Raw genomic sequence first — 56,655 nt, 5'->3', positions numbered from 1 at the left:
CGGGTCGCCGGCCGCAAAGACATTCCCGGCGCCGACATCGTCATGCTCGACCTCAGCCCCGCCGCGGCGCTCGCCATCTACGGCGACGCGATGCCCGGCCGGATCCGGCGGTCGTACCGGCGCTATCGGGCGGGCTCGTCGGCGTTCAAGGTCGACTTCGCCATCGAGGGCGACATCCCGTGGACCAACCCCGATTGCGCCCGGGCCGGCACCGTGCATCTCGGCGGCACGTTCGCCGAGATGGCGGACACGGAACGCCAACGTGCGCAAGGGAAGATGGTCGACCGGCCGTTCGTGCTGGTCGGCCAGCAGTACCTGGCCGACCCGTCCCGCTCGGCGGGCAACGTCAACCCGATCTGGGCGTACGCCCACGTGCCGTTCGGCTACGACGGCGACGCCACCGCCGCCGTCGTCGCACAGATCGAGCGGTTCGCGCCGGGCTTCCGCGACCGCGTCCTCGCCACCGTCAGCAAGGGCACCGCCGATCTTCAGGCCTACAACGCCAACTTCGTCGGCGGCGACATCATCGGCGGCGCCAACGACGGCCTCCAGGTCATCTTCCGGCCCCGCATCGCCGTCAATCCCTACACGCTCGGCGTCCCGGGCGTCTACCTGTGCTCGCAGTCCACGCCGCCGGGGGCGGGCGTCCACGGCCTGTGCGGTTACCACGCCGCGGAGTCGGCGCTGAAGTGGCTGAACAAGCCGCGCCGCGGCTGATGTCACATTGGTCGCGGGAACCGGGGCGGCAACCGCGCAGGTTGCTGATCTAGGCTGACCACGAGCGCGTAATCAGCGGACTCAGTAAAGACATCGTCAAGACAGGGAGAGATCAGTGACGGTCCGAGTAGGCATCAACGGCTTCGGTCGAATCGGACGCAACTTCTACCGGGCCCTGCTGGCCCAGCAGGAGCAGGGCACCGCGGACATCGAGGTGATTGCGGTCAACGACATCACCGACAACCACACACTGGCGCACCTGCTCAAATTCGACTCGATCCTGGGCCGGCTGCCCTACGACGTCAGCCTGGAAGGCCAGGACACCATCGTGGTGGGCCCGCACAAGATCAAGGCGCTCGAGGTCAGAGAGGGCCCGGCGGCGTTGCCCTGGGGTGACCTGGGCGTCGACGTGGTCGTGGAATCCACCGGGCTGTTCACCAACGCGGCCAAGGCCAAGGGCCACCTGGACGCCGGCGCCAAGAAGGTCATCATCTCGGCGCCCGCCACCGACGAGGACATCACCATCGTGCTCGGCGTCAACGACGACAAGTACGACGGCAGCCAGAACATCATCTCCAACGCGTCGTGCACCACGAACTGCCTGGCGCCGGTGACCAAGGTGCTGCAGGACGAGTTCGGCATCGTCAAGGGCCTGATGACCACCGTTCACGCCTACACCCAGGACCAGAACCTGCAGGACGGCCCGCACAAGGACCTGCGCCGGGCGCGGGCGGCGGCGCTGAACATCGTGCCGACCTCGACCGGCGCGGCCAAGGCGATCGGCCTGGTGATGCCCGAGCTGAAGGGCAAGCTCGACGGGTACGCGCTGCGGGTGCCGATCCCCACCGGCTCGGTGACCGACCTCACCGTCGAGCTGGCCAAGTCCGCCAGCGCCGACGAGATCAACGCGGTGTTCAAGGCCGCCGCCGAGGGCCGGCTCAAGGGCATCCTGAAGTACTACGACGCGCCCATCGTGTCCAGCGACATCGTCACCGACCCGCACAGCTCGATCTTTGACTCCGGGCTGACCAAGGTGATCGACAACCAGGCCAAGGTGGTGTCCTGGTACGACAACGAGTGGGGCTACTCCAACCGCCTCATCGACCTGGTCGCGCTGGTCGGCAAGTCGCTGTAAGCCCAAGCAGTCGTGACGATTCCAACTCTGAAAGACCTGCTGGCCGAGGGGGTTTCGGGTCGGGGTGTGCTCGTGCGCTCCGACTTGAACGTCCCGCTCGACGACGGTGCCATCACCGACCCGGGCCGGATCACCGCATCGGTGCCGACGCTGCGGGCGCTCGTCGACGCCGGCGCCAAGGTGGTGGTCACCGCGCACCTAGGCCGGCCGAAGAACGGGCCCGACCCGAAGCTGTCGCTGGCGCCGGTCGCCGCGGCGCTCGGTGAGCACCTGGGCCGGCACGTGCAGCTGGCCGGTGACCCCGATCGTTCCCCAGTCGGTGGCGACGCCCTGGCCCGCGCCGAGGGGCTGACGGACGGCGACGTCCTGCTGCTGGAGAACATCCGCTTCGATCCGCGGGAAACCAGCAAGGACGACGGCGAGCGGCTCGCCCTCGCTCGTGAACTCGCCGAATTGGTCTCGCCCGGAGGGGCTTTCGTCTCCGACGGATTCGGGGTGGTGCACCGCAAGCAGGCCTCGGTCTACGACGTGGCCACGCTGCTGCCGCACTATGCCGGCACCCTGGTGGCCGACGAGATCCGGGTGCTCGAGCAGCTGACCAGCTCGACCACCCGTCCGTACGCGGTGGTGCTCGGCGGGTCGAAGGTGTCCGACAAGCTCGGCGTCATCGAATCGCTGGCCACCAAGGCCGACAGCATCGTGATCGGCGGCGGGATGTGCTTCACCTTCCTCGCCGCGCAAGGGTTTTCGGTGGGGAAGTCGCTGCTGGAAGAAGAGATGGTCGACACCTGCCGCCGACTGCTGGACACCTACGTCGACGTGCTGCGGCTCCCGGTGGACATCGTGGTGGCCGAGAAGTTCGCCGCCGACTCGCCGCCGCAAACGGTGGCGGCGGACGCCATCGGGGACGACGTGATCGGGCTGGACATCGGACCGGGATCGGTCAAACGCTTTGCGGCCCTGCTGTCGAACGCCGCGACCATCTTCTGGAACGGCCCGATGGGCGTGTTCGAGTTCCCGGCGTTCGCCGCGGGCACCCGCGGCGTCGCCGAGGCCATCGCCGCGGCGACCGGCAAGGGCGCGTTCAGCGTGGTCGGCGGCGGTGACTCCGCGGCCGCGGTGCGCGCCCTGGGCATCCCGGAGGGCGACTTCTCGCACATTTCCACCGGCGGCGGCGCGTCGCTGGAATACCTTGAGGGTAAGACACTTCCGGGCATCGAGGTGCTTGGGGAGCCGCAGCCGGGTGGAGGGGACGCGTGAGCCGCAAGCCGCTGATCGCCGGCAACTGGAAGATGAACCTCAATCACTTCGAGGCGATCGCGTTGGTGCAGAAGATCGCGTTCGCGCTGCCTGACAAGTACTACGACAGGGTGGACGTCACCGTCCTGCCGCCGTTCACCGACCTGCGCAGCGTGCAGACCCTGGTCGACGGCGACAAGCTGCGGCTGACCTACGGCGGCCAGGACCTGTCCCAACACGACTCGGGCGCCTACACCGGCGACATCAGCGGCGCCTTCCTGGCCAAGCTGGGCTGCAGCTTCGTCGTGGTCGGGCACTCCGAGCGGCGCACCTACCACAACGAGGACGACGCGCTGGTGGCCGCCAAGGCCGCCGCGGCGCTCAAGCACGAGCTGACCCCGATCGTGTGCATCGGCGAACACCTGGACGTCAGGGAGGCGGGCAATCACGTGCCGCACTGCGAGGAGCAGTTGCGCGGCTCGCTGGCCGGCCTGTCCGCCGAGCAGATCGCCAAGGTCGTCGTCGCCTACGAGCCGGTCTGGGCCATCGGCACCGGACGGGTGGCCAGCGCGAGCGACGCCCAGGAGGTGTGCGCGGCCATCCGCGCGGAATTGGCCTCGCTGGCCTCGCCGCAGGTCGCCGAGTCCGTGCGGGTGCTCTACGGCGGCTCGGTGAACGCCAAGAACATCGGCGAACTGATCGCCCGCGACGACATCGACGGGGCCCTGGTCGGCGGGGCGTCGCTAGACGGTGAGCAGTTCGCGACGCTGGCGGCGATCGCCGCCGGCGGGCCCCTTCCGTAGGGCGGGCCGGCTACCCCGGTAAGCTCTCCGTCATGGAGTTGGCCCTGCAAATCACCCTGGTGGTCACCAGCGTGCTGGTGGTGTTGCTGGTGCTGTTGCACCGTGCCAAGGGTGGCGGCCTGTCGACGCTGTTCGGCGGCGGTGTGCAGTCCAGCCTTTCCGGCTCGACGGTGGTGGAGAAGAACCTGGACCGGTTGACGCTGTTCATCACCGGCATCTGGCTGGTCTCCATCATCGGGATGGCCCTGCTGATCAAGTACCGGTGACCCGTCGGCGGGCGGACCACGTGATCCGCACCGATACTGGGACACATGGTTGACGTTTCCGACATCGCGCTGGAACCGATCGGCGCCGTGCAACGGACGCTGGTCGGTCGCGAGGCGACCGAGCCGATGCGTGCCGACATCAGGCTGCTGGGCACCATCCTCGGCGACACCGTGCGCGAGCAGAACGGGGACGAGGTTTTCGAGCTCGTGGAGCGCGCCCGGGTGGAATCGTTCCGGGTGCGCCGCTCCGAGATCGACCGGGCCGACCTGGCGCGCATGTTCGACGGCATCGACATTCACCGAGCGATCCCGGTCATCCGCGCATTCAGCCACTTCGCGCTGCTGGCCAACGTGGCCGAGGACATCCACCGGGAGCGCCGCCGTGCGATCCACGTCGCCGCGGGCGAGCCGCCGCAGGACAGCAGCCTGGCCGCGACCTACGCCAAACTCGATGGCGCCGAACTCGATTCGGCCACGGTGGCGACCGCGCTGCGCGGGGCCCTGATCTCCCCGGTGATCACCGCCCACCCCACCGAAACCCGGCGGCGCACCGTCTTCGTCACCCAGCACCGGATCACCCAACTGATGCGGCTGCACGCCGAGGGGCACACCGAGACCGACGACGGGCGCAACATCGAGCGCGAGTTGCGCCGCCAGGTCCTCACCCTGTGGCAGACCGCGCTGCTCCGGTTGTCCCGGCTGCAGATCACCGACGAGATCGAGGTGGGGCTGCGCTATTACGCGGCCGCGTTCTTCCAGGTCATCCCGCAGGTCAACGCCGAGGTCCGGGACGCATTGCGGGCCCGCTGGCCCGATGCCGATCTGCTCGCCGCACCGATCCTGCGCCCCGGTTCCTGGATCGGCGGCGATCGCGACGGCAACCCCAACGTGACGGGCGACGTGGTGCGCCAGGCCACCGGCAGCGCCGCGTTCACCGCGCTGTCGCACTACTTGGCCGAACTCACCGCCCTCGAGCAGGACCTGTCGATGTCGGCCCGACTCGTCCCGGTCACACCCATGCTGGCCGAATTGGCCGAGGGCTGCGGCGAGCAGGCCCGCGCCGACGAGCCGTACCGGCGGGCGGTGCGGGTGATCCGCTCGCGGCTCACCGCGACGGGCGCCGAGATCCTGGACCGCAGGCCGCAGCATGAGCTCGACCTCGGCCTGCCACCGTACGCGGCCCCGGCCGAACTGCAACGGGATCTCGACACCATCGACGAGTCCCTGCGCGCCCACGGCAGCGCGCTGCTGGCCGACGACCGCCTGGCCCTGCTGCGAGAAGGCGTGAGCGTCTTCGGTTTTCACCTGTCCGGTTTGGACATGCGGCAGAACTCCGACGTCCACGAGGAGGTGGTGGGGGAGCTGCTGGCCTGGGCCGGGGTGCACCCCGACTACAAATCCCTGCCCGAGGAGGAGCGGGTCGCGCTGCTGGAGGGCGAACTGGGCACCCGGCGTCCACTCATCGGTGACCGAGGGCAACTTTCGGACCTGGCCCGCAAGGAGCTCGAGGTCGTCAGCGCCGCCGAGCACGCCATCGGGCGCTACGGCCCGGCCGCCGTCCCCAACTATGTCATCTCCATGTGCCGCTCGGTGTCCGACGTCCTGGAGGTGGCGATCCTGCTGAAGGAATGCGGGCTGCTGGACGCCTCCGGGCCGGAACCCTATTGCCCCGTGGCCATTTCGCCGCTGTTCGAGACCATCGATGATCTGCACAACGGCGCGGCCATCGTGGACGCGATGCTGGCTCTTCCGCTGTACCGGGCGGTCGTCGACGCGCAGGGCGGATGCCAGGAGGTGATGCTCGGCTACTCCGACTCGAACAAGGACGGCGGTTACCTGGCATCCAGCTGGGCGGTCTATCGCGCCGAGCTGGCCCTGGTCGAGGTGGCCCGCAAAAACGGAATTCGGTTGCGGCTCTTCCACGGTCGCGGCGGTACGGTCGGACGCGGGGGTGGGCCGAGCTATCAGGCCATCCTGGCGCAGCCGCCGGGCGCGGTGAACGGCTCGCTGCGCCTCACCGAGCAGGGCGAGGTGATCGCCGCCAAGTACGCCGAACCGCAGTCGGCGCGCCGCAACCTGGAAAGCCTGGTGGCGGCCACGCTGGAGTCGACGCTGCTCGACGTCGAGGGCCTGGGCGGCGCGGCCGAGCCGGCCTACGCCGTGCTCGACGAGGTGGCCACCCTGGCGCAGCGCGCGTACGCCGAATTGGTGCACGAGACACCGGGATTCGTCGACTACTTCACCGCCTCCACGCCGGTCAGCGAGATCGGCTCGCTGAACATCGGCAGCCGCCCGACGTCGCGCAAACCCACCTCGTCGATCTCGGACCTGCGCGCCATCCCCTGGGTGCTGGCGTGGAGCCAGTCCCGGGTGATGCTGCCCGGCTGGTACGGTACCGGGTCGGCCTTCGAGCAGTGGATCGCGGCCGGCCCCGAAAGCGAAGAGGAGCGCGTCGGGATCCTGAACGAGCTGTACGAGCGGTGGCCCTTCTTCCGCAGCGTGCTGTCCAACATGGCGCAGGTGCTGGCCAAGAGTGATTTGGGCCTGGCGGCGCGCTACGCGGAGCTCGTCGGGGACGAGGAACTGCGCGAACGGGTGTTCGGCAAGATCGTCGACGAGCACCGGCGGACCATCGCGATGCACAAGCTCATCACCGGTCAAGAGGATCTGCTGGCCGACAACCCCGCGCTGGCGCGCTCGGTGTTCAACCGCTTCCCCTACCTGGAGCCGCTGAACCATCTGCAGGTGGAGTTGCTGCGGCGGTACCGCTCCGGCGACGACGACGAACTGGTGCAGCGCGGCATCCTGCTGACGATGAACGGATTGGCGAGCGCGTTACGTAACAGCGGGTAGCGCCTCGACTAACCGTCCGTAAAGCGGGCCGTGTGCTGAACGATGCGCCAATACGCTGCCCCCGATGGGTGCTTCGGGGCTACCGCTTTGGCTCGTGCTTGTTGGTGTCGTCACCGTCGCCATCGCGATCGCGGTCGGGTGCATCAGCGTGGCGAATCGTACGCTCCGGCACGTCGGTAAAGAGCACAATCCGGCGATGTCGCCGTTCATCGCCGTAGTCGCGCTCGTCTACGGCGCCCTGGTGGGATTCACGGTGGTCGTGTCTTGGCAGCAGTTCTCCTCAGCCGAGGTGATCGTCGCCAACGAGGCGTCGGCGCTGACGACGATGTACCGGCAGACCGTCGCCATGCAGGAGCCGGAGCGGACACAGATTCAGCGGCTGCTGCGAACATACGCGACCGCCCTCGAAAACGCGGACCCGAACAAGCAGGCCAGCGACGGAAGTTCCGACAACGCGCGAACCGCCATCACGAAGATGTACCGCATCATCGGCAATCAACCGCCGAACGTCGCTTCGAGCCACATCAACGCCGAATTCCTCAGCCAGTTGACCGTTCTGGCCTCCGATCGCACCCAGCGCATCATCGACACCAAGCCGCGCATACCACCGCTGCTATGGGGCGGTCTGGTGTTCGGCGCCGTTGTGTTGGTGGCACTCACCGGATTTCTGCGCCTGGGCAGCACTTTCGGTCACGCAATGGTGTCCGGCGCGATCGCGGTGCTGCTCGGTCTACTGCTGTGCATCATCTTCTCGCTGGACCATCCCATGTCGACCGAGCAGAAACTCACCTCCGCGCCGTTTCAGCACGCGCTGGAGGTGTTCGACGCGGTCGACCGGGCAACGTAGTTGGGCGTGGTCGACGTTGCACGTTACGTAACAGCGGTTTAGGGGCATTCGGGGCGAAGGCCGGTGTCGCCGGCCCGCCGTCGACCGTTCGGGAGGGGTGCCATGTCGAACAGCGCGTCCCCGGTCACGCCGGCCCAATTGGCCCAGAACACCGTCTTCGAACGACTCGCGCGAGTCGGGTTCGTCGTGAACGGGATACTGCATCTCATCGTCGGCTACCTCGCCATCCGTGTCGCGTGCGGCGATGGCGGCACCGCTGATCAGACCGGCGCCCTGGCGACGCTGGCGGCCAAACCAGGCGGCCCGCTCGCGCTCTGGATCGCCACGGCCGCCCTCCTGGCGATGGGCCTTTGGCGGCTTGTCGAAACCGCGCTGGGCCGATCGAGCGACCGTGAGTCGCAGCGTTCGTCGGATGCGTCCTCGCGGGCGAAGGCCTTGGGGCTGGCGGCGGTCTACCTCGCGTTCGCCTATTCCGCGTTCGGATTCGCCCGGGGCGCGGGCAGGCCGGCCGATCAACAGAATTCGAGCATGAGCGCGCGCCTCATGGCTACGCCCGGCGGCACCATCGCGCTCGTCGCGTGTGGCCTGGTCATCGTCGCGGTCGGTTGCTACCACGTCTACAAGGGCGCCAGCGGTAATTTCGTCGACGACCTGCAGGGCAAGTCGGGTGACCTGGTGCGGCGGCTTGGCATGGCCGGATACATCGGCAAGGGCATCGTGATCACCCTGACGGGCGCGCTGGTGATCGTGGCCGCGTGCCGCTCAGAACCGAAGAAGGCGACCGGGCTCGACGGCGCGCTGAAGACGCTGGGGGCCCAGCACTACGGGGCCGCGCTGCTGACTGTCGCCGGCCTGGGACTCATCACCTACGGGCTGTACAGCTTCGTGATGGCCCGGTCAACCAAGATGTAGCTGTAGCCCGCCTCAGCGGTTCCGCAGCCGGTCCAGTGCGCCGCGCACGGCGTTCTCCGTCATCGACAGCGGCGTCATCATCGTCTCGCCCACCTTGACCATGCCGTCGATGCGCCCGACGATCGCCTCCACCGGCTCGACCAGAACGATCAGTCGCCTCGCCAGGTCGTCCAGCCGCGACAGCGTGCCGTCCAGGTGGTCAAGCCCGCTTTCCATGCGCTCGACCGTGGCGTTCAGGTTGGACAGGGACGCGTTCAGCTCTTTCATGGTGGTGCTCAGGCCATCGAGGACGTCTTCGACCTGCTCCACGGTCTTGTCGGCATTCAGTGCAGCCTGGGTGAGAGTTTTGAGCCGGTTCCGCTCTTGCCCGCCGCGCATGGTTCTGTCTGCCATGACCGTCATTATCACCCGGGACAATCCGGGCCGGGGCTAGCTTGGCTGACCCGGCCGGGGCGGCAGTTTGGCCGCGGCCTCCTCGTCCAGCAGCCACAGCGTCGTCTCCTGACCGATCGCCCCGGCGGCGGGCACCGAACCCGGCGGGGCGCCGCCGATCGCCGCCGCCACCGCGTCCGCCTTCGAGGCGCCGGACACCATCAGCCAAACCTCGCGCGACTGCTGAACCGCGGGCAGGGTCAAGGTGATTCGTTGGGGAGGCGGCTTGGGGGAGTCCTCGACCGCGACGACCATGCGGCTGGTTTCCAGCACGGCGGGGGTGTCCGGGAAGAGGGAGTTGATGTGGCCCTCCGGGCCCATACCCAACAGGTGCACGTCGAAATTCGGAACCCGTTGGCCGGGGGCGGCATTGGCCGCCAGCAGCTGTTCGTAGGCCAGCGCCGCGGCCGCGAGGTCGGTGCCGAATTCGCCGTCGCTGGCCGGCATCGTGTGCACATGGCTGCACGGAATGTCGATCCGGTCCAGCAAGGCCGCGCGCGCCTGCTTGTCGTTGCGTTCGTCGTCGTCCTCGGGGACGTAGCGTTCGTCACCCCAGAACAGGTGCACCTTGGGCCAGGCGATCTCGTGGCCCGCCAGGGACTCGAGCAACCCGATGCCATTGCCGCCACCGGTCAGCACGACGAGCGCTCGGTCACGGGCCGCCACGGCCTCGCGGATGGTGCCGGCCAGTCGGTTGGCGGCGGCCTCGACCAGTGCCTGACTTTCGGGAAAAACTTCGATGATGGTGCTCACACGTACTGCACTTTCTCAATGCCTGCTAGCGCTGTCTGATAAATCTCGTCCGGGTCGAGCCGCCGCAAGTCTTCGGCGAGGCACTCGCCGGTTTCCCTACGCGCCAAGGGGAGTAGTGCCTCCGGCTTGGCGGTGCGGCTCAGTGTCGCCGTCCTGCCCTCTTGGGGCCGGCTCAACACGATGGTCTCGCTCTTGCGAACCAGTTCCACCTTGAGCTCGCCGACCGCACGGCGCACCGGGCCGTCGATCCGGCTGGCCAGCCAGCCCGCGAGGATGTCAAGCGCAGGCTCCGCCTTCAGGCCGGACACCAGGGCCGACTCGATCGGCTCGTGCGGCGCCAGGTCGACGGCCGAGGTGAGCAGCGCCCGCCAATAGGTGATGCGCGCCCACGCCAGGTCGGTGTCACCGGCGGTGTATCCCGACCGGCGGCTCTTGATCGCCGACAGCGGGTCGGTTGCGTTGGTGGCGTCCGTGATGCGCCGAATCGCCAACTTGCCCAACGGGTCTTCGGCCGGAGTCGCCGGGGCGATGTCCGGCCACCAGGCCACCACGGGAATGTCGGGAAGCAGGAACGGGGTCACGACGCTGGCTGCGTGCCCGGCGAGCGGCCCGGACAGGTTCAGGATCACCACCTCGGTGGCTCCGGTGTCCCCACCCGCGCGCAGCTGCGCGTCCAGGCGCGGCTCGTCGGCATACGGGTCGCCCCGCATGGTGACGATGATCCGGCTGGGATGCTCGTGGCTGGCGTTGTTGGCCGCCTCGAGCGACTCCTCGAGGACGGCGTCGCTGTCCGGCGCGACGATCAACGTCAGCACCCGGCCCATCGTCACGGCGCCGACCTTCTCCCGCAGTTCGTCGAGCTTCTTGTTGACCGCGGTGGTGGTGGTGTCGGGCATGTCGATGATCACGAGCGCCGCTCCTCTTCATCACTGCGTTCTGCATCGTCGACGGCGCGAATCATCTAGGGCCGCCGCCATTCGCGACCGGTCCGGCGCAGCATCTCGAACGACGACTCCGGACCCCACGTCCCCGCCTCATACGGCTCAGGCTTGCCGTCGGCCGCCCAGTTGTCGAGGACGGGATCCAATATCTGCCAAGCCAATTCGACCTCTTCGTTGACAGGGAACAACGACGGCTCGCCCAGCAACACGTCCAGGATCAGCTGTTCGTAGGCCTCGGGCGACTCCTCGGCGAACGCCGAGCCGTAGGAGAAGTCCATGTTGACGTCGCGGACCTCCATCGCGGTGCCGGGCACCTTGGAGCCGAATCGCAGCGTGATGCCCTCGTCGGGCTGCACCCGGATGACCATCGCATTGGCCCCCAGTTCGTCGGTCATGGTGGCGTCGAACGGCAGATGCGGGGCGCGCTTGAAGACCAGCGCGATCTCGGTCACCCTGCGGCCCAGCCGTTTGCCGGTACGCAGGTAGAACGGCACGCCGGCCCAGCGGCGGGTGTCAACCTCCAGCGTGATCGCGGCGAACGTCTCGGTCGTGGAGTCCTTCGCGAACCCTTCCTCGTCCAGCAGACCCACCACTTTCTCGCCGCCCTGCCAGCCGCCGGCGTATTGGCCGCGGCTGGTGGTCTCGTCGAGCGGCTGGGCCAGCTGCGTCGCCGAAAGCACCTTGATCTTCTCGGTCTGCAAGGCCGCCGGGTTGAAGCTGACCGGCTCTTCCATCGCGGTCAGCGCGAGCAACTGCATCAGGTGGTTCTGGATGACATCTCGGGCGGCGCCGATACCGTCGTAATATCCGGCGCGGCCGCCCAATCCGATGTCCTCGGCCATGGTGATCTGTACGTGGTCGACGTAGTGCGCGTTCCAGATCGGGTCGAACAACTGATTGGCGAACCGCAACGCCAGGATGTTGCGGACGGTCTCCTTGCCCAGATAGTGGTCGATGCGGAACACGGCCTCTTCGGGGAAGACGGCGTTAACCGCATGGTTGAGGGCCTGCGCGCTTTCCAGGTCGTGCCCGAACGGCTTCTCGATGACGACGCGGCTCCATCGATCGCCCTGCGGGCGGGCCAGCCCGGACCTGTGCAGCTGGTCGCACACCACCGGAAACGATTTCGGCGGGATGGCCAGGTAGAAGGCGTGGTTGCCGCCGGTGCCGCGCTCGGCGTCCAGCTTGTCCAGGGTTTCGGCCAGCCGGCTGAACGATTCGTCGTCGTCGAAAGAGCCCGGCACGAAACGGAATCCCTCGGCCAGCCGCTCCCAGTTCTCCTCCCGGAACGGCGTGCGGCAGTGTTCCTTGACGGCCTGGTAGACGACCTTGCGGAAGTCCTGGGTTTCCCAGTCCCGGCGGGCGAAGCCCACCAGGGAGAAGCTCGGCGGCAGCAGCCCCCGATTGGCCAGGTCGTAGATGGCCGGCATCACCTTTTTGCGGGCGAGGTCACCGGTGACGCCGAAGATCACCATGCCGCAGGGGCCGGCGATCCTCGGCAGCCGCTTGTCGCGCTTGTCCCGCAGCGGGTTATGCCATTGTGCAGCGGTACGAGCCGGACTCATTTGGAGGCGGAACCCAGCTGCTTCTGCGTCTCCTCCAGCAGCTCGGTCCACGACTCCACGAACTTCTCCACGCCCTCTTTCTCGAGGACCACGAACACGTCGGTGAGGTCGATCCCGACCCCGGCCAGCTTGTCGAAGACCTCTTGCGCGGCCGACGCGGTGCCGGTGACCGTGTCACCCGTGATCTCGCCGTGATCGGCGACCGCGTCAATTGTCTTCTCCGGCATGGTGTTCACCGTGTTCGGCGCGACCAGCTCGGTGACGTAGAGGGTGTCGGAGTAGTCGGGGTTCTTGACCCCGGTCGACGCCCACAGCGGCCGCTGCACGCGGGCCCCGTCGCCCTTGAGCGCCTCGTAGCGATCGCCGCCCTCGAACACCTCCTGGTAGGCCGCGTAGGCGAGGCGGGCGTTGGCCACACCGGCCTGGCCGCGCAACGCGAGCGCCTCCTCGGAACCGATCTTCTCCAGCCGCTTGTCCACCTCGGTGTCCACCCGGGACACGAAGAACGATGCCACGGAATGGATCTTGGACAGGTCGTGACCCGCCTCGCCGGCCTTCTCCAGGCCGGCCAGGTAGGCGTCCATCACCTGGCGGTGCCGCTCGACCGAGAAGATCAGCGTGACGTTGACCGAGATCCCTTCGGCGAGAACGGAGGTGATCGCCGGGATGCCGGCCTTGGTGGCCGGGATCTTGATGAACAGGTTGGGCCGGTCGACGATCTTCCACAGCTCGACGGCCTGCGCGACGGTCTTGTCGGTCTCGTCCGCCAGCCGCGGGTCCACCTCGATGGACACCCGGCCGTCGACGCCGTCGGACGCTTCCCACTGGGGCTTGAGCACGTCGCAGGCGTTGCGCACGTCGTCGGTGGTGACGGTGCGGATGGTAGCGTCCACGTCGGCGCCGCGCTCGGCGAGCTCGGCGATCTGGCCGTCGTAGGCGTCGCCTTCGGCCAGCGCCTTCTGGAAGATCGACGGGTTGGTGGTCACTCCCACAACACTTTTGGTGTCGATCAGCTCCTTCAGATTGCCCGACTGCAGCCGCTGGCGCGACAAGTCATCCAGCCACACGGAAACTCCCGCGGCGCTGAGCGCGGCGAGGTTAGGGTTCTGAGTCATGTGAATCACCCTTTCTCAGTTGTCCACTACCTGTTCCGCGGCGGCCGCGACGGCTTCTGCGGTGAAACCGAATTCACGGAACAAAGTCTTGTAGTCGGCGGATTCGCCGTAGTGCTCGATCGAGACGATCCGGCCGGTGTCGCCGACGAGCTTGTGCCAGGGCTGCGCGACGCCGGCCTCGACGGCCACCCGGGCCGACACCGAGGGGGGCAGGACGCTGTCGCGGTAGGCCTCGGGCTGCGACTCGAACCATTCCACGCACGGCATGGATACCACCCGCGCGACGATGTCCTTGTCGGCCAACAACTTCTGGGCCTCGACGGCGAGCTGGACCTCGGACCCGGTGGCGATCAACACCACGTCGGGGTCCTCGGTGCCTTCGTCGCCAAGGATGTAGCCACCCCGGGTCACGCCCTCGTAGTCGGTGCCCTCGAGGATCGGCACGCCCTGGCGGGTCAGGATCAGCCCGACCGGGCCGCTGCCGTTGCCGCGGGCCAGGATCGTGCGCCAGGCGTAGGCGGTCTCGTTGGCGTCGGCCGGGCGCACCACCGACAGCTTGGGGATGGCCCGCAGCGCCGCGAGGTGCTCGATCGGCTGGTGGGTCGGCCCGTCCTCGCCGAGCCCGATCGAATCATGCGTCCACACGTAGATGGTGTCGATGTCCATCAGCGATGCCAGCCGCACCGCCGGGCGCATGTAGTCGGAGAACTGCAGGAACGTGCCGCCGTAGGCCCGGGTCGGGCCGTGCAGCACGATGCCGGACAGGATGGCGCCCATCGCATGCTCGCGCACGCCGAAGTGCAGTGTGCGGCCGTACCAGTCCGCCGTGTAGTCCTTGGTCGAAATCGACGGCGGCCCAAAGGATTTGACGTTGTCCATAGTGGTGTTGTTGCTGCCCGCCAGGTCGGCCGAGCCGCCCCACAACTCCGGGAGCTTCGGGCCCACGGCGTTGAGCACCTTGCCGGATGCCGCGCGGGTCGCCAGCGCCTTGTCGCCGGGTTCCCAGCGCGGGATGTCGGCGTCCCAGCCCTCTGGCAGCTCCTCGGCGGTCAACCGGTCCAGCAGCGCCTTGCGGTCGGGTTCGCGCTGCGTCCACGCGTCGAAATCCGCCTGCCACTTCTCGTGCGCTTCCTTGCCCCGGTCCACCAGCTTGCGGGTGTGGGCGATGACCTCGTCGCGCACCTCGAACTTCTTTTCCGGGTCGAAGCCCAGGATCTCCTTGACGGCCGCGACTTCCTCGTCGCCCAGCGCCGCGCCGTGCGCCTTCCCGGTGTTCATCAGCTTTGGCGCCGGGTAGCCGATGATCGTGCGCAGCGAGATGAACGACGGCCGGTCGGTGGTCGCCTTGGCGTTGGCGATGGCCTCTTCGATCGCGACGACGTTCTCGCCGCCCTCCACCTCTTGCACGTGCCAGCCGTATGCGCGGTAGCGCGCGGCGGTGTCCTCGCACAGCGCGATGTCGGTGTCGTCCTCGATCGAGATCTGGTTGTGGTCGTAGAAGACGATCAGGTTGCCCAGCTGCTGCACGGCCGCCAGCGACGAGGCCTCGGAGGTGACGCCCTCCTCGATGTCGCCGTCCGAGGCGATCACGTAGATGAAGTGATCGAAGGGGCTGGTGCCCGGGGCGGCGTCGGGGTCGAACAGGCCGCGTTCGTAGCGCGACGCCATCGCCATGCCGACGGCCGAGGCCAGACCCTGGCCCAGCGGGCCGGTGGTGATCTCAACGCCCTTGGTGTGCCGGAACTCCGGGTGCCCGGGCGTCTTGGATCCCCACGTGCGCAGCGACTCGATGTCGGACAGCTCCAGGCCGAACCCGCCCAGGTACAGCTGGATGTACAGCGTCAGGCTGCTGTGACCACACGACAGCACGAACCGGTCGCGGCCCAGCCAGTAGGTGTCGCTGGGGTCGTGTCGCATCGTGTGCTGGAACAGCGTGTAGGCCAGGGGAGCCAGGCTCATCGCCGTTCCGGGATGTCCGTTGCCGACTTTTTGGACCGCGTCGGCGGCCAGCACCCGGACGGTGTCGACGGCGGCCGAGTCGAGCTCGGACCAGTCGTCGGGGAGGTGCGGTTGGGTCAGCGTAGAGATCTCTTCGAGTGTCGTCACAGACTCAGTCCTAAGGGTCATCGAGCTGATCAATCCCACCCTAGTGCGGGATGGCCGGCTCTTGCAGTGCAGGTTTCGGGTACCCGCCGCCGGCTGGTGTGAAAATTACGCGGTAGCCGCCGACCCGTAACATTCAGTTCGGAAATCTGGGAGAAGTCTGGGTGAATGGACCCTGCGGGCGGGCCATCGGCGCCCCGCGGTCTACCATCGTGCGTAGTAGATGCTGCGCGCTGCTGCGACCCCAAGGAGTTATTGCGTGAGCGTTCGCGGGCGCGTCGCCCCGAGCCGAATACCGAGCCGAGTCTCGAGCCGAGTTCAAGGCACGGTGCTGGCGTATTTGGCGCTGACCAAGCCGCGGGTCATCGAACTGCTGCTGGTGACCGCGATCCCCGCCATGCTGCTCGCCCACCGCGGTGCGGTGAACCCGCTGCTGATCCTCAACACGTTGATCGGCGGGATGCTGGCCGCCGGGGGAGCCAACACGCTCAACTGCGTGGCCGACGCGGACATCGACAAGGTGATGAAGCGCACCGCGCGCCGGCCGCTGGCCCGCGCCGCGGTGCCGACGCGCAACGCCTTGATCCTGGGCCTGGTGCTCACGGTGGGCTCGTTCTTCTGGCTGTGGTGGACGACGAACCTGTTGTCGGGTCTGCTGGCGCTCGCCACGATCGCCTTCTACGTGTTCGTCTACACGCTGCTGCTCAAGCGCCGCACCTCGCAGAACGTCGTGTGGGGCGGAGCGGCCGGCTGCATGCCGGTGATGATCGGCTGGTCGGCCGTCACCGGCACCATCGGCTGGCCGGCGCTGGTGATGTTCGCGGTCATCTTCTTCTGGACGCCGCCGCACACCTGGGCGCTGGCGATGCGTTACAAGGACGACTACAAGGCCGCCGGCGTCCCCATGCTGCCCGCCGTGGCGACCGAGCGTGAGGTCACCAAGCAGATCCTCATCTACACCTGGCTGACGGTGTTGTCGACGCTGGCGCTGGCCCTGGCCACCGGCTGGCTGTACGCGGCGGTCGCCGTGGCCGCCGGGGTGTGGTTCCTGGCGATGGCCCACCAGCTGTACGCCGGGGTTCGCGCCGGCGAGCCGGTCAAACCGTTGCGGTTGTTCCTGCAATCGAACAACTATCTCGCGGTGGTCTTCTGCGCGCTGGCGGTCGATTCGGTGATCGCGCTGCCGCACCTGTTCTGAGTCTCAGTCACAGCGGCCACATCCGACGCCGAACGTGGGGCCCAGGTACAAAATCCGCCTGGAATCCGTCCCTAGGCCCCACACTCGACGCCTCGGCCGGCCCCTCAGGGCAGCAGCACGATCGAGCCCGCCGTCTTGCGGCCCTGCAGGTCGTGATGGGCGCGCGCGGCCTCGGCGAGCGGATACCGCCCACCCACTTCGACGGTGATGGCGCCGCCGGCGATCGCGTCGAACAATTCCTCTGCCCGCCAACTGAATTCCTGGCCGGTGCGGATGAAGTGGGCCAGCGAGGGGCGGGTCAAGAACACCGAGCCGGCGGCGTTGAGGCGCTGAGGATCGAACGGCGGAACGGGTCCGCTGGCCGCCCCGAACAGCGCCAGCGTGCCGCGCACGGCCAGGCTGGCCAGGCTCGCTTCGAAGGTGCTGGCGCCGACGCCGTCGTACACGGCCTCCACACCGGCCCCGTCGGTGAGTCCGCGGATCTGCCGGCCGAACTCCTCGGCATCCTCCGGATAGGACAACACCTCGTCGGCGCCGGCCTGCCTGGACAGCCGGGCCTTCTCCGGCGTGGAGACCGTGGTGATGACCCGCGCGCCGAGCAGGCGGGCCCACTGCGTCAGGATCAGCCCGACACCGCCCGCGCCGGCGTGCACCAGCACCGTGTCGCCGGCCTGCACCGGATAGACCGAATTCAGCAGGTAGTGCGCGGTCAGGCCCTTCAGCAGCACCGACGCGGCCACGTCGGAACCCACCCCGTCCGGCACGTGTGCCGTCAAAAACGCTGGGGCCGTAGCGTACTCGGCATAACCGCCGGACGCCGACGCGCTGACCACCCGGTCGCCGACGCGGAACCCGTCGGCGTCGTCACCGATCGCGGCGACGGTCCCGCACAGCTCCGAGCCGAGGATGAACGGCAGCTGGCGCGGGTACTGCCCCGAGCGGAAGTAGGTGTCGATGTAGTTGACGCCGATGGCCTCGGCCTTGATCAGCACCTCGCCGGAACCGGGCGACGGTTGTGGCGCGTCGATGTAGCGCAGCACCTCGGGGCCGCCGGTTTCGCTGACTTCGATTGCGTGCATGTGCTTATCATGCCCGGGCCATGAAACTCGCCCGCCCGGACATCTTCCATCCCCGCATCGTGCTGGCGGGGCCCGGCGACGATCCTGGGGACGCCGGCCTGGTCCCAGCGCTGCGCGCCCGCGGACTGCACGCCCGCTGGCTGGAGTGGGACGACCCCGACACCCTGCGCGCCGACCTGGTCATCCTGCGCGCGCCCGCGGACGACCAACGGCGCGACGGATTCCTGACCTGGACCCGCCGGGTGCGCCACCTGCTCAACCCGCCCGACGCGGTCGCCTGGAACCTCGATGAGCGGTATCTGCGCGACCTTGAGAACGACGGGGTCCCGACCCGGCCGGGTCGGACGGCGCAGGCGGCGCTGATCTTCCTGGGCGGCAAGCGGTCGCACTCCTGGCCGGTCGACCTGGAGTTCGAATCGTGGGACCTCGGTTACGCCGCGATCGCGTCGGCCGCGGACCGCTCCGGGATCGATCCACGCGAGCTGCTTTACGCGCGCGCCGACGTGAGCGGTGAAGCGCTGGTGCGGCTTGACCTCGTCGCGCCGTCGCTGGGCTGGCAGCACCTGGACGTTGCCACCCGCGAGCGCGGCGAGCGCGACTTCGCGCTCGCCGTGGAGTCAGCTTGCGAGCGGCTCGGGCTCGGCCCGCTCTCGCGACCGTTCCCGCATGGAGGCCCATAACGCCGCGGTCGCGGCGGTGCACGCCGCGGCGCCGGCCACGTGCAGGGCGACCAGGGCGGCGGGCACCCCGGTGAAGTACTGGGCCGTGCCGACGGCGGCCTGCGCGCACACCAGTGCGAGCAGCACGATCAGCCGCCGCAGGATCGGCCGCGAGGCGTGCACGGCCAGCAGCCCGAAGCCGAGGCCGGCCAGCAGGGCGAGGTAGGCGATCAGCAGCGAGGAATGCGCGTGCACCAGGGTGTCGACCGCGATCTCGAGGCGGGGCACCGTCCGGGTGGGGCTGCGGTCACCCGCGTGCGGGCCGGCGGCCGTCACCAGCGTGCCGGTGACCAGCACCACCGCCAGATCCAGGCCGATCAGCGCCGTCAGTCCGCGCAGCGGCACGGGCACCCGCCGCTGCGGCAACCCGTCGTCGGGCTCACCGATCTTGACGTAGAGCAACACCGACAGCCACACCATCGTCATCGAAGTCAGCAGGTGGATGGCCACCGTCCACCACAGCAGCCCGGTGCGCACGGTGATGCCGCCGATCACCGCCTGAACCACCGTCGACACCGGCATCAGCCACGCATAGACCAGGACTTCCCGGCGTCGCCGGGCCCGGGTCACGGCCAGCACGGCCAGCGCCGCCGCGACGACCACCGCGAAGGTGATCATGCGGTTGCCGAACTCGACCGCCTGATGGATGCGCGGCACCTCGGCGTGCGCGACCGGGATGAAGCTGCCCGGAAAGCACTGCGGCCAGGTGGGACAACCCAGGCCCGACGCGGTGACGCGGACTATCGCCCCGGTGACGGCGATGCCGCCCTGCGTGAGGACGACGGCCGCGGCGACGAGGCGCTGGACACGCACGCTCGGGTTGGGGAGCAGGTCCACCAACCGCATCAGCGTTCGTCCGAGCATGGCCCGATGGTAGGCCAACGAAAACTACGTCCTGTAGTAAGCCCTGGCGTCACGAGACATAAACCACGTACACCCGCCTCGGCGTGTCGTGTGCGTGGTTTACGTGTCGTGAGAGGCGGGCGAGCCGAGCCCGCGTCAGGTGAAGCGGAACCAGCGCCGCGCGGCCAGCGCGGCGAGCACGCCCCACACCGCCAGGACCACGACGCCGAACCAGTCCACCGACAGCGCCATGGCCCGCGACAGCGCCTCGGTGAGCGCGCCGGAGGGGGTGAGCCGGGCCGCCCACTTGACCCCCGCCGGGATCATCCCGCTCTCCACGGTCAGCGCGCCGAGGCCGGCGAAGACGAACCACAGCAGGTTGGCGACGGCGAGCACGATCTCGGCGCGCAGCGTGCCGCCGAGCAGCAGCCCGAGGGCCGCGAAGCCCGCGGTGCCCAGCGCGATGACTGCGGCGCCCAACGCCAGCGCGGCCGGGGCCGGCCGCCACCCCAGCGCAAAACCGATGGTGCCCAACAGGATTGCCTGCAGGAACACCACAGTGACCACGGCCAGCGACTTGCCGGCGATGATGCCCCAGACCGGCAGCGGGGTGGCCCCCAGCCGCTTGAGCGCGCCGTAGCGGCGGTCGAAGGCGACGGCGATGGCCTGCCCGGTGAACGCGGTCGAGATCACCGCGAGGGCCATGATGACGGGGACGAACGTGGCGGCGCGGTTGTGGCCGAACGACCCGAGCGGCAAGAGCGTGAGCCCGACCAGCAGCGTGATCGGGATGAACATGGTCAGCAGCAGCTGCTCGCCGTTGCGCAGCAGCAGCTTGAGCTCCAGGTCGAACTGGGCGGCCAGCATCCGCGGCACGGGAGCGGGTCGCGGGTCGGGTTTGAAGGTTCCCGAAGGGAAGACGCTCGATTCGGTCACTGCCGCAACTTCCTGCCGGTGAGGTCGAGGAACACGTCCTCGAGGCTGCGCTGCTCGACGCGCATGTCGGTGGCCAGCACGTCGATCCGCGCGCACCATGCCGTGACGGTGGCCAGCACTTGCGGGTCGACCGGGCCCTCGACCAGATACTCGCCCGGCGTCACCTCGCTGGCCCGGTATTCCTCCGGCAGGGCGGCGGTCAACAGCGACAGGTCGAGCCGCGGCGGCGCGGTGAACCGCAACTCGTCCTTGGCGCCCGCGCGCATCAGCTCGGCGGGAGTGCCGGCGGCCACGGTCGAGCCGTGGTCGATGATGACCAGCCGGTCGGCGAGCTCCTCGGCCTCCTTGAGCTGGTGGGTGGTCAGCACCACCGTCACACCGTCGCGGCGCAGCGCGTCGATCAGTTCCCACACCAGCAGCCGGGCGTGCGCGTCCATGCCCGCGGTCGGCTCGTCGAGGAAGACCAGCTCCGGCCGGCCGACCAGCGCGCACGCCAGCGCGAGCCGCTGCTGCTGCCCGCCGGACAGCCGGCGGTAGGTGGTGCGAGCGGCGTCGGTGAGGCCCAGGGTGTCCAGCAGCCACGCCGGGTCAAGCGGGTCTGCGGCGTAGGAGGCGACCAGGTTGAGCATTTCGCCGGCGCGGGCGCTGGGGTAGCCGCCGCCGCCCTGCAGCATGACCCCCATGCGGGTGCGCAGGCGGGCGTTGTCCGCGATCGGGTCCAGCCCGAGCACCTCGATGGTGCCGGCGTCCGGTCGCACGAAGCCCTCGCACATTTCGACCGTCGTGGTCTTGCCGGCCCCGTTGGGGCCCAGCAGGGCGAGCACTTCGGCGGCGTGCACCTCGAGGTCGAGATCGGCAACGGCCGTGGTGGATCCGTAGTGCTTGCTCACCCCGCGCAGTCGCACGACTGTTTCAGGAACGTCCGAGCTCACGTGGAATCAGCGTAGGCGTCGGGCAGCGCCTGGGAGCGAGGGGTGGCCCGGGGGGCCTGTTCCGGCGCGGTCGCGACGGGCTCCGGCGGCGTTTCGACGTCCTCGGCCGGCAGCCGCCGCCACGGCAGCCGGGTGTAGGTCAGCGCGATGAGCGCCGCCACGATGACGGTGCTGGCCAGGGTGGCGTCGACGATCTGGAACAACGCGAAGCGGTCCCCGTTGGCCGTCGGCCCGAAGATGCCGACGACCAGGGTCATGACGATCACCGCCGCCCGGAATCCGCTGCGGGTCGCCCAGGCGGCCAACGGGATGATCGCCCAGAGCAGGTACCAGGGCTGCACGACGGGAAACAACAGCACGGTGACGCCCAGCGCCACGCCCAGTCCACCGATCGGGTGCAACCGGCCGCGGAAGACGGCCACCAGCAGCCAGCCCACCATCACCGTGATGATCAGCACACCGATAAAGCGCGTGAGCCCCAGCACCGCGGTGGTGTGATCGCCGAGTCCCAGCAGGATCCCCACCTGCCCGGTGCCCAGGGCCAGCAGCGTCGGCGGCGACAACCAGCTGCGCACCACGTTGGCGGTCCCGAGGGTGAAGATCCAGCCGAACCCGAGCCCGCTGGCCCGGCCGACGACCGCCATGACGGCCAGCGACAGCACCGTCATCGCGCCGCCCGCCAGCAGCAGGGCACGCAGGGTCCCCCCGCAGCGGTAGGCCAGCGCCATCGTGACGAACCCGAGCGCCAGCAACGACGGCAGCTTCACCTGCGACGACAGCGTGATCAGCACGGCGCCGGCCAGCAGCATGCCCAACGGCTCCCAATCCGCGCCGGGCCGCCAGGAGGCCGGCCACAGCCGCGGAGAGTCGATTCCCCGCAGCGCGAACTCGGCCCCGGCCAGCATCAGCCCGAGCATCAACGCCTCGTTGTGGACCCCGGCGACCAGGTGCATGATCAGCAGCGGATTGGCCGCGCCCAGCCACAGCGCGCTCACCTCGGCCACGCCGCAGCGCCGGGCCAGCCGGGGAGTCGCCCACACGATCAGCCCCACGCCGAGCAGCTCGACCAGCCGGTGACACAGCACGGCGGCGACGATGTTCTCCCCGGTGACCGCCGAGATGCCGCGCCCGATCCACAGGAACAGCGGACCATAGGGCGCCGGCGTCTCGCGCCACAGCGTCGGGACCGACAGCGTGAACACGTGCGACAGGCCCAGCCCGGAGGCGGGGCCGACCCGGTAGGGGTCGAGGCCCTCCAGGGAGATCTGGCTCTGGGCCAGGTAGGAGTAGACGTCCTTGCTGTACATCGGCGGCGCGATCAGCAGGGGCAGGATCCACAGCAGCAGGGTGCGGTCCAGGTCGCCGCGCGACATCCTCCTGCTACCCAGCGCGAATCGGCCGAGCATCAGCCAGGCCAGCGCCATCATGACCGCGCCGGTGGTCGTCATCGTCAACGACACCGTCTGGATCCGGGACGGCAGGTTGAGCAGCCGCACCCCAAAGGTGGGGTCCTGCACGACGGGCCGGGCCCCGGCGCCCAGCGCGCCGATGGCCATCAGGACGGTGCCGGTGGCGCCGAACAGTCGGGTGCGCTGCAGGGCGGTGAGCTCGGTATCGTTCAGCGGCGTGCCCACCGCTTGCTCGTCGCCATGCAGGCTGGCGATCGATGAGCTCAGCGCGTGGTGGCGGGCTGCCATCCGTGCAGCTTAGCTGCCGGGGGCTCCCCGCCCGCCGGCTCGCCGTCGCCATCACGGCGGTGCTGTGCCTGGCGGCTCCGACCTGGACGCCGGCCGGGCCGGCCCGTGGCGACCACGGTGAGGTGTCCTACCGCTTTTCCTGCACCTGGGGTTCATTGACGGCGGATTTCGCCGGCCGCGACGCGCTGCCGCAAACCGACGACCCGCCGGCCCAGTGGTACCGCACCGATGCCGAGGGCCAATACGTGAACGGGGGATGGGGACCGCGCGCAAAAGCCCTGCCGCCGCCGAGCATTCCGCAGGATGCGCGGTGCGATCCGGCGACCTGGAAGCGGGAACGGATCCTCGCGGTGGCGATGCGCTACATCTACGCGCCCGGCAACCCGCTGGGGCTGCAATACCGCCACCATCACATCCCCGGCTGGGAGCCACCGGCCCCGACGTATGCCGGTGTGTCCGAAGAGAATCCCGATGCCGACGCTCCGCCCGGGCTGACGGCCTGGGGTCCCGGACGAGGCCTGGACTGTTCGAACTTCACCGCTTGGGTCTACAACTACGGTCTGGGCATCAAGTTCGGCGGCAATGTCCACCAACAAGCCGACGGCACCGCCGGTCCGATGGGCCGGCGCATCCCGACAGAGGGGCCGTTCCAGCTTGGGGACTTGATCTACTTGCACCCCAACGGAAATGCCAACCAGGCCTCGCACGTGGTCATTTACGTCGACGACGACCACATCATCGACAGCCGGGTCAGCGCCCAGAACCTCATCGGAGTCCAGGTCCGGGGCCGGGTCGGCTGGTACCGGGACGCCGCAGTCGGCGCGTGGCGGCCGATCGGCTGAGACCAGTCCACGGCGGAGCGGGATTGCTCACGCGTAGCCTCTCGTTCGTGGCGATTCGCGACCATGGCGACCCCGGGGACGCACCCTCCGTGCCGCCACCCCTGTACCCGCCGGCCAACGACGCCCGCCCGTCCGCGGCGGAGCAGGCCCGCACCATCGCCGCCGCCACCAACGCCGCCACGCTGGCCACGTTGACCGCCGACGGCGACCCGTGGGCGTCGTTGGTGGCCTACGGACTGCTGGACGGCATGCCTGTGCTCTGCGTCTCGAGCCTGGCCGAGCACGGCCGTAACCTCGCGCGCGACCCGAGGGCCAGCCTGTCGATCGTGGCGGCGAGCGGCGACACCGACCCGCTGGCCGGCAGCCGGATCACCCTCGCCGGGCTGGTTGCGAAGCCCACGGGTTCGGCGCACGACGACGCCCGGGCGGCATACCTGGCCGCGGTCCCCGCTGCCCGGTACTACCTGGACTTCAGCGACTTCAGCCTCTGGGTCCTGAGGATTCAGCGGTTGCGGTGGGTGGGCGGGTACGGCCGGATGGACTCGGCCACCGGCGATCAGTACGCCGCCGCTGCTCCCGACCCGGTTGCGCCGGTGGCCGCCAGGGCCGTCGCGCATCTCAACGCCGATCACGCCGACGCCCTGGCTGCCATGGCCCGAATCTTCGGCGGCTACCCCGACACCGATACCGCACTGTGTACGGGCGTCGACCGCTACGGCCTGGACCTGCGGGTGCACACCCCCCGCGGCGTGGCCTACGCCCGGGTCGGGTTTTCCGCACGGCTGGATTCCGCCGACGAATTGCGTTCGGCCACAGCGGGATTAGCCCGCGACGCGGCTTCGGCTATAGCCGAAGGGGGCGCGCAGCAAAGCGTCTGATCCGCCACGCGCCCCCGTTCCTGGCTACTTCTCTTCGCCGTCGGCCTTGCTCAACGCCCGGTCCGCGGTCGCGACCAGCCTGCGGTTGAACTGATACTGGGCGGCGACAAGCTTGTCGGCCAGTTCGATGGCGGCGTCGACAATCCTGGTGCGCAGCGGTTGCACCGCCTCCGGGATTGCGTCGTCGAGGGTCTTGTGGAACGCCCGAAGCGCCTCCGCCGCGGCGTGCTGGCCGGCTTTGGCCGATTCGCGTACCTCGTCGAGCAGGTCGGTCGAACGCGATGCGATGGACGTTGATTCAGTCGTGTCAGGCATGCCAGTTCCTTTCCTGGGGTTGATTCCTTCACTACCGCCGCCGACGCTATTCGGCGCGGTGGGCCGCGTACTACGGGCGAAGGTCCCATCGTCGGTGCCAATGGTCTTTCGCCGTGGGCGTAGTGTGACCAGCGCAACCGCCGCTCAGGGCACCCTTGGTAGACCGATCCCCGGAATTGCGTCACACTGGTGTTGTGAAAATCCGGACCGGCATCGACGACGCCGCCGTGAGCGTGGCGGCCGCGGCGGCACGGGATGGTCACACCCGCCGCGCCATCGTGCGCCTGCTACTGGAGTCCGGATCGATCACCGCCGGTGAGATCGGCGACCGGCTCGGGCTGGCGGCCGCCGGCGTGCGTCGCCACCTCGACGCACTGATCGAGGCGGGCGACGCCGAGTCGGTACCCGCCGCGGCCTGGCAGCAGGCGGGGCGCGGCCGTCCCGCCAAGCGTTTCCGGCTGACGGCGGCGGGCCGCGCCAAGCTCGAGCACGCCTACGACGACCTGGCGGTGGCGGCCATGCGGCAGCTGCGCGAGATCGGCGGGGAGGACGCCGTCCGCACGTTCGCCCGGCGGCGCGTCGACGCGATCCTGGGCGGTGTGCCGGCCGCCGGCAGCGACGACGACGCCGAAGTCGAGGCCGCCGCCGAGCGCGTGGCCGGTGCGCTCACCAAGGCGGGTTACGTCGCCACCACCGCACGTGTCGGCGGCCCGATCCACGGCGTGCAGATCTGCCAGCACCACTGCCCGGTGTCGCACGTCGCCGAGGAATTCCCGGAGCTGTGCGAAGCCGAGCAGCAGGCCATGGCCGAGGTACTCGGGACCCACGTGCAGCGGTTGGCGACCATCGTCAACGGCAACTGCGCCTGCACCACCCACGTACCACTGACCCCGGCGCCCAGCCCGCGTCGCGACACCACGAGCATCGAAGGAGCGTCGTTATGACCCTCACGCCCGAGGCCCAGCAGGCCATCAAGACGGCAGACGGGCCGTTGACCCAGGAGCAGGCCATCGCCTCGTTGGGCCGCTACGGCTACGGCTGGGCGGACTCGGACGTCGCGGGAGCCAGCGCGCAGCGCGGGCTGTCCGAGGCGGTGGTCCGCGACATCTCGGGGAAGAAGGACGAACCCGACTGGATGCTGCAGACGCGACTGAAGGCGCTGCGGATCTTCGACCGCAAGCCGATGCCGAACTGGGGCTCCGACCTGTCCGGCATCGACTTCGACAACATCAAGTACTTCGTGCGGTCCACCGAGAAGCAGGCCGCCTCATGGGATGACCTGCCCGAGGACATCCGCAACACCTACGACAGGCTGGGCATCCCGGAGGCCGAGAAGCAGCGCCTGGTCGCCGGTGTCGCGGCGCAGTACGAGTCCGAGGTGGTCTACCACCAGATCCGCGAGGACCTGGAGTCCCAGGGCGTCATCTTCGTCGACACCGACACGGGTCTGCGGCAACATCCCGAGCTCTTCCAGCAGTACTTCGGCACCGTCATCCCGGCGGGGGACAACAAGTTCTCCGCCCTGAACACCGCGGTGTGGAGCGGTGGTTCGTTCATCTACGTCCCGCCGGGCGTGCACGTCGACATCCCGCTGCAGGCCTACTTCCGGATCAACACCGAGAACATGGGTCAGTTCGAGCGGACGCTGATCATCGTCGACGAAAACGCCTACGTGCATTACGTGGAGGGCTGCACCGCGCCCATCTACACGTCGGACTCGCTGCACTCGGCGGTGGTGGAGATCATCGTCAAGCCCGGCGGCCGTTGCCGTTACACCACCATCCAGAACTGGTCGAACAACGTCTACAACCTGGTCACCAAGAGGGCCCGCGCGGAGGCCGGCGCCACCATGGAGTGGGTCGACGGCAACATCGGGTCCAAGGTGACCATGAAGTACCCGGCGGTGTGGATGACCGGGGAGCACGCCAAGGGTGAGGTGTTGTCGGTCGCCTTCGCCGGCGAGGGCCAGCACCAGGACGCCGGCGCCAAGATGCTGCACCTGGCGCCCAACACGTCGAGCAACATCGTCTCCAAGTCGGTGGCCCGCGGCGGCGGCCGCACCTCCTACCGCGGCCTGGTGCAGGTGAACAAGGGCGCGCACGGTTCGCGCTCCAGCGTGAAATGCGATGCGCTGCTGGTCGATACGATCAGCCGCAGCGACACCTATCCCTACGTCGACATCCGCGAGGACGACGTCACGATGGGCCACGAGGCCACCGTGTCCAAGGTCAGCGACAACCAGCTGTTCTACCTGATGAGCCGCGGGCTGACCGAGGACGAGGCGATGGCGATGGTGGTGCGTGGCTTCGTCGAACCGATCGCCAAGGAACTGCCCATGGAGTACGCGCTGGAGCTCAACCGGCTCATCGAGCTGCAGATGGAGGGCGCGGTCGGATGACGGCTGCTGCTGCCCTGAACAAGGGTGAGTTGTTCGCGTCCTTCGACGTGGACGCCTTCGAGGTGCCCAGCGGGCGCGACGAGATCTGGCGGTTCACCCCGCTGCGGCGACTCCGGGGGCTGCACGACGGCTCGGCCCAGGCCACCGGCAAGGCGCAGATCAGCGTCAGCGAACAGCCCGGCGTGCAGGTCGAGACCGTCCGACGTGGTGACGAGCGGCTGGGCCGCGGCGGTGTACCCGCCGATCGGGTTGCCGCGCAAGCGTTTTCGTCGTTCAATTCCGCGACGTTGGTGAGCGTCGGGCGGGACACGCGGATCGCCGAGCCAGTCAACATCACTGTGACGGGCCCCGGGGAGGGGGCCGTCGCCTACGGGCACCTGCAGATCAGCGTCGCCGAACTCGGCGAGGCGGTCGTGGTGATCGACCACCGGGGGAGCGGAACCTACGCCGACAACGTCGAATGCATCGTCGGCGACGCCGCCCGGCTCACCGTGGTGTGGGTCGCGGACTGGGCCGACGACGTGGTGCACGTGAGCGCGCACCACGCCAGGCTGGGTAAGGACGCGGTGCTGCGGCACGTCGCCGTCACCCTGGGCGGCGAGGTGGTGCGGATGTCGGCCAACGTGCGATACGCCGCCCCGGGCGGGGACGCGGAGCTGCTGGGCTTGTACTTCGCCGACGACGGGCAGCACCTGGAATCGCGGCTGCTGGTCGACCACGCGCAGCCCAACTGCAAGTCCAACGTGCTCTACAAGGGAGCGCTGCAAGGGGATCCGTCGTCGCAGCGGCCCGACGCGCACACCGTCTGGGTGGGCGACGTGCTGATCCGCGCCGAGGCCACCGACACCGAGACCTTCGAGGTGAACCGCAACCTGGTGCTCACCGACGGGGCGCGCGCCGACTCGGTGCCCAACCTGGAGATCGAGACCGGCGAGATCGTCGGCGCCGGACACGCCAGTGCCACGGGCCGTTTCGACGACGAGCAACTGTTCTACCTGCGGGCCCGCGGCATCCCCGAAGACCAGGCGCGGCGGCTGGTGGTGCGCGGCTTCTTCGGCGAGATCATCTCGAAGATCGCCGTGCCCGACATCCGGGAACGCCTGACCGCCGCCATCGAACACGAACTGGAAATCACGGAGAAGACAACGGCATAATGACGACTTTGGAAATCAAGGACCTGCACGTCAGCGTCGAAGACCCCAACGCCCCCGAGGGAAGCCGCGAGATCCCCATCCTCAACGGCGTCAATTTGACCGTGAAATCCGGTGAGACGCATGCGGTGATGGGGCCCAACGGGTCAGGCAAGTCCACACTGTCCTACGCGATCGCCGGTCACCCGAAGTACCGGGTGACGTCCGGGTCGATCACGCTCGACGGCCAGAACGTGCTGGACATGAGCGTCGACGAGCGCGCCCGCGCCGGCCTGTTCCTGGCCATGCAGTACCCCGTCGAGGTCCCGGGTGTGTCGATGTCGAACTTCCTCCGCAGCGCGGCGACCGCCGTCCGCGGCGAGCCGCCGAAACTGCGGCACTGGGTCAAGGAGGTCAAGGCCGCCATGGCCGACCTCGACATCGACCCGGCGTTCGCCGAACGCAGTGTCAACGAAGGGTTTTCCGGCGGTGAGAAGAAGCGCCACGAGATCCTGCAGCTGGGGCTGCTCAAGCCGAAGATCGCCATCCTCGACGAGACCGACTCCGGGCTGGACGTCGACGCGCTGCGGGTGGTCAGCGAGGGCGTCAACCGCTATGCCGAGGCCGAGCACGGCGGCATCCTGTTGATCACCCACTACACCCGGATCCTGCGCTACATCCGCCCGCAGTTCGTGCACGTCTTCGTCGGTGGCCGGATCGTCGAATCCGGCGGTCCGGAGCTGGCCGACGAACTCGAGGAGAACGGCTACGTGCGCTTCACCGAAGCGGCGGCGGCCGCAGGGGCGTAACCATGGCGGGGACAGCACTGGACGTCGACGCGATCCGCGCCGACTTCCCCATCTTGAAGCGCGTGATGCGCGGCGGAAAGCAGTTGGCGTACCTGGATTCCGGCGCGACGTCGCAGCGCCCGCTGCAGGTGCTCGACGCCGAGCGCGAGTTCCTGATCACCTCCAACGGCGCGGTGCATCGTGGTGCGCACCAGCTGATGGAGGAGGCGACCGACGCCTACGAGCAGGGCCGCGCCGACATCGCGGCGTTCGTCGGCGCCGGTGCCGACGAACTGGTGTTCACCCGCAACGCCACCGAGGCGCTCAACTTGGCGTCATACGTGCTGGGGGACAACAGGTTTGAGCGCGCCGTCGGTGAGGGTGACGTCATCGTCACCACCGAACTCGAACACCACGCCAACATCGTCCCGTGGCAGGAGCTGGCCCGTCGCACCGGCGCCACGCTGCGCTGGTACGGCGTCACGGAAGACGGGCGCATCGACCTGGACTCGCTTGAACTCGACGAGCGCGTGAAAGTCGTTGCCTTCAGCCACCACTCGAACGTGACAGGCGCGGTGGCGCCGGTGGCCGAACTGGTCGGCCGCGCCCGGGCGGTGGGGGCGGTGACGGTGCTGGACGCCTGCCAGTCGGTGCCGCACCAGCCCGTGGACCTGCACGCGCTCGACGTCGACTTCGCCGCGTTCTCTGGGCACAAGATGCTGGCCCCCAACGGGGTCGGCGTGCTCTATGCCCGTCGCGAGGTGCTGTCGGAACTGCCGCCCTTCCTCACCGGGGGGTCGATGATCGAGACGGTGACCATGGAGGCGTCCACCTACGCGCCGGCGCCGCAACGGTTCGAGGCCGGCACGCCGATGACCTCCCAGGTCGTCGGGTTGGGTGCTGCCGCACGGTATCTGGGCGGCATCGGCATGGACGCGGTCGAGGCGCACGAGCGCGAGCTGGTCGCCGCGGCCATCGACGGGCTCTCGCGCATCGACGGCGTGCGGATCGTCGGCCCGACCACGATGGAGAACCGGGGCTCGCCCGTCTCGTTCATCGTGGACGGGGTGCACGCGCACGACGTCGGGCAGGTGCTCGACGACGACGGCGTCGCGGTGCGGGTGGGGCATCATTGCGCGATGCCGCTGCACCGCCGGTTCGGGCTGGCGGCGACCGCCCGGGCGTCGTTCGCCGTGTACAACACCGCCGACGAGGTCGAGCGACTGGTGGCCGGCGTGCGACGCGCGCTCGAATTCTTTGGGAGAGAATGACGGTGCGCCTCGAGCAGATGTATCAGGACGTGATCCTGGACCATTACAAGCATCCGCAGCACCGCGGGCTGCGGGAGCCGTTCGGCGCGCAGGTTCATCACGTCAACCCGGTCTGCGGTGACGAGGTGACCCTGCGGGTCGCCCTGTCCGACGACGGTCAGCGCGTCGCGGACGTCTCCTATGACGGCCAAGGCTGCTCGATCAGCCAGGCGGCCACCTCGGTGCTGACCCAGCAGGTGATCGGGCAGACCGTGCCGGAGGCGCTCGACACCGTCGCCGCATTCACCGAGATGGTGTCCTCGCGCGGCACCGTCGAGGGTGACGAGGACGTCCTCGGCGACGGCATCGCGTTCGCCGGGGTGGCCAAATACCCGGCCCGGGTGAAATGCGCTCTGCTGGGCTGGATGGCGTTCAAGGACGCATTGGCCCAGGCTTGCGCAGACACGGGCGCCGACTTCGAGGAGGAGAAGGATGAGCGAGACCGCCGCACCGGGTGACGAATTTCTTGCCGACCTCGAGGAGGCGATGCGCGACGTCGTCGACCCCGAATTGGGCATCAACGTCGTCGATCTCGGTTTGGTGTACGGCCTCAACGTGGAGGAGGGCGACGGGGGCACCGTCGCCCTGCTCGACATGACGCTGACCTCGGCGGCCTGCCCGCTGACCGACGTCATCGAGGACCAGTCCCGCAGCGCGCTCGTCAGCAGCGGGCTGGTCGACGATCTGCGGATCAACTGGGTGTGGAATCCGCCCTGGGGTCCGGACAAGATCACCGAGGACGGACGCGAGCAGCTGCGCGCCCTCGGCTTCACCGTCTGAACGCTGCCCCGGCCAGCACATGGCGGCGACCCGCCGCGCCCGGCCAGCGCCGCGCTTGCGATCACCGCTAGGCCCGATGGCGCGACCCGCTGTGCCCGGCCAGCGCCGCGCTTGCGATCACCGCTAGGCCTGATGGCGCGACCCGCTGCGCCCGGCTTCGCCGCGCTTGCGATCGCCGCTAAAGGTGGAAGGGCAGATGGGGCAGGTGCAGGTGGTGGTGCGGGCGCCCCATCGGCGGACACGTCTGCAGACTGATTGTCGTCGCCTGCAGCGCCCCACCGTCGTTCGTTCCCTGGGCCCCCATGCACGTGCCGTTCGTGATCGCCTGGGTGTTGCTGATCGTCTGCTTCTTGTAGGACGTCGCGTCGGTGACCGCCACCGTGGTGGGGCCGCCCGGCCCAATCCCGTTGACGGCAATCGTGTTTCCCGACACCGACGCGACCGTGCCGTAGAAGCCGGCCGGCGGCGGGCACTTGCCGTCGACGGGCGCCGTGATCATGACGGTCTCCGCGGTAACGCCGGCGGCCGGTGAACTCTGCGGGGTGGCTCGCACGTTGACACAGCTACCCGGAGTGACATCTGGGAGCTTCGCCGGGGCAACCTGGAAGACCGGTGTCGCAGGAGCAAAGTCCACGGTCGCCGAACCGCTGCGCGTTCTGAGCTGAATCTTGTCGCCGGCCACCGACTGGACCATGCCCTCCACGTAGTCCTTGCCCACGGGCGGGGGTGCCGCCGACGGCGCCGCGCTCGGCGGCACCGCGCTGGGCGGTGCCGCGGCCGCCGCCGCCGGTTTGGCGGTAGTGCCGGTGGTCGTGTCACTCGACCGGCACATGGCGACGCCCAGCAGGACCACCGCGACGACGGCGACGAGCGCGAGCCGTGCCAACCGCCGGTTCACCGAAGTGGTGGGCATCGACACACCTCCGAACGCGGGCTGGCCATCGCCAGCGAATACCCAGGCGGGCGCGGATATCACCTCGCGCCCGCCTGGTGTGACGGTAATCTCGTGCGGCCGCGATCAGCCGTGGGCGTGCGGCGGCTTGGCCGGGCCCCCGCACTTGCCGTCGGTGGCCGGCCGGACGTTGATGCTGGTCGCCTGCAGCGCGCCGCCGTTGTCCTTGGTTCCGCGCGCGGTGAGGCACTTGCCCGGCGCGATCGCGTCCGTGGTGGCCGGCGACTGTTTCATGTACCTGGTCTTGTCGTCGACCGTCACGGCCGTCTGGGTGGTGTTGCCGTTCGGGTCGGTGCCCGTGACGTTGATGGTGTTACCGGTGACCGAAGCCACCGCTCCCTGCACGGACGCAGGCTGTGCCGGCGGCGGCGTCGGCGCACCGGACGGGGCGGGGCTGGGCGAACCACCGGGCGCCGTCTTGGGCTTCGGGCAGGTGCCGTTGACCGACGGGCTGACCTTCACCGACGCCGCGGTGACCTGCTGCCCGCCCTGCGCCTCCTTGGTGGGCCGGACGGTGACGCAGTTGCCCGTGGTGACGTCGGTGAGTGCGGCCGGGGTGACCTCGGTGACCTTGGTCGTCGCGGTGAAGTTCACGGCGACGGTGGCGTTGTCCTCCTGGGTCACCTGAGCGGAATTGCCCGCCACCGAGGCGATCAGGCCGCTGACCCGCGCCTCACCGGCGGCCGGCGCCGGCGACGTGGTGGTCGAGGTGACGGTGGACGTCGACGTCGACGGCGGACTGGACTTGTTGGACGAGCCGCAGGCGGCGATGGACAACGCGGTGGTTCCCGCGACGGCGACTACCGCGACGCGGGTGAATAGAGCCGTGTGACTGCTGGCAGACATCAACGCTTCTCCAATCGTGGTCAGGACCAACGAAAGGGTTTACCCGCCGAACCTGTAGCTAACCTGTGTGTAATCCCGGCGCACTCAGAATGCGTTTTCGGAAACCCGCATGACGTCGTCGTCGATGGACTCGATGACTTTGCGCAGGGAGGTGAGCTTCGGCAGCATGTTCTTGGCGAAGAACGCCGCGGTCGCCACTTTCCCCTGGTAGAACGCCAGGTCGTCGCCGGCCGCGTCCGCCAGCGCGGCGTTGGCGACGCCGGCCTGCACCAGCAGCCGCCAGCCGATGAGCAGATCGCCCACCGCCAGCAGATACCGCACCGATCCGAGCCCGACTTTGTAGATTTCACTCGGATGTTGCGCGGCGGACATCAGGTAACCGGTCAACGCGCCCGTCATCGCCGTGACCTCGTCGAGCGCGGTCTGCAGCAGCTGGGCCTGCGGTTTGAGCGCCTCGTCGCAGGAGTCGATCGTCGCGGTGATCTGAGCCGTCACGAACTGCAGCGCCTCGCCACGATCGCGGACGATCTTGCGGAAGAAGAAGTCCAGCGCCTGGATCGCCGTGGTGCCCTCGTAGAGCGAATCGATCTTGGAATCACGGATGTACTGCTCGAGCGGGTAGTCCTGCAGGAAGCCCGAACCGCCGAGCGTCTGCAGCGATTCGGTCAGGACTTCGTAGGCCCGTTCGGAGCTCACGCCCTTCACGATCGGCAGCAGCAAGTCGTCCACCCGGTGCGCCATCTCGTGATCGGCACCCGAAACGTGTTGCGCGACAGCGTCTTCCTGGTGGGCAGCGGCATACATGTAGAGCGCCCGCAGGCCCTCGGCGTAGGCCTTCTGCGTCATCAGGCTGCGACGCACGTCGGGGTGGTGCATGATCGTGACCCGCGGCGCGGTCTTGTCGGACATCTGCGTCAGGTCAGCACCCTGTACCCGTTCCTTGGCGAAGGCCAGCGCGTTGAGGTAACCGGTGGACAGGGTTCCGGCGGCCTTGACGCCGATCGTCATGCGCGCGTGCTCGATCACGGTGAACATCTGCGCGATCCCGTTGTGCACGTCGCCCACCAGGTAGCCGACCGCGGGCACATCCGTTGCGCCGAAAGTCAATTCGCATGTGGGGGAGGACTTGATCCCCATTTTGTGTTCCACGCCCGTCGTGAAAACGCCGTTGCGGGGCCCAAGTTCGAACGTCTCCGGGTCGAAGAGGTATTCGGGCACGTAGAACAGGCTCAGCCCCTTGGTGCCCGGGCCGGCGCCCTCCGGTCGGGCCAGCACCAGGTGGAAGATGTTCTCGGCGGTGTCACCCACGTCGCCGCCGGAGATGAAGCGCTTGACGCCCTCGATATGCCAAGTGCCGTCGGGTTGTTCGATGGCCTTGGCGCGGCCCGCGCCGACGTCGGAGCCGGCATCGGGTTCGGTGAGCACCATGGTGGCCGCCCATCCACGCTCCACACCCTCGGCGGCCCAGCGCCGTTGCTCTTCGTTGCCCTCGACGTACAGCGCCTGCGCCATCAGCGGGCCGAGGCAGAAGAAGTTGGCAGAAGGGTTGGCGCAGATGATCATTTCGTTGACTCCCCACGCCAGCGGCGGCGGCGCGGCCATGCCGCCGATCTGTTCGTCGAGCATCAGCCGCCACCAGCCGGCCTCTTTGATCGTCTCCACCGTCTTGGCCAGCTCGGGCGCCACGCTGATGGTGTGGGTGGCCGGGTCGAACACCGGCGGATTGCGGTCGGCGAAGGCGAAGGTTTCCGCAACCGGGCCTTCGGCCAGGCGGGCGGCTTCGTCCAGGATCGTCCGGACCGTGTCCTCGTCGAGGTCGGCGTACGGGCCGGTGCCCAGGACGGCGCCCACGCCGAGAACCTCGAACAGGTTGAACTCGATGTCGCGGACGTTTGCGATGTAGTGGCCCAACGCGATTCCCTCACTGGTCCTCGAGGCGGCGGATCGTCCGCATCAGTGTCTCCGACGTGGGAAAACGTACGCAACCGTAACCTACGGCGGGCCGCAGGCAGGTTACGACCCGGTGTCGTCGTGCCGAACCGGGCGCGCGCGGTTGCGTTGGGCCGTAGGCGAATCCGGCGATGCGGTTGCGACGACCCGGCGGCGCACGCACCGCCGTCGTCGTCGACCGGGAACACCGCGCCGGGTTCCGGCGTTGGAGCAAATGTGACAACACTCGATCTCACGGCTGAGAAGTTCAACGAAACCATCGAGGGCAACGACATCGTCCTCGTCGATTTCTGGGCGTCGTGGTGCGGACCGTGCCGCCAGTTCGGGCCCACCTTCCAGGCGTCTTCGGAGAAGCATCCCGACATCGTGCACGCGAAGGTCGACACCGAGGCCGAACAGCAGCTGGCCGCGGCCGCCCAGATCCGGTCCATCCCCACGCTGATGGCCTTCAAGAAGGGCAAACTGTTGTTCAATCAGGCCGGCGCGCTGCCGCCCGCGGCCCTCGAAGACCTGGTCCAGCAGATCCGGGCATTCGACGTGGACGCGGCCCAGGCCGGCCAGGCCGAATAGCTCCGGCCCTGAGGCCCGCGATCCCGCGAATCGGGAGGCGAACGGTCAAGGAGGCCGGAATTGGCGTGCCTTCCGGCGGCGCGAGGCGCCCCGAGCCTCCTACGGGTACGGCATGCGGCGGGGGATCCCGGCGCAGCCACGCCGCTGCCGGTGTGTTCGTGGGGTGGTAACCCACGTACCCACGGCCGCCGAGGCCGGCGAGGAAGCCGGTCTGCGCTACTTGAGGCCCAATTGTGAGGCCGGCAGAGCAGCTAGCGCGCCCAGGACCAGAAAACAGGCTTCCTTGAAGCCCTCGATGCGTGCTCTGAGCATTAGCTTCCTAAACCGTGAGAACGAGGGGCGATTTGCTGTACCCGTGCGTCCGCGATGACAAACTTGGAGATTTCTCCAAAGTCTGACTCCCAAACTAGAGGATCCCGCCATCGTCGGGGCTGCGCACCCCACGCGCTAGGTTGCTTGGGTGAGCTTGGTACTGGTAGAGCACCCGCGGCCCGGCGTCGCGCTGATAACCCTCAATCGTCCCGAGCGGATGAACTCCATGGCGTTCGACGTCATGGTGCCGCTCAAAGAGGCCTTCGAGAAGGTCCGGTACGACAATTCCGTGCGCGTGGTCGTGCTGACCGGGGCGGGCCGGGGGTTCTCCTCGGGCGCCGACCACAAGTCCGCGGGCTCGGTGCCCCACGTCGAGGGGCTCACCCGCCCGACTTACGCGCTGCGCTCCATGGAGGTCCTCGACGAGGTCATCCTGGGGCTGCGGCGCCTGCACCAGCCGGTGATCGCCGCGGTCAACGGCCCGGCCATCGGCGGCGGGCTGTGCCTGGCGCTGGCCTGCGACATCCGGGTCGCATCGACCGGCGCGTACTTTCGCGCGGCCGGCATCAACAACGGCCTGACCGCCAGCGAACTGGGGCTGAGCTACCTGCTGCCCAGGGCCATCGGCTCGTCGCGGGCTTTTGAAATCATGCTGACCGGACGCGACGTCACCGCCGAGGAGGCCGAGCGCATCGGGCTGGTGTCGTGCCAGGTGCCCGACGAGCAGTTGCTGGACACCTGCTACGCGATTGCGGCGCGGATGGCGGCGTTCTCGCGGCCGGGAATCGAGTTGACCAAGCGCACACTGTGGAGTGGACTGGACGCCGGTAGCCTGGAAGGGCACATGCAAGCCGAAGGCTTGGGCCAGCTGTTCGTTCGTCTGCTCACCGCCAACTTCGAAGAAGCGGTTGCCGCGCGCGCGGAAAAGCGGCCGCCGGTGTTCACCGACGACAAATAGCCACCACACAAGGGAGTAGATGTGATCACGGCCACGGACCTCGAGGTCCGCGCTGGTGCGCGCATTCTGCTCTCACCGGACGGCCCGGACCTGCGCGTGCAGCCCGGCGACCGCATCGGGCTGGTCGGTCGCAACGGCGCGGGCAAGACCACCACCCTGCGCATCCTGGCGGGCGAGACCGAACCGTATGCGGGATCCGTCGTGCGCGCCGGTGAAATCGGTTATCTGCCACAGGATCCCAAAGAGGGGGACCTCGAAGTCCTGGCCCGCGACCGCGTCCTGTCCGCCCGCGGTCTGGACGTGCTGCTCACCGACCTGGAAAAGCAGCAGGCGTTGATGGCCGAGGTCGCCGACGACGACGCCCGCGACCGCGCCATCCGCCGCTACGGACAGCTCGAGGAGCAGTTCGTCGCGTTGGGCGGCTACGGCGCCGAGAGTGAAGCCAGCCGCATCTGCGCGAGCCTCGGCTTGCCGGACCGGGTGCTGACGCAGAAGCTGCGCACGCTGTCCGGTGGGCAGCGCCGCCGGGTGGAGCTGGCGCGCATCCTGTTCGCCGCGTCGGACACCGGTGCTGGGTCGTCGACCACGCTGCTGCTCGACGAGCCCACCAACCACCTGGACGCGGATTCGATCGGCTGGTTGCGTGATTTTCTGCGGACCCACACCGGCGGCCTGGTGATCATCAGCCACAACGTCGAGCTGCTCGCCGACGTCGTGAACCGGGTGTGGTTTCTGGACGCCGTGCGCGGCGAGGTCGACGTCTACAACATGGGTTGGCAAAAGTACCTGGACGCCCGGGCCACCGACGAACAGCGCCGCCGCCGCGAGCGCGCCAACGCCGAACGCAAGGCCTCCGCGTTGCGCACGCAGGCGGCCAAGCTGGGCGCCAAAGCCACGAAAGCCGTTGCGGCGCAAAACATGTTGCGCCGTGCCGATCGGATGATGGCCGCGCTCGACGAGGAGCGAGTGGCCGACAAGGTGGCGCGCATCAAGTTCCCGACCCCCGCCCCGTGCGGGCGCACACCGTTGGTCGCCAAGGGACTGAGCAAGTCGTACGGCTCGCTGGAGGTGTTCACCGGCGTCGACCTGGCCATCGACCGGGGCTCTCGGGTGGTGGTGCTGGGCCTCAACGGCGCCGGCAAGACCACGCTGCTGCGACTGCTGGCCGGCACCGAGCAGCCCGACACCGGCGGGCTGGAGCCGGGCCACGGTTTGCGCATGGGCTACTTCGCGCAGGAGCACGACACTCTCGACAACGACGCGAGCGTGTGGGAGAACATCCGGCACGCCGCGCCCGATTCGGGGGAGCAGGACCTGCGCGGCCTGTTGGGCGCGTTCATGTTCAGCGGCCCGCAACTCGACCAGCCGGCGGGCACCCTGTCGGGCGGGGAGAAGACCCGGCTCGCGCTGGCCGGCCTGGTGGCCTCCACCGCCAACGTGCTGCTGCTCGACGAACCGACGAACAACCTGGATCCCGCCTCGCGCGAACAGGTCCTCGACGCGCTGCGCAGCTATCAGGGTGCGGTGGTCCTGGTGACGCACGACCCCGGGGCGGCCGAGGCGCTGGACCCGCAGCGCGTGGTGCTGCTGCCCGACGGCACCGAGGACTTCTGGTCCGACGAATACCGGGATCTCATCGAGCTCGCCTGACTTCGGTCAAATCGGCCCGCGGGCGGCGCCGGCTTTTTACTCTTGGTGCTTGCGATCGTGTTCGGGCGCGGAGGGCATCCATGAAAAGGACGCTGCAGAGGTCGAAGAAGACCCGCGAGCAATTGTTGTTCGAGCTGCGTAACGCCTACGAGGGCGGGGCCAGCATCCGCACGTTGGCGGCCAGCACCGGCAGATCGTACGGATCGGTTCACGCCCTGCTGCTGCAGGCGGGCACCACGATGCGCGGCCGGGGTGGCCCCAACCACACGTCGCGGACCGCGCGGGCGTAGCGTCGCCGCGCTACTCGCGCGGTACGGAATCCCCGGATTCGTTGCGCCGCACCGACTTCTCCACCAGGTCGAGCACGGCGGACAACCGCCGCGGGTCCTCGCCTGAGGCCAGCCGCGCCACCAGGCCGTCGAGCACCAACTCCAGGTAGCACTGCAACACGTCGCCGGGCACGTCGTCACGCACCCGTTGCGCTTCCTTCTGCCGGCGCAACCGATCGGTCGTCGCCGCCGCCAGTTCCGCGGACCGCTCGGCCCAACCGCGGTTGAAGTCCGGGTCGTTGCGCAGCTTGCGCGCGATCTCCAACCTGGTGGCCAGCCAGTCGAACTGGTCGGGGGCGGCGAGCATGTCGCGCATCACCTGGATAAGGCCCTCGCGCGACGCCACGTCGGCCATCCGCTCGGCGTCCTCGTGTGCCAGCGCGAAGAACAGCGCGTCCTTGTCCCGGAAGTGGTGAAAGATCGCGCCGCGCGACATCCCGATCGCCTGTTCCAGCCGCCGCACGGTGGCCCTGTCGTAGCCGTGTTCGGCGAAGCAGCGGCGGGCGCCGTCGAGGATCTGGCGGCGGCGCGCCGCCAGATGGTCCTCACTGACTTTTGGCATGGGCCGGAGTTGGCCGGTTGCTTAGCCCGACTTCAGCATGTTGCGCAGCACGTACTGCAGGATGCCGCCGTTGCGGTAGTAGTCGGCCTCGCCCGGAGTGTCGATGCGCACCACCGCGTCGAACTCGATCGGATCGCCGGACTCCTTGGCCGCCTTCACCCGCACCGTCTTGGGCGTCTTGCCGTCGTTGAGCGCCTCGATGCCGGTGATGTCGAACACCTCGGTGCCGTCCAGCCCCAATTCCTTGGCGGACTTGCCCTCGGGGAACTGCAGCGGGATCACGCCCATGCCGATCAGGTTGGAGCGGTGGATGCGCTCGAACGACTCGGCGATCACCGCCCGCACGCCCAGCAGCAGGGTGCCCTTGGCCGCCCAGTCCCGCGACGAACCGGACCCGTACTCCTTGCCGCCCAGGACCACCAGCGGAATGTTCTGCGCCGCATAGTTTTGCGCGGCGTCATAGATGAACGCCTGCGGGGCCTTCCCGTCTACGGGGTCTTGGGTGAAGTCGCGGGTGTAGCCCCCCGACACGTCGTCGAGCAACTGGTTGCGGAGCCGGATGTTGGCGAACGTGCCGCGGATCATCACCTCGTGGTTGCCGCGCCGGGAGCCGAAGGAGTTGTAGTCCTTGCGCTCCACGCCGTGCTCGTCGAGGTACTGCGCCGCAGGGGTGCCCGGCTTGATGGCGCCGGCGGGGGAGATGTGGTCGGTGGTCACCGAGTCGCCCAGCAGGGCCAGCACCCGGGCGCCGGTGATGTCCTTGACCGGCTCGGGCTCCGCCGCCATGCCCTCGAAGTACGGGGGCTTGCGCACATACGTCGAATTCTGGTCCCACTCAAAGGTATTGCCGCTCGGCGTGGGCAGGTTGCGCCACCGTTCGTCACCCTTGAAGACGTCGGCGTAGTTCTTGGTGAACATCTCCTGGCTGATCGCCGAGGCGATGGTGTCCGAGACGTCCTTCTGCGACGGCCAGATGTCTTTCAGGAAGACGTCGTTGCCGTCCTTGTCGGTACCCAGCGGCTGGTTCTCGAAATCGAAGTCCATGGTCCCCGCCAACGCGTAGGCCACCACTAGCGGGGGCGACGCCAGGTAGTTCATCTTCACGTCGGGGTTGATCCGGCCCTCGAAGTTGCGGTTACCGGACAGCACCGCGGCCACCGAAAGGTCGTTGTCGTTGATCGCCTTGGAAATCTCCTCGGGCAGCGGGCCGGAGTTGCCGATGCACGTGGTGCAGCCGTAGCCGACCAGATAGAAGCCGAGCTTCTCGAGATACGGCCACAGGCCGGCCTTTTCGTAATAGTCGTGGACCACCTGCGAGCCCGGCGCCATCGTGGTCTTCACCCACGGCTTGGACGCCAGCCCCTTTTCGACAGCGTTGCGCGCCAACAGCGCCGCGCCCAGCATCACCTCGGGGTTGGAGGTGTTGGTGCACGACGTGACCGCCGCGATCACCACCGCGCCGTGATCGAGCACGAACTCGCCGCGGTCGCCGGACTTCACGCGCACCGGGTTGCTCACCCGGCCCTTGGCATGCGCCGCCGCCGATTCGAACTTCGGGGCGTCGTCGGCGTGACCGTTCTCCAGCGCCCCGGGGTCGCTGGCCGGGAAGGACTCGTCGACCGCCTCGTCGAGCTTGGAGTACTCCTTCTTGTCGGGGTCGTCGCCGACGTAGTCGCCGATCTGCGCGCGGAAGGTGGACTTGGCGTCCGACAACGCGATTCGGTCCTGCGGGCGCTTCGGCCCGGCGATCGAGGGCACCACGTCGGAGAGGTTGAGTTCGAGGTATTCGGAGAAGGCCGGCTCGTGGGAGGGGTCGTGCCACATGCCCTGCTCTTTAGCGTAGGCCTCGACCAGCGCCAGCTGCTCCTCGTTGCGGCCGGTGAACCGCAGGTAGGAGATGGTCTCCTCGTCGATCGGGAAAATCGCTGCGGTGGAACCGAATTCGGGGCTCATGTTGCCCAGGGTGGCGCGGTTGGCCAGCGGCACCTCGGCCACGCCCTCGCCGTAGAACTCGACGAACTTGCCGACCACGCCGTGCTTGCGCAGCATCTCGGTGACGGTCAGCACCACGTCGGTCGCGGTGACGCCCGGCTGGATCTCACCGGTCAGCTTGAAGCCGACCACCCGCGGGATGAGCATCGACACCGGCTGACCCAGCATGGCGGCCTCGGCCTCGATGCCGCCGACGCCCCAGCCCAGCACGCCCAAGCCGTTGACCATGGTGGTGTGCGAGTCGGTGCCCACGCAGGTGTCGGGGTAGGCGACTCCGTCGCGTTCCATCACGACGCTGGCCAGGTACTCGATGTTGACCTGGTGCACAATGCCGGTCCCCGGCGGCACCACCTTGAAATCGCGGAAAGCGCCCTGGCCCCAGCGCAAGAACTGGTAGCGCTCGCCGTTGCGCTGGTACTCGATCTCGACGTTGCGCTCGAAGGAGTCGGCGGTGCCGAACAGGTCGGCGATCACCGAGTGGTCGATCACCAGGTCGGCCGGCGCCAGCGGGTTGACCTTTTCGGCCTTGCCGCCGAGGTCGCCGATGGCCTCCCGCATGGTGGCCAGGTCGACGATGCACGGCACCCCGGTGAAGTCCTGCATGACGACGCGGGCCGGCGTGTACTGGATCTCAATGCTGGGCTCCGCCTTGGGATCCCAGTTCGCGATGGCCTCGATGTGGTCCTTGGTGATGTTGCTGCCGTCCTCGTTGCGCAGCAGGTTCTCGGCCAGCACCTTGAGGCTGTAGGGGAGTTTCTCGGTGTTGGGGACGGCGTCGAGACGGTAGATCTGATAACTCTTGTCGCCGACCTTGAGGGTGTCGCGTGCTCCGAACGAGTTCACAGAATCTTCTTTGCTCACTTCAACTCCCGAGGATTAAGTTCTTCCACCGACGGGCCGTGTCGGCGGTGCGGTGCAACATTAACAGTACGCTTGTCCTGCATTAAAAGGGGCGCCCGTACTCCCCAAGTCTTATCGCCTGAGTCGACGGTTTAAACCCCCCGAACCGAAGTCGCGTACGGTGCCTGTAGCGCTACGGCAGGAGGGACATCATGACCTGGCACCCGGCCCTACCCGTCTACATCCCGCAAGACGTCGACGTGACCGCGGTCAAGGCCCAGGTCGCCGCCACGGGCGTCAGCGCGCCGGCGGCGGACATGCCCGGCCTGTTGCACATCGTCGACGAAGCCCACGCGCACGGCATCAACCTCAAGATCGTGCTGCTCGATCACAACCCTCCGAACGACACCCCGCTGCGCGACATCTCCACGGTGGTCGGCGCCGACTATCACGACGCCACCGTCCTGACCCTGAGCACGAGCTACGTCGGGAGCTACAGCACGCAATTCCCGCGCGTCACGCTCGAGGCCGGCGAGGATCACGCCAAGACGGGCAATCCGGTCGTCTCGGCCCAGCACTTCCTCAACGAGCTGGAAGCCCCGGAATTTCCCTGGACGGGCCTGACCATCTTCCTGTTGCTCGCCGTGCTCGCGGCGGCGGTCGGGACCCGCTTCCTGCAGTTGCGCAGCAAGCGTTCAGCAACCCCGGCGGATTCGGCGGGGGCGCAGGAAGTGACGCCCACCAACACGGCCTAGCCAGGCGCGTCCGCCTCGGCCGAAACACGGTCACCGGGGTCGCGCTGCCACCGCGCGGCAAACACGGTAGGTCACCGTTCGGTCACATTAAACGCACGTAGAGAGTGCGATTTCGGCGGAGCGTTTGCACGCCCAAAAGTGTGACGTACGGTGCAAATGATGCTGCTGTTGTCTTTGGCGCCCTTTGTGAACTTCGTGGCCGGCGCCGCCCGTCACGTTGAGCCGTAGGAGACCTGAGTCGAATGACACGCACACGCCGGGGCTCCGCTGTGAGGCCGGTCGCGAGGCTGGTCCGGCCGGTCGTGCCATCGGTGGTGAGCGTGGCCCTGCTGCTTTGCACGCCGGGGCTCGCGCACGGTGATCCCGCCGCGGACAGCCTGGCCGGCTTGATCGCCAACGTCGCCAAGGCCAACCAACGGCTGGAAAACCTGAGCGCCGAAATCCAGACCGAACAGGAAAGCGTCAACAAGGCGCTGGTCGACGTCGAGACCTCCCGGGACAACGCCGCGGCGGCCCAGCACGACCTGGAGACAAGCCAGCAGGCGGTCAAAGACGCCAACGCCGCGATCGCCGCGGCGCAGCAGCGGTTCGACACGTTCGCGGCGGCCACCTACATGAACGGCCCCTCGAACGCTTACCTGACCGCCAGCAGCCCCGACGACATCATCGCCACCCAGGCCGCCGCCAAGACCCTGTCCGCGAGTTCCCAGACGGTGATGGCCAAGCTGCAGCGGGCGCGCACCGAACAGGTGAACAAGGAATCGGCGGCGCGGCTGGCCAAGCAGAAGGCCGACAAGGCCGCCGCCGACGCCAAGGGCAGCCAGGACGCCGCGGTGGCGGCGCTGACCGACTCCAAGCGCAAGTTCGACGAACAACGCGAACAGATCACTCGCCTGGCCGCCGAACGCGACGAGGCTCAGACCAAACTCGAAGCGGCCAAACGGCAATGGTCGACGGGTCCCGGCGGACCCGCCGCCCCCGCATCGGGCGACCGGTGGGAGACCGGCTCGCCGGGCGCGCCGGCACCGCAGGGCGGGGCCCGCCGCTGGGACGGCGCCTGGGACCCCACGCTGCCGATGATCCCCAGCGCCAACGTGCCGGGCGACCCGATCGCGGTGATCAACCAGGTGCTGGGCATTTCCGCCACCTCGACGCAGGTCACCGCCGGCCTGGGCCGCAACTTCCTGCAGCAGCTCGGCATCCTCAAGCCCGACGACACCGGCATCACCAACGCGGCCCCCGGCGGGACTTCCGGTCGGATCCCGCGGGTGTACGGGCGGCAGGCCACCGAATACGTGATCCGCCGCGGGATGTCGCAGATCGGCGTGCCCTACTCCTGGGGCGGCGGCAACGCGGCCGGCCCGAGCAAGGGCATCGACTCCGGGGCCGGCATCACCGGCTTCGACTGTTCGGGCCTGGTCCTGTACTCGTTCGCCGGCGTGGGCATCAAGTTGCCGCATTACTCGGGCTCGCAGTACAACCTCGGCCGCAAGATCCCGTCCTCGCAGATGCGTCGCGGCGACGTGATCTTCTACGGGCCGGGCGGCAGCCAGCACGTGACCATCTACCTCGGCGACGGCCAGATGCTCGAGGCTCCCGACATCGGTCTGAAAGTCCGCGTCGCACCGGTGCGCACCAGCGGCATGACGCCCTACGTGGTCCGCTACATCGAGTGGTGAACGAATGAGAAGTGAACGGAAAGCCATGCACCACAAGCGGATTCGTCTGATCAACTTCGCCTGGATCACCACCGTGGTGACCGGGCTGCTGCTGTCTGTGGCCTACTCCGGGTCCGCCCCGGCCGCGGCCGACCCCGGGGCGTGGGACCCCACCCTGCCCGCGACGATCAGCGCCGGCGCCCCCGGCGACCCGCTCGCGGTCGCCAACGCGTCGCTGCAGGCCACCGCGCAGGCGACCCAAACGACGATGGACCTGGGCAGGCAATTCCTCGGCGGCCTCGGAATCAACATCCTGGGGGATCCCGCTCCCACCGCGGCCGCCCCGACCAACCCGGGCGGCAAGATTCCCCGCGTCTACGGCCGGCAGGCCATCGAGTACGTGATCAAGCGGATGGGATCGCAGATGGGCGTTCCCTACTCCTGGGGCGGTGGCTCGCTGGACGGTCCCAGCAAGGGCGTCGGCGACGGCGCCAACATCACCGGTTTCGACTGCTCGGGCCTGATGCGGTACGGCTTCGCCGGCGTCGGCGTGCTGATCCCGCGGTTCTCCGGCGACCAGTACAACGCCGGCCGGCACATCCCGCCGGACCAGGCCAGGCGCGGCGACCTGATCTTCTACGGCCCTAACGGCGGCCAGCACGTCACGATGTATCTGGGCAATGGGCAGATGCTGGAGGCGTCCAGCCTCGCCGGCAAGGTGACCGTCAGCCCGGTTCGCAAGCCCGGCATGACGCCGTTCCTGACTAGGATCATCGAGTACTGATCCAGGCGCGGTCCGCCCCACCGGTTGCCGGGGGCGAACCACCAGCGTCGACGGAATCCGGCGGGCCTGGAATAGTTGGACGCGGGCACGTCGCGGCCCCACGACAGTGGTGTTGCAAGCAGTCGTGTCCGAATGAGCTGTGGAGGGTTATTGATGACAGCAGCAGGTGGGCCGCCCCCGGGCGCCAGCGGTTACCCGGGCCCGGGCGGACAGTCCGGCCCGCCGGCCCATGAAGCGCCGTCGGGTGGTGCCGGTAACGGCCTGGCCGCCGAAGTCCACACCCTCGAGCGGGCCATCTTCGAGGTCAAGCGGATCATCGTCGGGCAGGACCAGCTCGTCGAGCGGATGCTGGTCGGCCTGCTCTCCAAGGGGCACGTGTTGCTCGAGGGTGTCCCCGGCGTGGCCAAGACGCTGGCCGTCGAGACCTTCGCCAAGGTCGTCGGCGGCACGTTCGCCCGCATCCAGTTCACCCCCGACCTGGTTCCCACCGACATCATCGGTACCCGCATCTACCGGCAGGGCAAGGAGGAGTTCGACACCGAACTCGGCCCCGTGGTGGTCAACTTCCTGCTTGCCGACGAGATCAACCGCGCGCCCGCCAAGGTGCAGTCGGCGCTGCTGGAGGTCATGCAGGAACGCCACGTGTCGATCGGCGGCAAGACTTTCCCGCTGCCCAACCCGTTCCTGGTGATGGCCACCCAGAACCCGATCGAGCACGAGGGCGTCTACCCGCTGCCCGAGGCCCAGCGCGACCGCTTCCTGTTCAAGATCAACGTCGGCTACCCGACGCCCGAGGAGGAGCGGGAGATCATCTACCGGATGGGTGTGCGCCCGCCCGAGCCCAAGCAGATCATGGCCACCGGCGACCTGTTGCGCCTGCAGGACATCGCGGCCAACAACTTCGTCCACCATGCGCTGGTCGACTACGTGGTGCGCGTCGTGACCGCCACCCGCCACCCCGAACAGCTCGGCATGAACGACGTCAAGACGTGGATCTCCTTCGGGGCGTCCCCGCGTGCGTCGCTGGGCATCATCGCGGCGTCGCGCTCGCTGGCGCTGGTGCGCGGCCGCGACTACGTGATCCCGCAAGACGTCGTGGACGTCATCCCCGACGTGCTGCGGCACCGCCTGGTGCTCACCTACGACGCCCTCGCCGACGAGATCTCGCCGGAGATCGTCATCAACCGGGTGCTGCAGACGGTGGCCCTGCCGCAGGTCAACGCCGTTCCGCAGCAAGGGCAGTCGGTGCCCCCGGTGATGCAGCCCGCCGGCGCGGCCAGCGGTCGGTGACCGAGCCCCAGCAGCCGGCGGCGATCGCACATCCGCCATCGATGCAGCGCGGGCAGATCGTCGACCCGAAGCTGGCGGCGGCGCTGCGGCAACTCGAGCTGACGGTCAAGCGCAAGCTCGACGGCGTCCTGCACGGCGACCACCTGGGCCTGATCCCGGGGCCGGGTTCGGAGCCGGGGGAGTCGCGCGAGTACCAGCCAGGCGATGACGTCCGGCGCATGGACTGGGCCGTCACCGCGCGCACCACGCACCCGCACGTCCGGCAGATGATCGCCGACCGCGAGCTGGAAACCTGGCTGGTGGTCGACATGTCGGCCAGCCTGGACTTCGGCACCGTGGGGTGCGAGAAGCGGGACCTGGCGGTGGCGGCCTCGGCCGCGATCACGTTCCTCAACAGCGGCGGCGGCAACCGGCTCGGGGCGCTGATCGCCAACGGCGCGACGATGAAGCGCGTCCCGGCGCGCTCGGGGCGCCAGCACGAGCAGACGCTGCTGCGCACCATCGCCACCACCCCCCGGGCGCCGGTGGGGGTGCGCGGGGACCTGGCCACCGCCATCGACGCCTTGCGCCGCCCGGAGCGACGCCGCGGCATGGCGGTGATCATCAGCGACTTCCTCGGGCCGATCAACTGGATGCGTCCGCTGCGCGCGATCTCGGCTCGTCATGAGGTGCTCGCGATCGAGGTGCTGGACCCCCGCGACATCGAGCTGCCCGACATCGGCGACGTCGTGCTGCAGGACGCCGAGTCCGGGGTCACCCGCGAATTCACCATCGACGCCCAGCTGCGCGACGACTTCGCCAAGGCCGCCGCGGCGCACCGCGCTGAGGTGGCGCGCACCATCCGCAGCTGCGGGGCCCCGCTCCTGACGCTGCGCACCGACCGCGACTGGATCGCGGACATCGTCCGGTTCGTCGAGTCCCGCAGGCGCGGTGCATTGGCGGGGCGGCAGTGACGTTGCCGCTCCTCGGCCCGATGTCGTTGTCGGGCTTCGAACATGCGTGGTTTTTCCTGTTCCTGCTCGTCGTCGTCGGGCTCGCCGCGCTCTACATCGTGATGCAGTTGGCGCGGCAGCGGCGCATGCTGCGGTTCGCCAACATGGAGCTGCTGGAAAGCGTCGCCCCCGAGCGGCCTCCCCGGTGGCGGCATGTGCCGGCGATCCTGCTGGTGGCGTCGCTGGTGCTGTTCACGATCGCGATGGCCGGGCCGACGCACGACGTGCGGATTCCGCGCAACCGCGCGGTGGTGATGCTGGTGATCGACGTGTCGCAGTCGATGCGAGCCACCGACGTGCAGCCGAACCGGATGGCGGCCGCCCAGGAGGCGGCCAAGCAGTTCGCCGACGAGCTGACGCCGGGCATCAACCTCGGGCTGATCGAGTACGCGGGCACCGCGACCGTGCTGGTGCAGCCGACGACCAACCGGGACGCGACGAAGAACGCCCTGGACAAGCTGCAGTTCGCCGACCGCACCGCGACGGGCGAGGGCATCTTCACCGCGTTGCAGGCCATCGCCACCGTGGGCGCGGTGATCGGGGGTGGCGACACACCGCCGCCGGCGCGCATCGTGTTGTTCTCCGACGGCAAGGAGACGATGCCGACCAATCCGGACAACCCCAAGGGCGCCTTCACCGCCGCGCGCACCGCCAAGGATCAGGGCGTGCCGATCTCGACGATCTCGTTTGGCACGCCGTACGGGTTCGTCGAGATCAACGACCAGCGGCAGCCGGTGCCCGTCGACGACTCGACGATGAAGAAGGTCGCCGAGCTCTCCGGGGGCAGTTGGTACAACGCCGCCAGCCTCGCCGAGCTGAAGGCCGTCTACGCGACGCTGCAGCAGCAGATCGGCTACGAGACGATCAAGGGCGACGCCAGCATGGGCTGGGTGCGGTTGGGTGCGCTGGTGCTGGCGCTTGCGGCCCTGGCGGCGTTGCTCATCAACCGCCGCCTCCCGACCTGAGGTTTCTTCGCTCGCGCGCCTAGACCCCTTTGGCTCGCGCGCCTAGACCCCTTGGCCTCGGTGGGTCCTCGACCCCTTGGCCTCGGTGGGCCCTCTTGGCCCGCGAGCGTAACGCCACTGCGAAATCTGGCCCGAATTTTCGCAGTGTGGTTACGCTCGCGAAGCGCGTGCCTCGCGCACCCGGCGGATGATGTCGTCGGGGTGGTCCTCAGCGACGACGCGGACCACGATCCACCCGTAACGGCGTTCCAGTTTCTCGAGACGGCGAATATCTTTCACGTAGTGATAGCGGCTGGACCGGTGTTGGTCGCCGTCGTACTCCGCGGCGACCTTGATGTCATCCCAACCCATGTCCAAATACGCCTCGGCCCAGCCCCATTCGTTCAGAACTGGGATTTGCGTTTGGGGACGGGGCAATCCAGCCTCAATCAAAAGCAGGCGTAACCAGGTTTCCTTCGGCGATTGTGCCCCACCGTCGACGAGTTGCAGGACGTCGCGCGCTGCCTTCATACCTCGACGCCCCCGATATCGGTCGACCAAGGGCTGGACGTCGGCCATCTTCAGATCCGTCGCCTGCACCAGGGCGTCGATAGCCGCGACCGCGACACCCGAACGGCAGCGCCTCGCGAGGTCGAGCGCGGTGCGCGCGGGCGATGTGACTCGCATGCCGCTGATCACGGCGATCTCGTCGGTCTCGATGCGTTCTTCCCAGATCTCCACTCCAGCGGCAGGACGGCGGTTGGTGTCGATGATTGCGGCCGGCAACGTGGCATCGATCCACTTCGAGCCGTGCAGCGCGCAGGCCGAGAAGCCGGCGAGCACACCGCGCCGCCGCGAACGCAACCAGCATGCCTTCGCCCGCAACACCGCAGTAAGCGCGGCGTCCTTCGGCACGTATACGTCTTTGTGCAGGGCTGTGTACCGACTGCGCAGCTCGTAGGGTGTCAACGCCCCGACAGCCAGCGCCTCACTGCCCAGGAAGGCGTCTGTCATGGCGGAAGTGTGCCGACGACCACCGACATTGCGCGCGAGCGTAACCACACTGCGAAATCCCGACCCAAAACTCGCAGCGTGGCTACGCTCGCGGCGCGAAAGGGGGGACATTACGGTCCCGGCAACCCCAGGCGATAGGTTGACGGGGTGACTGACACGGCCACCGAGAGCACCACCGAAAGTACCGCCACCGGCGGCAAACCCGCCTTCGTATCCCGCTCAGTCCTGGTGACGGGCGGAAACCGAGGCATCGGACTGGCGATCGCGCAGCGGCTGGCCGCCGACGGCCACAAGGTGGCCGTCACGCACCGCGGATCCGGGGCGCCCGAGGGGCTTTTCGGTGTGGTGTGTGACGTCACGGACTACGAGGCCGTCGACCGCGCGTTCAAAGAGGTCGAGGAGCACCAGGGTCCGGTCGAGGTGCTGGTATCCAACGCCGGCATCTCCAAAGACGCCTTCCTCATCCGGATGACCGAGGAGCGCTTCACCGAGGTCATCGACGCCAACCTGACCGGGGCGTTCCGGGTGGCCCAGCGGGCGTCGCGCAGCATGCAGCGCAAGCGGTTCGGCCGCATCATCTTCATCGGGTCGGTGTCCGGCATGTGGGGCATCGGCAACCAGGCCAACTACGCGGCCGCCAAGGCCGGCCTGATCGGCATGGCACGCTCGATCTCCCGCGAGCTGTCCAAGGCCGGGGTGACCGCCAACGTGGTCGCCCCCGGCTACATCGACACCGAGATGACCCGCGCGCTGGACGAGCGAATCCAGGCGGGCGCACTGGAATTCATCCCGGCCAAGCGGGTCGGCACCGCCGAAGAAGTCGCCGGGGCGGTCAGCTTCCTGGCGTCCGAGGATGCGAGCTACATCGCCGGCGCGGTCATCCCCGTCGACGGCGGCATGGGCATGGGCCACTGAATAACCCCGACACAAGGACATTAAGGACAAACATGGCAGGACTGCTCGACGGCAAACGGATCCTGGTCTCCGGGATCATCACCGACTCGTCGATCGCGTTTCACATCGCCAAGGTGGCCCAGGAAGCGGGCGCCCAGTTGGTGCTCACTGGCTTCGACCGGTTGCGGCTGATCCAGCGCATCGCCGACCGGCTGCCGGAGAAGGCCCCGCTGATCGAACTGGACGTGCAGAACGAGGAGCACCTGAGGACCCTGGCCGAGCGGGTCACCGCCGAGATCGGCGAGGGCAACAAGCTGGACGGTGTGGTGCACTCGATCGGCTTCATGCCGCAGACCGGGATGGGCATCAACCCGTTCTTCGACGCCCCGTATGAGGACGTCTCCAAGGGCATCCACATCTCCGCGTATTCGTATGCCTCGCTGGCGAAGGCGCTGCTGCCGATCATGAACCCCGGCGGGTCGATCGTCGGCATGGACTTCGACCCCAGCCGGGCGATGCCGGCCTACAACTGGATGACCGTGGCCAAGAGCGCGCTCGAATCGGTCAACCGGTTCGTCGCCCGCGAGGCCGGCAAGTTCGGGGTGCGCTCCAATCTCGTTGCGGCGGGCCCCATCCGGACGCTGGCGATGTCCGCGATCGTCGGTGGCGCGCTCGGCGAGGAGGCCGGCGCTCAGATGCAACTGCTGGAAGAGGGCTGGGACCAGCGCGCGCCGATCGGCTGGAACATGAAGGACCCCACGCCCGTCGCCAAGACCGTGTGCGCCGTGCTCTCCGACTGGTTGCCCGCCACCACCGGCACCATCATCTTCGCCGATGGTGGCGCGAGCACCCAGTTACTGTAAGCCCTAATGGAATTCGACGCCGTCCTGCTGCTGTCCTTCGGCGGCCCGGAGGGGCCCGAGCAGGTGCGGCCGTTCCTGGAGAACGTCACCCGCGGACGCAACGTGCCGCCCGAACGCCTGGACGACGTCGCCCAGCATTACCTGCACTTCGGTGGGGTATCACCGATCAACGGCATCAACCGCGCCCTGATCGCCGAGCTCGAGGCGGTACAGGACCTGCCGGTCTACTTCGGCAACCGCAACTGGGAGCCCTACGTCGAAGACACCGTGAAGGCCATGCGCGACAACGGTGTTCGTCGTGCCGCGGTGTTCACCACGTCGGCGTGGAGCGGCTACTCCAGCTGCACGCAGTACACCGAAGACATCGCCAGGGCGCGTCGCGAGGCCGGGGCGACAGCGCCCGAGCTGGTGAAGTTGCGGCCGTACTTCGACCACCCGCTCTTCGTCGAGATGTTCGCGGGCGCGGTCACGGCCGCGGCCGCGAAGATGCCCGCCGGAGCCCGGCTGGTGTTCACCGCGCACTCGGTCCCGGTGGCCGCCGATCAGCGCCTCGGCCCGCGGCTGTACAGTCGTCAAGTCGCTTACGCCACAAGGCTTGTCGCGGCCGCCGCCGGCTACGCCGATTACGACCTGGCCTGGCAGTCGCGGTCGGGCCCGCCGCAGGTGCCGTGGCTTGAGCCCAGCGTCGAGGATCACCTCTGCGCGCTGGCCGCCTCGGGCACGGAGGCGGTCATCGTCTGTCCGATCGGATTCGTCGCCGACCACATCGAGGTGGTGTGGGATCTAGACGAGGAGTTGCGATCCCAGGCCGACGCGGCCGGGCTGGCGTTCGCGCGGGCCGCCACGCCCAACGCCGATCGGCGATTCGCCCGGCTGGCCGCCGATCTGATCGACGAACTGCGCGCCGGCCGCGAGCCGGCCCGGGTTGTCGGGCCGGACCCGGTGCCCGGCTGTCTGGCCAGCGTCGACGGTGCGCCGTGCCGGCCACCGCACTGCGTGCGGGAAGACGAGTACAACTAGTCAGCCCACGCCGAGTGCAGGATCGCGGTGACGGCGGCCATCCGCGCCGAGCGCACGACGGCGGTCAGCGGGCGCAGCGCGTCGCTGGCGATCCGTGCCTCCGAGGAGGATTGCGTTCCGAACGGCTCGGGGCCGGCGACCAGGGGCGCGGCGAAACGCTCCGGTGAATCGGGTGAGCGACTGAGCCCGGCGCTGACCGCGATGATCGCGTCGACGTGCGCGGCGTTCTCCAGCACCCGCAGCGCGCGGGTGGGCGCGTGGTCGGGAACCCGGTGCTGCCGTGCGGATTCCAGCAGCTGCTCGACGAGGCCCCGGGGATCGTCGATGTCGGCGGCGGCCGATCCCAGCCCGATGGCGCCGAGCGCGTCCGCGGCCGACCGCACCGCCGACCGCAGCGTGTATTCGGCATCGCCCAGCTCGTAGTGATCGAGCACCGGCGCACCCGGCAGCGAGTACACCGTCCAGGACAGCGCGTACGGCTCGGGGAAGTCCTCGGGTTCGTCGCCGTAGGAGAACTCGGGAACCAGGCCTACGGCGGTGGCGGGCTCGGCCGGGCTCGCGACGATGATCGCCTCACCCGCGGCCAGGGCGTCACGCTCGAACTGCGTCCCCGGGGCGAGCCCGCGCACGTCACCGGGCACGGGCAAAAGCACGTTGATCGTTCCGCGCAGGGGGTCCGGGCCGCCCGAAGCGGGCGACGACCGGCCAACCGCGGCGCGCAGCGTCTGCAGCAGCGTCACCGTCCCGGCGTCGTGCACATCGGGCCACGGAAGCCCGGTGTGCCCGGCGGCGACCGCATCATACGCGGTGACCGATTGCTTTGGCGCCCATACCGATAACGCGTCGAGGACGTCGTCGGGCGCGGCCTTGCCTGCGAGCCAGGCGTTGGCCCACAGGGACAGCGAGACACTGGGACACCACACGATTCCGCAGTGTAGTTGTTTTGCCCGGCAAAGGCGGATCACGCGTATTCTGGCCGCATGCACGCCGCGGTGCTTTGGCTAATATTCGCGCTGGTGCTTGCCGGTGCGGAGGCGCTCACGGGTCATATGTTTTTGGTGATGCTCGGCGGCGGTGCGCTGGCGGCGGCAATCACCAGCTGGCTGACGGATTGGCCGGGGTGGGCGGACGGGACGGTGTTTCTGGTCGTGTCCATCCTGCTGCTGGTGCTGGTTCGCCCGGCGCTGCGGCGGCAGTTGACGCCCGCGCACGTGCCGGAGATGGGGATTGAGGCGCTGGAGGGCAAGAACGCGCTGGTGCTGGAGCGGATCTCGCGCGACGAGGGCCAGGTGAAGCTCGACGGCGAGGTGTGGACGGCGCGTCCGCTCAACGAGGGGGATGTCTACGAACCGGGGGAATCGGTGACCGTCTTACAGATCGACGGCGCCACGGCGGTGGTCTTCAAAAGCGGCCCGTAACGGCTGCCGGAGACACCACCAGAGACCTTGGGAGAGAAAGGAACTCGCGTGCAAGGTGCGGTTGCTGGTTTAGTGTTGTTGGCCGTCCTGGTGATCTTCGCCATCGTGGTGGTGGCCAAGTCGGTGGCGCTGATCCCGCAGGCGGAGGCCGCGGTGATCGAGCGGCTGGGCCGATATAGCAGGACGGTCAGTGGTCAGCTGACGTTGTTGGTGCCGTTCATCGACCGGGTGCGCGCGCGGGTGGATCTGCGCGAGCGGGTGGTGTCGTTCCCGCCGCAGCCGGTGATCACCGAGGACAACCTGACCCTCAACATCGACACGGTGGTCTACTTCCAGGTCACCGTCCCACAGGCGGCCGTCTACGAGATCAGCAACTACATCGTCGGTGTGGAGCAGCTCACCACCACCACGCTGCGCAACGTGGTGGGCGGCATGACGCTGGAGCAGACGTTGACCTCGCGCGACCAGATCAACGGTCAACTGCGCGGTGTGCTCGACGAGGCGACCGGTCGCTGGGGCCTGCGGGTCGCCCGGGTCGAGCTGCGCAGCATCGACCCGCCGCCGTCCATTCAGGCCTCGATGGAAAAGCAGATGAAGGCCGACCGCGAGAAGCGGGCGATGATCCTGACCGCCGAAGGAAACCGGCAGGCCGCGATCACCCAGGCCGAGGGTGCCAAGCAGGCGCAGATCCTGGCCGCCGAGGGCGCCAAGCAGGCCGCGATCCTGGCCGCCGAAGCCGACCGGCAGTCGCGCATGCTGCGCGCCCAGGGTGAGCGCGCCGCGGCCTACTTACGGGCGCAGGGGCAGGCCAAGGCCATCGAGAAGACGTTCGCGGCGATCAAGGCCGGCCGGCCCACCCCGGAGATGCTGGCCTATCAGTACCTACAGACCCTGCCGGAGATGGCGCGCGGTGACGCCAACAAGGTGTGGGTGGTGCCGAGCGACTTCAATGCGGCGCTGCAGGGATTCACCAGGATGCTGGGGACCCCGGGTCAGGACGGCGTGTTCCGGTTCGAGCCCTCCCCGGTCGACGACACACCCCAACACGCCGCCGAATCGGACGACGCGGACATCGCCGACTGGTTCTCCACCGAGACCGATCCCGCGATCGCCCAGGCGGTGGCCAAGGCCGAGGCGAGCGCCCGCCAGCCGGTGGACGGCACACCGCCCGGGACGCCACCGCAGTTGGCCCAATAGGATTGCCGCATGAGCGTTTTCACTTCCCCGAAGACCTACGTGGCGCTCGGCGCCTTCCACGCCGTGGATGCGGTGCTCTGCGGTGTCCAGGTCGCCCCGATCAAGAAGGTCCTGGACGACGTGGGCCTGCCGGAGAACGTTCGGCCCGTGCTGCCGGTGGTGAAGGGCGCCGCCGCCGTGGGGTTGCTGTCGGTCACCCGTTTCCCGGCCCTGGCGCGGGTGACGACGGCGATGCTGACGATCTATTTCGTCGTGGCGCTCGGCGCACACATCCGGGTCCGCGACAAGGTCGTCAACGCGCTTCCGGCGGCGATGTTCCTGGCGACGTTCGCGGTGATGACGGCTAAGGGGCCCGACCGCAGTTAGTCGAGGCGAAACTCGACCAGCGGCAGCGGGGTGTTGGTCTCGGTGATCGCAACGCCGAGCGTTTCCTCCAGCACCGGCCTCATCTGCTCCCACGCTTTGCGATGACGGCTGATGTAGGCGGCCAGCGCGCGGTCCGCTTCGTCTTGGGGCAGCACCCGAGCCGTGGCGCTCCTCGGTGGACGACTGCCGACGTAGACGCGCACGCGCGGGTCCGCCTGAATGTTGCGGAACCACTGCGCCTTTCGGCCGAAGCCGGAGGCGACAAGGTAGGCGTCCGGCGACGGATGACCGACGACCTCCAACACCACGTGGCGCGGTGCGCCGGACTTGCGGCCGGTGTGCTCGAGCATCAGCATCCGGGATCCGAACAGCGCGCCCGCGCGGGCCTTGTAGAGCCAGATCGGTGCGCGCATGAGTCGGCGCGACCGCAGCGCCCGGGCGGCGAGGCTGGACAGGAAAGAGGCTGATTGGCCGGCCATCAGGCGTGCGGTAGCGGCGGCGCGGGCATCACGGCCGGCGCGGACGTGGGTGTCGGCGGCGAGGGGTAGATGCATCCGCCCCCCGACTGGGAAGACAGCGGCGGCGGGTATGGCGGCGGCGGAAGCTGGACCCGGACCGTCCAGACAAGACCGGTGATCGCGAAGGTGGCGAGCGCGCCGAGCAGTAGGCCGACCAGGCCGGCGATGGCGGCGACGCCGGCCGGGAAGCGGCGGGTTCCGATGTGGTCCGAGGTCATGCGGCTCCCCACGGTCGTCGGATGTCGGTAATCCGAGACGCTACTGGCGCGACGGCTGCCGCCGCCACGATTCCCCAAATCGTGGCGGCGGCCGCCGCCCCGCCAGTAGCGGCTCGGGTTATCGACATTCTATTACCGCGGGGGGGCGCAGGACCTCGGATCACATCGGAACCCGCCGCTTCCCGGGCGGCGTTTTCCCCCTCGCCCGCCTGGCCGGCCTACTGCCCGGCGCTCTCG

Annotated in this window: 56 protein-coding genes (1 of these 56 only partly in view); 35 read left to right on the top strand and 21 right to left on the bottom strand. The window is 68.6% G+C overall.

Annotated features, from left to right (window positions below; genetic code table 11):
* From C1737_RS08420 to C1737_RS08385, 8 genes are all read left to right on the top strand, one after another.
* Window positions 1-717 carry the 3' portion of an NAD(P)/FAD-dependent oxidoreductase gene (locus tag C1737_RS08420; protein WP_102417866.1) on the top strand. The gene continues 711 nt to the left of window position 1, outside the view, so the window shows 717 of its 1,428 coding nt (coding positions 712-1,428); its start codon lies beyond the left edge, outside the window; the stop codon is at window positions 715-717.
* Between the two features lie 115 nt (window positions 718-832).
* Complete coding sequence (gap, locus tag C1737_RS08415; protein ID WP_102417865.1) at window positions 833-1,852, top strand: type I glyceraldehyde-3-phosphate dehydrogenase; 1,020 nt, start codon at window positions 833-835, stop codon at window positions 1,850-1,852.
* A 12-nt stretch (window positions 1,853-1,864) separates the two neighbouring features.
* A complete protein-coding gene (gene pgk / locus C1737_RS08410; protein WP_067928553.1) occupies window positions 1,865-3,112 on the top strand; it encodes a phosphoglycerate kinase in 1,248 nt (415 codons plus the stop codon).
* Complete coding sequence (tpiA, locus tag C1737_RS08405) at window positions 3,109-3,894, top strand: triose-phosphate isomerase (protein ID WP_067928554.1); 786 nt, start codon at window positions 3,109-3,111, stop codon at window positions 3,892-3,894. Before pgk ends, tpiA begins: the two co-directional genes overlap by 4 nt.
* Window positions 3,895-3,926: 32 nt before the next feature.
* A complete protein-coding gene (secG, locus tag C1737_RS08400; protein ID WP_067408932.1) occupies window positions 3,927-4,160 on the top strand; it encodes a preprotein translocase subunit SecG in 234 nt (77 codons plus the stop codon).
* Window positions 4,161-4,205: 45 nt separating this feature from the next.
* Window positions 4,206-7,013, top strand: a complete 2,808-nt coding sequence (gene ppc / locus C1737_RS08395) for a phosphoenolpyruvate carboxylase (protein ID WP_102417864.1) — start codon at window positions 4,206-4,208, stop codon at window positions 7,011-7,013.
* A gap of 64 nt (window positions 7,014-7,077) precedes the next feature.
* The gene (locus C1737_RS08390) at window positions 7,078-7,860 is read left to right on the top strand and encodes a DUF4239 domain-containing protein (RefSeq protein WP_102417863.1); all 783 of its coding nucleotides are present in this window, start codon (window positions 7,078-7,080) and stop codon (window positions 7,858-7,860) included.
* Between the two features lie 102 nt (window positions 7,861-7,962).
* On the top strand, window positions 7,963-8,772 hold the full coding sequence (locus C1737_RS08385) for a DUF1206 domain-containing protein (RefSeq protein ID WP_102417862.1): 810 nt from the start codon (window positions 7,963-7,965) through the stop codon (window positions 8,770-8,772).
* A gap of 12 nt (window positions 8,773-8,784) precedes the next feature.
* Here the strand turns inward: C1737_RS08385 and C1737_RS08380 are convergent, their stop codons facing one another.
* Genes C1737_RS08380 through tkt form a run of 6 tightly spaced genes read right to left on the bottom strand, consistent with a single transcriptional unit; the run spans window position 8,785 to window position 15,684 of the window.
* Complete coding sequence (locus C1737_RS08380) at window positions 8,785-9,174, bottom strand: ATPase (RefSeq protein ID WP_102417861.1); 390 nt, start codon at window positions 9,172-9,174, stop codon at window positions 8,785-8,787.
* Window positions 9,175-9,201: 27 nt separating this feature from the next.
* Window positions 9,202-9,957, bottom strand: a complete 756-nt coding sequence (pgl, locus tag C1737_RS08375; RefSeq protein ID WP_102417860.1) for a 6-phosphogluconolactonase — start codon at window positions 9,955-9,957, stop codon at window positions 9,202-9,204.
* Complete coding sequence (opcA, locus tag C1737_RS08370; RefSeq protein ID WP_068093153.1) at window positions 9,954-10,865, bottom strand: glucose-6-phosphate dehydrogenase assembly protein OpcA; 912 nt, start codon at window positions 10,863-10,865, stop codon at window positions 9,954-9,956. Before opcA ends, pgl begins: the two co-directional genes overlap by 4 nt.
* Window positions 10,866-10,918: 53 nt before the next feature.
* On the bottom strand, window positions 10,919-12,463 hold the full coding sequence (zwf, locus tag C1737_RS08365; protein ID WP_067928575.1) for a glucose-6-phosphate dehydrogenase: 1,545 nt from the start codon (window positions 12,461-12,463) through the stop codon (window positions 10,919-10,921).
* Window positions 12,460-13,578, bottom strand: coding sequence for a transaldolase (gene tal, locus C1737_RS08360; protein ID WP_102417859.1), 1,119 nt, complete (start codon window positions 13,576-13,578; stop codon window positions 12,460-12,462). The genes zwf and tal overlap by 4 nt, the downstream gene beginning before the upstream one ends.
* A gap of 15 nt (window positions 13,579-13,593) precedes the next feature.
* Complete coding sequence (gene tkt / locus C1737_RS08355) at window positions 13,594-15,684, bottom strand: transketolase (protein ID WP_102417858.1); 2,091 nt, start codon at window positions 15,682-15,684, stop codon at window positions 13,594-13,596.
* Window positions 15,685-15,940: 256 nt separating this feature from the next.
* Here tkt and C1737_RS08350 point away from each other — a divergent pair, with 256 nt between their 5' ends.
* Complete coding sequence (locus tag C1737_RS08350; RefSeq protein WP_068093164.1) at window positions 15,941-16,879, top strand: heme o synthase; 939 nt, start codon at window positions 15,941-15,943, stop codon at window positions 16,877-16,879.
* Between the two features lie 104 nt (window positions 16,880-16,983).
* Here C1737_RS08350 and C1737_RS08345 read toward each other — a convergent pair whose 3' ends face one another.
* On the bottom strand, window positions 16,984-17,958 hold the full coding sequence (locus C1737_RS08345) for a quinone oxidoreductase (protein ID WP_102417857.1): 975 nt from the start codon (window positions 17,956-17,958) through the stop codon (window positions 16,984-16,986).
* 20 nt (window positions 17,959-17,978) lie between these two features.
* Here C1737_RS08345 and C1737_RS08340 point away from each other — a divergent pair, with 20 nt between their 5' ends.
* A complete protein-coding gene (locus C1737_RS08340) occupies window positions 17,979-18,638 on the top strand; it encodes a hypothetical protein (protein WP_102417856.1) in 660 nt (219 codons plus the stop codon).
* Here the strand turns inward: C1737_RS08340 and C1737_RS08335 are convergent.
* The 4 genes from C1737_RS08335 to mptB all read right to left on the bottom strand — a co-directional run bounded on the left by C1737_RS08335 (window position 18,576) and on the right by mptB (window position 23,085).
* Window positions 18,576-19,541, bottom strand: a complete 966-nt coding sequence (locus C1737_RS08335) for a heme A synthase (RefSeq protein WP_102417855.1) — start codon at window positions 19,539-19,541, stop codon at window positions 18,576-18,578. The two genes, C1737_RS08340 and C1737_RS08335, sit on opposite strands and share 63 nt — an antisense overlap.
* A 135-nt stretch (window positions 19,542-19,676) precedes the next feature.
* Window positions 19,677-20,387: an ABC transporter permease gene (locus tag C1737_RS08330; RefSeq protein ID WP_231980254.1), complete on the bottom strand. Its 711-nt coding sequence runs from the start codon at window positions 20,385-20,387 to the stop codon at window positions 19,677-19,679.
* A gap of 65 nt (window positions 20,388-20,452) precedes the next feature.
* Window positions 20,453-21,388, bottom strand: coding sequence for an ABC transporter ATP-binding protein (locus C1737_RS08325; protein ID WP_102417854.1), 936 nt, complete (start codon window positions 21,386-21,388; stop codon window positions 20,453-20,455).
* Window positions 21,385-23,085: a polyprenol phosphomannose-dependent alpha 1,6 mannosyltransferase MptB gene (gene mptB, locus C1737_RS08320; protein WP_068093181.1), complete on the bottom strand. Its 1,701-nt coding sequence runs from the start codon at window positions 23,083-23,085 to the stop codon at window positions 21,385-21,387. Before mptB ends, C1737_RS08325 begins: the two co-directional genes overlap by 4 nt.
* 2 nt (window positions 23,086-23,087) lie before the next feature.
* Between mptB and C1737_RS08315 the strand changes: the two genes are divergently transcribed.
* Together C1737_RS08315 and C1737_RS08310 are read left to right on the top strand one after the other, a co-directional pair.
* Entirely contained in the window at window positions 23,088-23,927 is an 840-nt protein-coding gene (locus tag C1737_RS08315; protein ID WP_158243960.1) for an NlpC/P60 family protein, read from the top strand.
* Between the two features lie 47 nt (window positions 23,928-23,974).
* On the top strand, window positions 23,975-24,805 hold the full coding sequence (locus C1737_RS08310) for a HugZ family protein (RefSeq protein ID WP_102417853.1): 831 nt from the start codon (window positions 23,975-23,977) through the stop codon (window positions 24,803-24,805).
* A gap of 24 nt (window positions 24,806-24,829) precedes the next feature.
* Here C1737_RS08310 and C1737_RS08305 read toward each other — a convergent pair whose 3' ends face one another.
* The gene (locus C1737_RS08305) at window positions 24,830-25,120 is read right to left on the bottom strand and encodes a hypothetical protein (RefSeq protein ID WP_067925614.1); all 291 of its coding nucleotides are present in this window, start codon (window positions 25,118-25,120) and stop codon (window positions 24,830-24,832) included.
* Window positions 25,121-25,275: 155 nt separating this feature from the next.
* Here C1737_RS08305 and C1737_RS08300 point away from each other — a divergent pair, with 155 nt between their 5' ends.
* Genes C1737_RS08300 through C1737_RS08270 form a run of 7 tightly spaced genes read left to right on the top strand, consistent with a single transcriptional unit; the run spans window position 25,276 to window position 31,526 of the window.
* On the top strand, window positions 25,276-26,064 hold the full coding sequence (locus C1737_RS08300) for a metalloregulator ArsR/SmtB family transcription factor (protein ID WP_082972792.1): 789 nt from the start codon (window positions 25,276-25,278) through the stop codon (window positions 26,062-26,064).
* Window positions 26,061-27,518, top strand: coding sequence for a Fe-S cluster assembly protein SufB (sufB, locus tag C1737_RS08295; RefSeq protein ID WP_067925607.1), 1,458 nt, complete (start codon window positions 26,061-26,063; stop codon window positions 27,516-27,518). The genes C1737_RS08300 and sufB overlap by 4 nt, the downstream gene beginning before the upstream one ends.
* Window positions 27,515-28,672 (top strand): Fe-S cluster assembly protein SufD, encoded by a 1,158-nt coding sequence (gene sufD / locus C1737_RS08290; protein WP_102417852.1) that lies wholly within the window; start codon window positions 27,515-27,517, stop codon window positions 28,670-28,672. Before sufB ends, sufD begins: the two co-directional genes overlap by 4 nt.
* On the top strand, window positions 28,672-29,457 hold the full coding sequence (gene sufC / locus C1737_RS08285) for a Fe-S cluster assembly ATPase SufC (RefSeq protein WP_067925601.1): 786 nt from the start codon (window positions 28,672-28,674) through the stop codon (window positions 29,455-29,457). Before sufD ends, sufC begins: the two co-directional genes overlap by 1 nt.
* Before the next feature lie 2 nt (window positions 29,458-29,459).
* Window positions 29,460-30,707, top strand: coding sequence for a cysteine desulfurase (locus tag C1737_RS08280; RefSeq protein ID WP_102417851.1), 1,248 nt, complete (start codon window positions 29,460-29,462; stop codon window positions 30,705-30,707).
* Complete coding sequence (gene sufU / locus C1737_RS08275) at window positions 30,704-31,204, top strand: Fe-S cluster assembly sulfur transfer protein SufU (protein WP_102417850.1); 501 nt, start codon at window positions 30,704-30,706, stop codon at window positions 31,202-31,204. The genes C1737_RS08280 and sufU overlap by 4 nt, the downstream gene beginning before the upstream one ends.
* Window positions 31,179-31,526, top strand: a complete 348-nt coding sequence (locus C1737_RS08270) for a metal-sulfur cluster assembly factor (protein ID WP_102417849.1) — start codon at window positions 31,179-31,181, stop codon at window positions 31,524-31,526. Before sufU ends, C1737_RS08270 begins: the two co-directional genes overlap by 26 nt.
* A gap of 178 nt (window positions 31,527-31,704) precedes the next feature.
* On the opposite strand, the gene C1737_RS08265 is transcribed toward C1737_RS08270, so the two are convergent.
* The 3 genes from C1737_RS08265 to C1737_RS08250 form a co-directional block, all read right to left on the bottom strand.
* On the bottom strand, window positions 31,705-32,439 hold the full coding sequence (locus C1737_RS08265; protein WP_102419854.1) for a DUF5666 domain-containing protein: 735 nt from the start codon (window positions 32,437-32,439) through the stop codon (window positions 31,705-31,707).
* Window positions 32,440-32,544: 105 nt separating this feature from the next.
* Entirely contained in the window at window positions 32,545-33,324 is a 780-nt protein-coding gene (locus C1737_RS08260; protein ID WP_199182818.1) for a DUF5666 domain-containing protein, read from the bottom strand.
* Between the two features lie 84 nt (window positions 33,325-33,408).
* Window positions 33,409-35,235, bottom strand: a complete 1,827-nt coding sequence (locus tag C1737_RS08250) for an acyl-CoA dehydrogenase (protein WP_068093202.1) — start codon at window positions 35,233-35,235, stop codon at window positions 33,409-33,411.
* Between the two features lie 255 nt (window positions 35,236-35,490).
* Between C1737_RS08250 and trxA the strand changes: the two genes are divergently transcribed.
* The 4 genes from trxA (at window position 35,491) to C1737_RS27370 (ending at window position 39,054) form a co-directional block, all read left to right on the top strand.
* Complete coding sequence (gene trxA / locus C1737_RS08245; protein WP_067925583.1) at window positions 35,491-35,844, top strand: thioredoxin; 354 nt, start codon at window positions 35,491-35,493, stop codon at window positions 35,842-35,844.
* A gap of 460 nt (window positions 35,845-36,304) precedes the next feature.
* Entirely contained in the window at window positions 36,305-37,114 is an 810-nt protein-coding gene (locus C1737_RS08240) for an enoyl-CoA hydratase (RefSeq protein ID WP_102417847.1), read from the top strand.
* A gap of 21 nt (window positions 37,115-37,135) precedes the next feature.
* Complete coding sequence (locus tag C1737_RS08235; RefSeq protein WP_102417846.1) at window positions 37,136-38,764, top strand: ABC-F family ATP-binding cassette domain-containing protein; 1,629 nt, start codon at window positions 37,136-37,138, stop codon at window positions 38,762-38,764.
* Window positions 38,725-39,054: a helix-turn-helix domain-containing protein gene (locus C1737_RS27370; protein WP_255396499.1), complete on the top strand. Its 330-nt coding sequence runs from the start codon at window positions 38,725-38,727 to the stop codon at window positions 39,052-39,054. Before C1737_RS08235 ends, C1737_RS27370 begins: the two co-directional genes overlap by 40 nt.
* Window positions 39,055-39,064: 10 nt before the next feature.
* On the opposite strand, the gene C1737_RS08225 is transcribed toward C1737_RS27370, so the two are convergent.
* Complete coding sequence (locus tag C1737_RS08225) at window positions 39,065-39,655, bottom strand: TetR/AcrR family transcriptional regulator (RefSeq protein ID WP_067925572.1); 591 nt, start codon at window positions 39,653-39,655, stop codon at window positions 39,065-39,067.
* Between the two features lie 21 nt (window positions 39,656-39,676).
* Window positions 39,677-42,508, bottom strand: coding sequence for an aconitate hydratase AcnA (gene acnA, locus C1737_RS08220; protein ID WP_199182817.1), 2,832 nt, complete (start codon window positions 42,506-42,508; stop codon window positions 39,677-39,679).
* A 191-nt stretch (window positions 42,509-42,699) separates the two neighbouring features.
* Between acnA and C1737_RS08215 the strand changes: the two genes are divergently transcribed.
* The 6 genes from C1737_RS08215 to C1737_RS08190 all read left to right on the top strand — a co-directional run bounded on the left by C1737_RS08215 (window position 42,700) and on the right by C1737_RS08190 (window position 48,931).
* Window positions 42,700-43,242: a DUF6676 family protein gene (locus tag C1737_RS08215; protein WP_102417844.1), complete on the top strand. Its 543-nt coding sequence runs from the start codon at window positions 42,700-42,702 to the stop codon at window positions 43,240-43,242.
* A gap of 242 nt (window positions 43,243-43,484) precedes the next feature.
* Window positions 43,485-44,921, top strand: coding sequence for an NlpC/P60 family peptidoglycan endopeptidase RipA (gene ripA, locus C1737_RS08210; protein WP_068093227.1), 1,437 nt, complete (start codon window positions 43,485-43,487; stop codon window positions 44,919-44,921).
* Window positions 44,922-44,946: 25 nt separating this feature from the next.
* A complete protein-coding gene (gene ripB, locus C1737_RS08205; RefSeq protein WP_068093228.1) occupies window positions 44,947-45,684 on the top strand; it encodes an NlpC/P60 family peptidoglycan endopeptidase RipB in 738 nt (245 codons plus the stop codon).
* A 153-nt stretch (window positions 45,685-45,837) separates the two neighbouring features.
* A complete protein-coding gene (locus C1737_RS08200) occupies window positions 45,838-46,974 on the top strand; it encodes a MoxR family ATPase (protein WP_067928627.1) in 1,137 nt (378 codons plus the stop codon).
* A 41-nt stretch (window positions 46,975-47,015) separates the two neighbouring features.
* Complete coding sequence (locus C1737_RS08195) at window positions 47,016-47,927, top strand: DUF58 domain-containing protein (protein WP_369807556.1); 912 nt, start codon at window positions 47,016-47,018, stop codon at window positions 47,925-47,927.
* On the top strand, window positions 47,924-48,931 hold the full coding sequence (locus C1737_RS08190) for a VWA domain-containing protein (protein WP_067928623.1): 1,008 nt from the start codon (window positions 47,924-47,926) through the stop codon (window positions 48,929-48,931). The genes C1737_RS08195 and C1737_RS08190 overlap by 4 nt, the downstream gene beginning before the upstream one ends.
* A gap of 150 nt (window positions 48,932-49,081) precedes the next feature.
* Here C1737_RS08190 and C1737_RS08185 read toward each other — a convergent pair whose 3' ends face one another.
* A complete protein-coding gene (locus C1737_RS08185; protein WP_102417842.1) occupies window positions 49,082-49,924 on the bottom strand; it encodes a hypothetical protein in 843 nt (280 codons plus the stop codon).
* A 147-nt stretch (window positions 49,925-50,071) separates the two neighbouring features.
* On the opposite strand from C1737_RS08185, the gene fabG1 reads away from it, so the two are divergent.
* Genes fabG1 through C1737_RS08170 form a run of 3 tightly spaced genes read left to right on the top strand, consistent with a single transcriptional unit; the run spans window position 50,072 to window position 52,701 of the window.
* Entirely contained in the window at window positions 50,072-50,839 is a 768-nt protein-coding gene (gene fabG1 / locus C1737_RS08180; RefSeq protein ID WP_102417841.1) for a 3-oxoacyl-ACP reductase FabG1, read from the top strand.
* Between the two features lie 32 nt (window positions 50,840-50,871).
* Window positions 50,872-51,681 (top strand): NADH-dependent enoyl-ACP reductase InhA, encoded by an 810-nt coding sequence (gene inhA, locus C1737_RS08175; RefSeq protein ID WP_068093238.1) that lies wholly within the window; start codon window positions 50,872-50,874, stop codon window positions 51,679-51,681.
* A gap of 6 nt (window positions 51,682-51,687) precedes the next feature.
* Window positions 51,688-52,701 carry a ferrochelatase gene (locus C1737_RS08170; protein ID WP_102417840.1) on the top strand — a complete coding sequence of 338 codons (1,014 nt, stop codon included), beginning with the start codon at window positions 51,688-51,690 and terminating at the stop codon, window positions 52,699-52,701.
* On the opposite strand, the gene C1737_RS08165 is transcribed toward C1737_RS08170, so the two are convergent.
* Window positions 52,698-53,624, bottom strand: coding sequence for a hypothetical protein (locus C1737_RS08165; protein ID WP_067928608.1), 927 nt, complete (start codon window positions 53,622-53,624; stop codon window positions 52,698-52,700). The genes C1737_RS08170 and C1737_RS08165 overlap by 4 nt on opposite strands.
* A gap of 57 nt (window positions 53,625-53,681) precedes the next feature.
* Here C1737_RS08165 and C1737_RS08160 point away from each other — a divergent pair, with 57 nt between their 5' ends.
* Genes C1737_RS08160 through C1737_RS08150 form a run of 3 tightly spaced genes read left to right on the top strand, consistent with a single transcriptional unit; the run spans window position 53,682 to window position 55,682 of the window.
* Window positions 53,682-54,119, top strand: a complete 438-nt coding sequence (locus C1737_RS08160; protein ID WP_102417839.1) for an NfeD family protein — start codon at window positions 53,682-53,684, stop codon at window positions 54,117-54,119.
* Between the two features lie 48 nt (window positions 54,120-54,167).
* Window positions 54,168-55,316, top strand: a complete 1,149-nt coding sequence (locus C1737_RS08155) for an SPFH domain-containing protein (protein WP_068054939.1) — start codon at window positions 54,168-54,170, stop codon at window positions 55,314-55,316.
* A 9-nt stretch (window positions 55,317-55,325) separates the two neighbouring features.
* Window positions 55,326-55,682, top strand: a complete 357-nt coding sequence (locus C1737_RS08150) for a DoxX family protein (protein ID WP_068093246.1) — start codon at window positions 55,326-55,328, stop codon at window positions 55,680-55,682.
* Here the strand turns inward: C1737_RS08150 and C1737_RS08145 are convergent.
* Together C1737_RS08145 and C1737_RS08140 are read right to left on the bottom strand one after the other, a co-directional pair.
* Window positions 55,679-56,095 (bottom strand): nitroreductase family deazaflavin-dependent oxidoreductase, encoded by a 417-nt coding sequence (locus tag C1737_RS08145; protein ID WP_102419853.1) that lies wholly within the window; start codon window positions 56,093-56,095, stop codon window positions 55,679-55,681. The two genes, C1737_RS08150 and C1737_RS08145, sit on opposite strands and share 4 nt — an antisense overlap.
* Window positions 56,096-56,160: 65 nt before the next feature.
* Entirely contained in the window at window positions 56,161-56,418 is a 258-nt protein-coding gene (locus C1737_RS08140; protein ID WP_068093251.1) for a hypothetical protein, read from the bottom strand.
* Between the last annotated feature and the right edge of the window lie 237 nt (window positions 56,419-56,655).

The sequence above is a fragment of the Mycobacterium sp. 4858 genome (assembly GCF_900240975.1).
In the GTDB taxonomy this organism is placed as follows: Bacteria; Actinomycetota; Actinomycetes; order Mycobacteriales; family Mycobacteriaceae; genus Mycobacterium.
Note: the sequence above shows the minus strand (reverse complement) of the source record. Positions and strands in the feature narration are given on the sequence as shown.

Excerpts from the sequence above, each read along its gene's own strand:
- C1737_RS08145 (WP_102419853.1), bottom strand. The coding sequence starts at position 56,095 with ATGCGCGCACCGATCTGGCTCTACAAGGCCCGCGCGGGCGCGCTGTTC.
- C1737_RS08385 (WP_102417862.1), top strand. The coding sequence starts at position 7,963 with ATGTCGAACAGCGCGTCCCCGGTCACGCCGGCCCAATTGGCCCAGAAC.
- C1737_RS08270 (WP_102417849.1), top strand. The coding sequence starts at position 31,179 with ATGAGCGAGACCGCCGCACCGGGTGACGAATTTCTTGCCGACCTCGAG.
- C1737_RS08330 (WP_231980254.1), bottom strand. The coding sequence starts at position 20,387 with ATGCTGGCCGCCCAGTTCGACCTGGAGCTCAAGCTGCTGCTGCGCAAC.
- C1737_RS08215 (WP_102417844.1), top strand. The coding sequence starts at position 42,700 with ATGACCTGGCACCCGGCCCTACCCGTCTACATCCCGCAAGACGTCGAC.
- C1737_RS08280 (WP_102417851.1), top strand. The coding sequence starts at position 29,460 with ATGGCGGGGACAGCACTGGACGTCGACGCGATCCGCGCCGACTTCCCC.
- C1737_RS08340 (WP_102417856.1), top strand. The coding sequence starts at position 17,979 with ATGAAACTCGCCCGCCCGGACATCTTCCATCCCCGCATCGTGCTGGCG.
- C1737_RS08345 (WP_102417857.1), bottom strand. The coding sequence starts at position 17,958 with ATGCACGCAATCGAAGTCAGCGAAACCGGCGGCCCCGAGGTGCTGCGC.
- C1737_RS08265 (WP_102419854.1), bottom strand. The coding sequence starts at position 32,439 with ATGCCCACCACTTCGGTGAACCGGCGGTTGGCACGGCTCGCGCTCGTC.
- C1737_RS08170 (WP_102417840.1), top strand. The coding sequence starts at position 51,688 with ATGGAATTCGACGCCGTCCTGCTGCTGTCCTTCGGCGGCCCGGAGGGG.
- C1737_RS08305 (WP_067925614.1), bottom strand. The coding sequence starts at position 25,120 with ATGCCTGACACGACTGAATCAACGTCCATCGCATCGCGTTCGACCGAC.
- C1737_RS08390 (WP_102417863.1), top strand. The coding sequence starts at position 7,078 with ATGGGTGCTTCGGGGCTACCGCTTTGGCTCGTGCTTGTTGGTGTCGTC.
- secG (WP_067408932.1), top strand. The coding sequence starts at position 3,927 with ATGGAGTTGGCCCTGCAAATCACCCTGGTGGTCACCAGCGTGCTGGTG.
- mptB (WP_068093181.1), bottom strand. The coding sequence starts at position 23,085 with ATGGCAGCCCGCCACCACGCGCTGAGCTCATCGATCGCCAGCCTGCAT.
- ppc (WP_102417864.1), top strand. The coding sequence starts at position 4,206 with ATGGTTGACGTTTCCGACATCGCGCTGGAACCGATCGGCGCCGTGCAA.
- C1737_RS08200 (WP_067928627.1), top strand. The coding sequence starts at position 45,838 with ATGACAGCAGCAGGTGGGCCGCCCCCGGGCGCCAGCGGTTACCCGGGC.
- C1737_RS08335 (WP_102417855.1), bottom strand. The coding sequence starts at position 19,541 with ATGCTCGGACGAACGCTGATGCGGTTGGTGGACCTGCTCCCCAACCCG.
- sufB (WP_067925607.1), top strand. The coding sequence starts at position 26,061 with ATGACCCTCACGCCCGAGGCCCAGCAGGCCATCAAGACGGCAGACGGG.
- tal (WP_102417859.1), bottom strand. The coding sequence starts at position 13,578 with ATGACTCAGAACCCTAACCTCGCCGCGCTCAGCGCCGCGGGAGTTTCC.
- C1737_RS08140 (WP_068093251.1), bottom strand. The coding sequence starts at position 56,418 with ATGACCTCGGACCACATCGGAACCCGCCGCTTCCCGGCCGGCGTCGCC.
- sufD (WP_102417852.1), top strand. The coding sequence starts at position 27,515 with ATGACGGCTGCTGCTGCCCTGAACAAGGGTGAGTTGTTCGCGTCCTTC.
- ripB (WP_068093228.1), top strand. The coding sequence starts at position 44,947 with ATGCACCACAAGCGGATTCGTCTGATCAACTTCGCCTGGATCACCACC.
- C1737_RS08195 (WP_369807556.1), top strand. The coding sequence starts at position 47,016 with ATGCAGCGCGGGCAGATCGTCGACCCGAAGCTGGCGGCGGCGCTGCGG.
- C1737_RS08260 (WP_199182818.1), bottom strand. The coding sequence starts at position 33,324 with ATGTCTGCCAGCAGTCACACGGCTCTATTCACCCGCGTCGCGGTAGTC.
- zwf (WP_067928575.1), bottom strand. The coding sequence starts at position 12,463 with ATGAGTCCGGCTCGTACCGCTGCACAATGGCATAACCCGCTGCGGGAC.
- ripA (WP_068093227.1), top strand. The coding sequence starts at position 43,485 with ATGACACGCACACGCCGGGGCTCCGCTGTGAGGCCGGTCGCGAGGCTG.
- C1737_RS08380 (WP_102417861.1), bottom strand. The coding sequence starts at position 9,174 with ATGACGGTCATGGCAGACAGAACCATGCGCGGCGGGCAAGAGCGGAAC.
- C1737_RS08150 (WP_068093246.1), top strand. The coding sequence starts at position 55,326 with ATGAGCGTTTTCACTTCCCCGAAGACCTACGTGGCGCTCGGCGCCTTC.
- sufC (WP_067925601.1), top strand. The coding sequence starts at position 28,672 with ATGACGACTTTGGAAATCAAGGACCTGCACGTCAGCGTCGAAGACCCC.
- inhA (WP_068093238.1), top strand. The coding sequence starts at position 50,872 with ATGGCAGGACTGCTCGACGGCAAACGGATCCTGGTCTCCGGGATCATC.
- C1737_RS08160 (WP_102417839.1), top strand. The coding sequence starts at position 53,682 with ATGCACGCCGCGGTGCTTTGGCTAATATTCGCGCTGGTGCTTGCCGGT.
- C1737_RS08185 (WP_102417842.1), bottom strand. The coding sequence starts at position 49,924 with ATGACAGACGCCTTCCTGGGCAGTGAGGCGCTGGCTGTCGGGGCGTTG.
- sufU (WP_102417850.1), top strand. The coding sequence starts at position 30,704 with ATGACGGTGCGCCTCGAGCAGATGTATCAGGACGTGATCCTGGACCAT.
- C1737_RS08225 (WP_067925572.1), bottom strand. The coding sequence starts at position 39,655 with ATGCCAAAAGTCAGTGAGGACCATCTGGCGGCGCGCCGCCGCCAGATC.